53 protein-coding genes and 2 tRNA genes (2 of these 55 running past the window's edge) are annotated in these 57,671 nt (G+C 37.2%); 21 read left to right on the top strand and 34 right to left on the bottom strand.

Going from position 1 to position 57,671, the window contains the following annotated elements; all coding sequences use genetic code 11:
• The 3 genes in view from FB2170_RS10015 to FB2170_RS10005 are tightly spaced (at most 50 nt apart) and all read left to right on the top strand, a layout consistent with a single transcriptional unit that may run on beyond the window.
• A protein-coding gene (locus tag FB2170_RS10015; protein ID WP_049782646.1) for a sugar phosphate isomerase/epimerase family protein crosses the window boundary here: on the top strand, positions 1 to 702 show its 3' portion. Its footprint begins 177 nt before the window's first position; only the last 702 of its 879 coding nucleotides appear in the window; its start codon lies beyond the left edge, outside the window; it ends in the stop codon at positions 700 to 702.
• Positions 703 to 714: 12 nt separating this feature from the next.
• On the top strand, positions 715 to 2,109 hold the full coding sequence (locus tag FB2170_RS10010; RefSeq protein ID WP_013306441.1) for a c-type cytochrome domain-containing protein: 1,395 nt from the start codon (positions 715 to 717) through the stop codon (positions 2,107 to 2,109).
• A gap of 50 nt (positions 2,110 to 2,159) precedes the next feature.
• Positions 2,160 to 3,590, top strand: a complete 1,431-nt coding sequence (locus tag FB2170_RS10005) for an SLC13 family permease (protein WP_013306440.1) — start codon at positions 2,160 to 2,162, stop codon at positions 3,588 to 3,590.
• A 54-nt stretch (positions 3,591 to 3,644) separates the two neighbouring features.
• On the opposite strand, the gene FB2170_RS10000 is transcribed toward FB2170_RS10005, so the two are convergent.
• On the bottom strand, positions 3,645 to 4,049 hold the full coding sequence (locus tag FB2170_RS10000; protein ID WP_148232092.1) for a hypothetical protein: 405 nt from the start codon (positions 4,047 to 4,049) through the stop codon (positions 3,645 to 3,647).
• A 596-nt stretch (positions 4,050 to 4,645) separates the two neighbouring features.
• Between FB2170_RS10000 and FB2170_RS17370 the strand changes: the two genes are divergently transcribed.
• Positions 4,646 to 4,813: a hypothetical protein gene (locus FB2170_RS17370; protein ID WP_013306437.1), complete on the top strand. Its 168-nt coding sequence runs from the start codon at positions 4,646 to 4,648 to the stop codon at positions 4,811 to 4,813.
• Between the two features lie 167 nt (positions 4,814 to 4,980).
• Positions 4,981 to 5,439, top strand: coding sequence for a hypothetical protein (locus tag FB2170_RS09995; RefSeq protein WP_013306436.1), 459 nt, complete (start codon positions 4,981 to 4,983; stop codon positions 5,437 to 5,439).
• Positions 5,440 to 5,464: 25 nt separating this feature from the next.
• Here FB2170_RS09995 and hemL read toward each other — a convergent pair whose 3' ends face one another.
• The 4 genes from hemL to FB2170_RS09975 are packed head-to-tail and all read right to left on the bottom strand — an operon-like array spanning position 5,465 to position 8,839.
• Entirely contained in the window at positions 5,465 to 6,754 is a 1,290-nt protein-coding gene (gene hemL, locus FB2170_RS09990; RefSeq protein ID WP_013306435.1) for a glutamate-1-semialdehyde 2,1-aminomutase, read from the bottom strand.
• Positions 6,754 to 7,596, bottom strand: coding sequence for a glucosaminidase domain-containing protein (locus FB2170_RS09985; RefSeq protein ID WP_013306434.1), 843 nt, complete (start codon positions 7,594 to 7,596; stop codon positions 6,754 to 6,756). Before FB2170_RS09985 ends, hemL begins: the two co-directional genes overlap by 1 nt.
• On the bottom strand, positions 7,593 to 8,519 hold the full coding sequence (locus FB2170_RS09980) for a 1-aminocyclopropane-1-carboxylate deaminase/D-cysteine desulfhydrase (protein WP_013306433.1): 927 nt from the start codon (positions 8,517 to 8,519) through the stop codon (positions 7,593 to 7,595). The genes FB2170_RS09985 and FB2170_RS09980 overlap by 4 nt, the downstream gene beginning before the upstream one ends.
• A complete protein-coding gene (locus tag FB2170_RS09975) occupies positions 8,510 to 8,839 on the bottom strand; it encodes a hypothetical protein (RefSeq protein WP_013306432.1) in 330 nt (109 codons plus the stop codon). The genes FB2170_RS09980 and FB2170_RS09975 overlap by 10 nt, the downstream gene beginning before the upstream one ends.
• 208 nt (positions 8,840 to 9,047) lie before the next feature.
• On the opposite strand from FB2170_RS09975, the gene FB2170_RS17365 reads away from it, so the two are divergent.
• From FB2170_RS17365 to FB2170_RS09960, 4 genes are all read left to right on the top strand, one after another.
• Positions 9,048 to 9,206 (top strand): DUF5522 domain-containing protein, encoded by a 159-nt coding sequence (locus tag FB2170_RS17365; protein WP_158306089.1) that lies wholly within the window; start codon positions 9,048 to 9,050, stop codon positions 9,204 to 9,206.
• A gap of 81 nt (positions 9,207 to 9,287) precedes the next feature.
• The gene (locus tag FB2170_RS09970) at positions 9,288 to 9,845 is read left to right on the top strand and encodes a DUF4136 domain-containing protein (protein ID WP_041633160.1); all 558 of its coding nucleotides are present in this window, start codon (positions 9,288 to 9,290) and stop codon (positions 9,843 to 9,845) included.
• Between the two features lie 102 nt (positions 9,846 to 9,947).
• A complete protein-coding gene (locus FB2170_RS09965) occupies positions 9,948 to 11,711 on the top strand; it encodes an aromatic amino acid hydroxylase (protein ID WP_041632790.1) in 1,764 nt (587 codons plus the stop codon).
• Positions 11,712 to 11,713: 2 nt separating this feature from the next.
• Positions 11,714 to 12,976, top strand: a complete 1,263-nt coding sequence (locus FB2170_RS09960; protein ID WP_049782645.1) for an alpha/beta hydrolase — start codon at positions 11,714 to 11,716, stop codon at positions 12,974 to 12,976.
• 2 nt (positions 12,977 to 12,978) lie between these two features.
• Here FB2170_RS09960 and FB2170_RS09955 read toward each other — a convergent pair whose 3' ends face one another.
• From FB2170_RS09955 to alaS, 4 genes are all read right to left on the bottom strand, one after another.
• A complete protein-coding gene (locus FB2170_RS09955) occupies positions 12,979 to 13,617 on the bottom strand; it encodes a DinB family protein (RefSeq protein WP_013306427.1) in 639 nt (212 codons plus the stop codon).
• 85 nt (positions 13,618 to 13,702) lie between these two features.
• Positions 13,703 to 14,659, bottom strand: coding sequence for a GSCFA domain-containing protein (locus FB2170_RS09950; RefSeq protein ID WP_013306426.1), 957 nt, complete (start codon positions 14,657 to 14,659; stop codon positions 13,703 to 13,705).
• Positions 14,660 to 15,511, bottom strand: a complete 852-nt coding sequence (locus FB2170_RS09945; protein WP_013306425.1) for a tetratricopeptide repeat protein — start codon at positions 15,509 to 15,511, stop codon at positions 14,660 to 14,662.
• 43 nt (positions 15,512 to 15,554) lie between these two features.
• A complete protein-coding gene (gene alaS / locus FB2170_RS09940; protein WP_013306424.1) occupies positions 15,555 to 18,170 on the bottom strand; it encodes an alanine--tRNA ligase in 2,616 nt (871 codons plus the stop codon).
• Between the two features lie 104 nt (positions 18,171 to 18,274).
• Between alaS and FB2170_RS09935 the strand changes: the two genes are divergently transcribed.
• Genes FB2170_RS09935 through FB2170_RS09915 form a run of 5 tightly spaced genes read left to right on the top strand, consistent with a single transcriptional unit; the run spans position 18,275 to position 21,421 of the window.
• Complete coding sequence (locus FB2170_RS09935; protein WP_013306423.1) at positions 18,275 to 19,252, top strand: M23 family metallopeptidase; 978 nt, start codon at positions 18,275 to 18,277, stop codon at positions 19,250 to 19,252.
• A complete protein-coding gene (locus FB2170_RS09930; protein WP_013306422.1) occupies positions 19,252 to 19,581 on the top strand; it encodes a MerR family transcriptional regulator in 330 nt (109 codons plus the stop codon). Before FB2170_RS09935 ends, FB2170_RS09930 begins: the two co-directional genes overlap by 1 nt.
• A 22-nt stretch (positions 19,582 to 19,603) precedes the next feature.
• Positions 19,604 to 20,203: a LemA family protein gene (locus tag FB2170_RS09925; protein WP_013306421.1), complete on the top strand. Its 600-nt coding sequence runs from the start codon at positions 19,604 to 19,606 to the stop codon at positions 20,201 to 20,203.
• Between the two features lie 5 nt (positions 20,204 to 20,208).
• Positions 20,209 to 20,646: a TPM domain-containing protein gene (locus FB2170_RS09920; protein ID WP_013306420.1), complete on the top strand. Its 438-nt coding sequence runs from the start codon at positions 20,209 to 20,211 to the stop codon at positions 20,644 to 20,646.
• Positions 20,627 to 21,421, top strand: coding sequence for a TPM domain-containing protein (locus tag FB2170_RS09915; RefSeq protein ID WP_013306419.1), 795 nt, complete (start codon positions 20,627 to 20,629; stop codon positions 21,419 to 21,421). The genes FB2170_RS09920 and FB2170_RS09915 overlap by 20 nt, the downstream gene beginning before the upstream one ends.
• A gap of 26 nt (positions 21,422 to 21,447) precedes the next feature.
• Here FB2170_RS09915 and der read toward each other — a convergent pair whose 3' ends face one another.
• Entirely contained in the window at positions 21,448 to 22,752 is a 1,305-nt protein-coding gene (gene der, locus FB2170_RS09910; protein ID WP_041633156.1) for a ribosome biogenesis GTPase Der, read from the bottom strand.
• A 56-nt stretch (positions 22,753 to 22,808) separates the two neighbouring features.
• Here der and FB2170_RS09905 point away from each other — a divergent pair, with 56 nt between their 5' ends.
• Positions 22,809 to 23,324, top strand: coding sequence for a GTP-binding protein (locus FB2170_RS09905; RefSeq protein WP_237701128.1), 516 nt, complete (start codon positions 22,809 to 22,811; stop codon positions 23,322 to 23,324).
• 1 nt (position 23,325) lies between these two features.
• Here FB2170_RS09905 and era read toward each other — a convergent pair whose 3' ends face one another.
• Both era and FB2170_RS09895 read right to left on the bottom strand, forming a co-directional pair.
• Positions 23,326 to 24,216: a GTPase Era gene (era, locus tag FB2170_RS09900; protein ID WP_013306416.1), complete on the bottom strand. Its 891-nt coding sequence runs from the start codon at positions 24,214 to 24,216 to the stop codon at positions 23,326 to 23,328.
• Positions 24,203 to 25,567, bottom strand: coding sequence for an alanine/glycine:cation symporter family protein (locus FB2170_RS09895; protein ID WP_013306415.1), 1,365 nt, complete (start codon positions 25,565 to 25,567; stop codon positions 24,203 to 24,205). The genes era and FB2170_RS09895 overlap by 14 nt, the downstream gene beginning before the upstream one ends.
• A gap of 118 nt (positions 25,568 to 25,685) precedes the next feature.
• On the opposite strand from FB2170_RS09895, the gene FB2170_RS09890 reads away from it, so the two are divergent.
• Both FB2170_RS09890 and FB2170_RS09885 read left to right on the top strand, forming a co-directional pair.
• A tRNA-Met gene (locus FB2170_RS09890) sits at positions 25,686 to 25,758 on the top strand.
• Positions 25,759 to 25,821: 63 nt separating this feature from the next.
• Positions 25,822 to 25,895 (top strand) — tRNA-Arg (locus tag FB2170_RS09885).
• 51 nt (positions 25,896 to 25,946) lie between these two features.
• On the opposite strand, the gene FB2170_RS09880 is transcribed toward FB2170_RS09885, so the two are convergent.
• The 8 genes from FB2170_RS09880 to FB2170_RS09845 all read right to left on the bottom strand — a co-directional run bounded on the left by FB2170_RS09880 (position 25,947) and on the right by FB2170_RS09845 (position 35,583).
• A complete protein-coding gene (locus tag FB2170_RS09880; protein ID WP_013306414.1) occupies positions 25,947 to 26,798 on the bottom strand; it encodes a fumarylacetoacetate hydrolase family protein in 852 nt (283 codons plus the stop codon).
• Between the two features lie 8 nt (positions 26,799 to 26,806).
• Complete coding sequence (locus FB2170_RS09875) at positions 26,807 to 27,583, bottom strand: SDR family NAD(P)-dependent oxidoreductase (protein ID WP_013306413.1); 777 nt, start codon at positions 27,581 to 27,583, stop codon at positions 26,807 to 26,809.
• Between the two features lie 47 nt (positions 27,584 to 27,630).
• Positions 27,631 to 29,061: a c-type cytochrome domain-containing protein gene (locus FB2170_RS09870; protein ID WP_013306412.1), complete on the bottom strand. Its 1,431-nt coding sequence runs from the start codon at positions 29,059 to 29,061 to the stop codon at positions 27,631 to 27,633.
• Between the two features lie 3 nt (positions 29,062 to 29,064).
• Positions 29,065 to 30,519: a DUF1501 domain-containing protein gene (locus FB2170_RS09865; protein ID WP_013306411.1), complete on the bottom strand. Its 1,455-nt coding sequence runs from the start codon at positions 30,517 to 30,519 to the stop codon at positions 29,065 to 29,067.
• A 5-nt stretch (positions 30,520 to 30,524) separates the two neighbouring features.
• The gene (locus tag FB2170_RS09860; RefSeq protein WP_202795947.1) at positions 30,525 to 32,867 is read right to left on the bottom strand and encodes a PSD1 and planctomycete cytochrome C domain-containing protein; all 2,343 of its coding nucleotides are present in this window, start codon (positions 32,865 to 32,867) and stop codon (positions 30,525 to 30,527) included.
• Positions 32,868 to 32,960: 93 nt separating this feature from the next.
• The gene (locus FB2170_RS09855; protein WP_013306409.1) at positions 32,961 to 33,962 is read right to left on the bottom strand and encodes an FAD:protein FMN transferase; all 1,002 of its coding nucleotides are present in this window, start codon (positions 33,960 to 33,962) and stop codon (positions 32,961 to 32,963) included.
• 34 nt (positions 33,963 to 33,996) lie between these two features.
• Complete coding sequence (locus FB2170_RS09850) at positions 33,997 to 34,539, bottom strand: YceI family protein (protein ID WP_013306408.1); 543 nt, start codon at positions 34,537 to 34,539, stop codon at positions 33,997 to 33,999.
• A 36-nt stretch (positions 34,540 to 34,575) separates the two neighbouring features.
• Positions 34,576 to 35,583 (bottom strand): formylglycine-generating enzyme family protein, encoded by a 1,008-nt coding sequence (locus FB2170_RS09845; RefSeq protein ID WP_013306407.1) that lies wholly within the window; start codon positions 35,581 to 35,583, stop codon positions 34,576 to 34,578.
• A gap of 342 nt (positions 35,584 to 35,925) precedes the next feature.
• Between FB2170_RS09845 and FB2170_RS17035 the strand changes: the two genes are divergently transcribed.
• Both FB2170_RS17035 and FB2170_RS09840 read left to right on the top strand, forming a co-directional pair.
• On the top strand, positions 35,926 to 36,225 hold the full coding sequence (locus FB2170_RS17035; RefSeq protein WP_013306406.1) for a hypothetical protein: 300 nt from the start codon (positions 35,926 to 35,928) through the stop codon (positions 36,223 to 36,225).
• A gap of 30 nt (positions 36,226 to 36,255) precedes the next feature.
• Positions 36,256 to 37,272: a CotH kinase family protein gene (locus tag FB2170_RS09840; RefSeq protein WP_262492788.1), complete on the top strand. Its 1,017-nt coding sequence runs from the start codon at positions 36,256 to 36,258 to the stop codon at positions 37,270 to 37,272.
• A 1-nt stretch (position 37,273) separates the two neighbouring features.
• Here the strand turns inward: FB2170_RS09840 and FB2170_RS09835 are convergent, their stop codons facing one another.
• The 7 genes from FB2170_RS09835 to FB2170_RS09805 form a co-directional block, all read right to left on the bottom strand.
• Positions 37,274 to 37,456, bottom strand: a complete 183-nt coding sequence (locus FB2170_RS09835; RefSeq protein ID WP_041632788.1) for a CPXCG motif-containing cysteine-rich protein — start codon at positions 37,454 to 37,456, stop codon at positions 37,274 to 37,276.
• 2 nt (positions 37,457 to 37,458) lie between these two features.
• Positions 37,459 to 38,811 (bottom strand): TolC family protein, encoded by a 1,353-nt coding sequence (locus FB2170_RS09830; protein WP_013306403.1) that lies wholly within the window; start codon positions 38,809 to 38,811, stop codon positions 37,459 to 37,461.
• A 26-nt stretch (positions 38,812 to 38,837) separates the two neighbouring features.
• Positions 38,838 to 42,062, bottom strand: a complete 3,225-nt coding sequence (locus FB2170_RS09825) for an efflux RND transporter permease subunit (RefSeq protein ID WP_013306402.1) — start codon at positions 42,060 to 42,062, stop codon at positions 38,838 to 38,840.
• Complete coding sequence (locus FB2170_RS09820; RefSeq protein ID WP_013306401.1) at positions 42,062 to 43,204, bottom strand: efflux RND transporter periplasmic adaptor subunit; 1,143 nt, start codon at positions 43,202 to 43,204, stop codon at positions 42,062 to 42,064. Before FB2170_RS09820 ends, FB2170_RS09825 begins: the two co-directional genes overlap by 1 nt.
• A gap of 8 nt (positions 43,205 to 43,212) precedes the next feature.
• Positions 43,213 to 43,677, bottom strand: a complete 465-nt coding sequence (locus FB2170_RS09815) for a MarR family winged helix-turn-helix transcriptional regulator (protein ID WP_013306400.1) — start codon at positions 43,675 to 43,677, stop codon at positions 43,213 to 43,215.
• Positions 43,678 to 43,804: 127 nt separating this feature from the next.
• On the bottom strand, positions 43,805 to 44,680 hold the full coding sequence (locus tag FB2170_RS09810) for a hypothetical protein (protein WP_148232091.1): 876 nt from the start codon (positions 44,678 to 44,680) through the stop codon (positions 43,805 to 43,807).
• Between the two features lie 173 nt (positions 44,681 to 44,853).
• Positions 44,854 to 46,767, bottom strand: coding sequence for an ABC-F family ATP-binding cassette domain-containing protein (locus FB2170_RS09805; protein ID WP_013306398.1), 1,914 nt, complete (start codon positions 46,765 to 46,767; stop codon positions 44,854 to 44,856).
• Positions 46,768 to 46,832: 65 nt separating this feature from the next.
• On the opposite strand from FB2170_RS09805, the gene FB2170_RS09800 reads away from it, so the two are divergent.
• Complete coding sequence (locus tag FB2170_RS09800) at positions 46,833 to 47,219, top strand: DUF983 domain-containing protein (RefSeq protein WP_013306397.1); 387 nt, start codon at positions 46,833 to 46,835, stop codon at positions 47,217 to 47,219.
• Here the strand turns inward: FB2170_RS09800 and FB2170_RS09795 are convergent.
• The 7 genes from FB2170_RS09795 to topA form a co-directional block, all read right to left on the bottom strand.
• Positions 47,206 to 48,264: an NAD(P)/FAD-dependent oxidoreductase gene (locus FB2170_RS09795; RefSeq protein ID WP_013306396.1), complete on the bottom strand. Its 1,059-nt coding sequence runs from the start codon at positions 48,262 to 48,264 to the stop codon at positions 47,206 to 47,208. The genes FB2170_RS09800 and FB2170_RS09795 overlap by 14 nt on opposite strands.
• A gap of 118 nt (positions 48,265 to 48,382) precedes the next feature.
• Positions 48,383 to 49,285: a gliding motility protein GldN gene (gene gldN, locus FB2170_RS09790; RefSeq protein ID WP_013306395.1), complete on the bottom strand. Its 903-nt coding sequence runs from the start codon at positions 49,283 to 49,285 to the stop codon at positions 48,383 to 48,385.
• Between the two features lie 60 nt (positions 49,286 to 49,345).
• A complete protein-coding gene (gldM, locus tag FB2170_RS09785) occupies positions 49,346 to 50,905 on the bottom strand; it encodes a gliding motility protein GldM (RefSeq protein ID WP_013306394.1) in 1,560 nt (519 codons plus the stop codon).
• Positions 50,906 to 50,960: 55 nt separating this feature from the next.
• Entirely contained in the window at positions 50,961 to 51,611 is a 651-nt protein-coding gene (gene gldL, locus FB2170_RS09780) for a gliding motility protein GldL (RefSeq protein ID WP_013306393.1), read from the bottom strand.
• A 105-nt stretch (positions 51,612 to 51,716) separates the two neighbouring features.
• On the bottom strand, positions 51,717 to 53,075 hold the full coding sequence (gene gldK, locus FB2170_RS09775) for a gliding motility lipoprotein GldK (protein WP_013306392.1): 1,359 nt from the start codon (positions 53,073 to 53,075) through the stop codon (positions 51,717 to 51,719).
• Between the two features lie 120 nt (positions 53,076 to 53,195).
• Complete coding sequence (locus FB2170_RS09770) at positions 53,196 to 54,353, bottom strand: formimidoylglutamase (RefSeq protein ID WP_013306391.1); 1,158 nt, start codon at positions 54,351 to 54,353, stop codon at positions 53,196 to 53,198.
• A 2-nt stretch (positions 54,354 to 54,355) separates the two neighbouring features.
• Positions 54,356 to 56,851 (bottom strand): type I DNA topoisomerase, encoded by a 2,496-nt coding sequence (topA, locus tag FB2170_RS09765; RefSeq protein WP_013306390.1) that lies wholly within the window; start codon positions 56,849 to 56,851, stop codon positions 54,356 to 54,358.
• Between the two features lie 194 nt (positions 56,852 to 57,045).
• Here topA and FB2170_RS09760 point away from each other — a divergent pair, with 194 nt between their 5' ends.
• A protein-coding gene (locus FB2170_RS09760; RefSeq protein ID WP_013306389.1) for a WD40/YVTN/BNR-like repeat-containing protein crosses the window boundary here: on the top strand, positions 57,046 to 57,671 show its 5' portion. Its footprint extends 2,521 nt past the window's final position; only the first 626 of its 3,147 coding nucleotides appear in the window; it begins with the start codon at positions 57,046 to 57,048; its stop codon lies beyond the right edge, outside the window.

Raw genomic sequence — 57,671 nt, 5'->3', positions numbered from 1 at the left:
AAAGAAAATCAAATACAACTAAAAGCTGCTTTGAAAAAATATGGGTTGGCGGTGGCCTTTCTCAATGGTACAAATAGGTCATTACCCTTTGAGGATGGTCTTGAAGCCTATAAAAAACATTTTAACACCTTGATTGAATGGAATCCTGTATATATTAATTGTCATACTGGTAGCGACTTTTTTTCTTTCGAACAAAACAAAGCCTTTATAGATGCCGCCAATAAAATCAGTAAAGAAAGTGGGATTCCTATTTATCATGAAACCCATAGAGGTAGATTTAGTTACAATTTGCCTGATACCAATACCTATTTAAAAGCAATATCTGATTTAAACCTTACACTGGATATTAGCCATTGGATGGTTGTTCACGAATCGCTTTTACATGGACAGGATGTACTGCTGGAAGAGGTTATTGAGAAATCGAAACATATTCACGCAAGAGTTGGGCATGCTGAAGGACCGCAGGTGAACGACCCCGAAGCTCCAGAATGGAAATCAGCCCTAAGTCGGCATATGGATATTTGGGAAACCGTGATTAAAAAAGAATGGAGGAAAGGAAATAAGGTCGTCACAATAACTACTGAATTCGGTCCTCCGAACTATTTGCCCGTATTACCCTATACGCGTATTCCCGTTGCTGACCAATGGAGGGCCAATGTTTTTATAATGAACGCCATTAAAGACAGAATGTCCCTTGAATAAAAATAATAAGTAATGGATATTATAAAACAACTCTTGGGTAGATTGCACCCATTACTTGTTCATTTACCTATAGGTTTCATTGTCCTGGGCTTGCTGTTACAGTGGTACAATCGCAAAAAAGGACAATATAGTCAAGCAATAACATTAATATATTTTTGGGCAACTATCAGTGCTGTGTTGGCATGTATCACAGGTTATTTACAGTATACCAGTGAAGGTTATGCCTTTGATACCATCAAAAGTCATCTTTGGTTGGGCATCATCACCGCATTGTTTTCTTTCCTCATGTATCTACGATTAACAGAGAAAAACAAAATAGATATCATAAAAAGAATTCCTACCAAGGTACTGGTCGTTATTATTTTAATCCTGATTTCATGTACAGGACACTTGGGAGGTAATATTACCCACGGCGCTGATTATTTGGTAGAGCCTCTTCCTAATTCGATGAAATCAGCACTAGGCTTTGAAACCTATGAAGAAAAAATAATAACGCTGAATAATGAAAATTGGGAAGACAAGATTTTTTATGAAGATATAATTGACCCTATTCTAAACAATAAATGTGTAAGTTGTCATAACCCCAAGAAGGCCAAAGGAGAACTTATTTTAAGCACTAAAGAAGGAATTTTGAATGGTGGGGAAAATGGCGAAATTATCTTGGCCAACAATAGTAGCGAAAGCGATCTTTTCACACGATTGATTTTACCTGATGATGATGAAGATCATATGCCTCCCAAAGAAAAAAAGCAACTTACTAAAGAGGACGTTAAACTGATAGAAACATGGATTGACATGGGAAATCCTTTTGAAGCAACGATTGGAGAATTAGAAGTGCATAAGGAGTTGTTCCTAGCCTATTTTCCAAAAGAAGAGAATTATGATTATCCAAATATTGCAATTTTGGAAGCAAATATTGATTCCATCAACGCCATAAAGAAAGTTGGATTTCATGTCGAAAAAATAAGTAAGGAATCTAATTTTCTTCGAGTATCATGCGTAAATAAGCCTGATTTTTCCAATGATAATTTGAGTCTTTTAAAATCCATTACTGAACAAATTGCAGTACTGGATATAGGTAAGACCTTAATAACAGATAATGTTTTTGAGGATTTATCCAAATTCCCCCATATCACAATCTTAAAATTGGATAACACTTTAATAGATGGAAGTAAGGTTGAACAGTTGTCAAAACTTGCTCATTTAAAATCATTAAACCTTACAAGCACAAAGTTCAATGCATCTAATCTGAAGAAATTGGAATCAATCGAAAACCTAAAGCAAGTATTTCTACATAATACAAATATCGACCCTCAGAGCATACAAAATCTTAATCTTCCCCAAGTCATTATTGACTTAGGCAATTACGAATTACCGGGTATAGCCTCAGATTCCATTATCTATTAACTTTTAAAAAAGGCAGAAATAACATAGCTTAGGGGCACTAATAAACCAACATGAACATCAGTCGCAAACTGGGTCTTTTTTTAGGTCCAATCCTTTTTTTCTTATTCACCAATCTACCAACTATTTTGATTTCAGAAAAAGGTGATGCCGTAATCGCTATTGCCCTCTGGATGATTATTTGGTGGATTACCGAAGCTGTATCAATTTCAGTAACTGCTTTATTGCCATTGATCCTTTTTCCTTTATTGGATATAATCCCCATAGCCGAAGTTGGGGCCAATTATGGTAGTCCAATAATTTTTCTATTCTTTGGAGGTTTTGTAATGGCATTGGCGTTAGAAAAAGTCAATCTACATAAACGCATAGCACTGACCATTATCAAAATCACAGGGACCACACCCAACAAGGTAGTGCTAGGATTCATGATTGCTACAGCATCTTTAAGTATGTGGATAAGCAATACAGCCAGTACTGTTGTGATGTTACCCATCGCCATGTCGGTTATAGGTTTACTTATAGATGACGAAGATGGTTTCACCAAAAAAGACAAAAATTTCGCATTAAGTGTAATGCTAGGAATTGCATTTTCCGCAAATGCTGGGGGTATTGCAACTGTAATTGGCACACCGCCAAATTCGGTAATGATAGGCTTATTGGAAAATCAATACAACATCGAAATTTCCTTTTTAAAATGGATGGTCATTGGTGTTCCTTTTTCTGCAGTAATGATAGTGATCAGTTATTTAGTCTTGGTCAAATGGATGTTCCCGAGCGGACAACTTAAGTTTGCAGCTTCAAAGAATGTTATCAATGACGAACTAGAAAAATTAGGCACAATGAGTGGAAAAGAAAAAATGGTCCTTATCATTTTTGGTGTGACCGTCTTTCTATGGATATTCAGAACACTGATCAATAAAATCTTTCCAGATCTAGGATTGTCCGATACAATAATAAGTATGATAGCCGCTGTATCCTTATTTGCAATACCCTACAACTTAAAAAAAGGTGATTTCTTGATCAATTGGGGTGACACACATAAACTTGCTTGGGGCATTCTTATTCTTTTTGGCGGTGGTTTGGCTTTGGCCAAAGGCATGAATGTGAGTGGTATCGTCGATGTTGTGGCCAATGCTATTGCCTCAAGTGAAATCAGTATCTTGTTTACAGCTGTTCTTTTGATTTTCTTAATGCTTTTTATGACAGAATTAATGAGCAATGTTGCCTTGGTTGCTGTTTTGGCTCCTGTTGTGGCAGGAATAGCAATAGGTCTAGAAATACCTATATTATATTTATTGATTCCCGTAACAATGGCAAGCAGTTGTGCATTTATGTTACCAATGGCCACACCTCCCAACGCTATTGTATTTGCCAGTGGGTATATCAAAGTGCATCAAATGGCTCGAGCAGGAATTATATTGAATTTAATATCAGTTGCCATACTGGTTGTAATGTTTCAATTTATTATCCCAATGTTGTTCTAAAAACAAAACCCCCGTTTAAAACGAGGGTTCCTAGCTAATTAAATAATTAAAACTTTACTTTGAAAGTTCTGTCTGTATTCTGAATTTAGTTTTTGATTTCCAATCTGGATTCAAACTAAAATCGAAAGAATCTTTTTCATCTATATAGTTAATACTTTGCACATCTGAAGGATATGCATATGCGCTGAATCCTTCTGGAAGATTCTCCTGTGTATTCAATTCAAATGCCAATTCCTCTTCTATATAATCAATTGAATTGATATTGAAATAAACTTGGTTGGCATCAAAACCTTCTGGAAGGTAATCAGCAGTATCAAAGCCAAGTTCAAAGTCCATATCATCTTCTATATACTCAATGGTATTGATATCTAATTTTTCTGTATTTGGGTCATTTGCAAACATCCCGTGTGCAAATAATAGACCAGCCGTAAAACTTAATAAAATTGTTCTTTTGTTCATAACACCTGTGGTTAAATTCAAGGCAAAGATATAACACATATTCAAGGTTATTATTGTCCCTAACCTATTGAATAAGAGCAATTTTAATGACTTCGAAAATGAATTTCGCAAAAACCATATTGTTAAATTATCAAGTTGATAATTACGTCATTTAAGTTTTAGTTGCAAAGCAGGTTTTTACAGTGATTTTTATGAAGGAAATAAATCGACTTTCCAATGTTATCTTTTTGTTAAGAGCCGCAATTTGTACCGTTAATCGATGAATTATTTAAAATTATCGCCAATAAAATAAAGCCATTGCGTTGCAACAGCTTTATTCATAGACTAATTCGAAAATTGAAAAATGAAAATTCTCTACTAATAAGACTGATATAAAATCAAAATGTTACACAACATCTTAAATTTTAGTAGCTAAACTTACTTAATTCCAATTCTAAAAGTAGTCTAAACGACCAATTACATATTAATCCGATAACCGAAAACGTCTAACAACACAAAACAGTTATTTCACATTGTTTTTAGTATCATTTGGCAACAATGGGATTTTTTGAGGTGTTTCAACAGTTATCTTCGATGTAGAATCAAAACCAAAAATCATGTCATATAAAGTAAAGAGTCTTGTTTATTTCGTTTGTTTTTTAACTGCAACATTTGCATACCATATTACTGGTAATGACAATCAGTTTGATAATGAAACGAGTAAGGAAATTGCAGAATTGAAGATGGAGGATGTTAAATTTGACAAGGCACTAAAGCTTAAATAACCTATACCAATACAACTTAACCTTATAAAGAGGGTCTGGTAATACCAGACCCTCTTTTATTTTATTACCCCGTAACCTAAACGTTAATAATAAGCTAAATCAAAGACACACACTAAACCTATTATATTTTACAAGGTCTAAACATCAAAATCATAAAAACAAATAACATGAAAAAAGTATTGATTGCAATTATGCTGATGGCAGGGTTTACAGCTGTGGCTCAGCGAGGTGAAAGAGGTGAAAAAGGACATAGAGGTGATTTCAAAAGTATGACCGCTGAACAAATGGCCACGCTTCAAACAAAAAAAATGACATTGGCTTTGGATTTGACCAGTAACCAACAAAATAAAATCCAAGCTCTTAATTTGGAAAATGCTGAACAAAGTAAAGCCAAAATGGAAGAGCGAAAAGCTGCTAAGGAATCAAGTGAGCAGAAAAAACCAACTTCGGATGAAATCTATGCAATGAAGAAAGCTCGATTAGACGCGGCTATTGCCCATAAAGCATCTCTAAAAGACATTCTGACTCCTGAGCAATTTGAAAAATGGGAGACTCATCGTAAGAAAAGGGGAGAACACAAAAAGCACCGACATCTCAAAGGAGAAAAAGGAAAAAGAAAACACTAAAAAAAGGCGCGTTATGCGCCTTTTTTTATTTCAATTGGTCAACTATCTTCTGTAATGCAATAATTGTCTGATCTATATCATCATAACTGATTGCATCATTTAAAAAATAACTTTCGAAGGCACTTGGTGGTAGATATACTCCTTGCTCGAGCATACCATGAAAATATTTCTTAAAAGTCTCATTATTCCCTTTGGCGGAAGATGTAAAATCAATAACAGGCTCATCCGTAAAATGTACAGATATCATACTTCCGAAACGGTTAATTTGATGCGAAACTTCATTTTCTATCAATACTTTTTCAAGACCCTTATGTAGGTAAGCTGTTTTATCTGCAAGGCTCCAAAAAATTTCAGGATTGTTGTTCAGTTCGGTTAACATTGCCAGTCCTGCACTCATCGCCAAAGGGTTACCGCTTAAAGTCCCAGCTTGGTACACGGGCCCATCTGGTGCCAACTGACTCATTATCTCGCTTCGGGCAGCAAAAGCTCCAACGGGCAAACCCCCTCCAATTACTTTTCCAAAAGTGACAATGTCTGCATCAATACCTAAAACTTCTTGAGCTCCTCCTTTTCCCAATCGGAAACCTGTCATCACCTCATCAAAAATCAATAGTATATTTTCTCGAGTACAAAGTTCGCGCAGTCCTTTTATAAATTCTTCCGAAGGAATAATACAACCCATATTCCCAGCAACAGGTTCTATAATAACTGCAGCAATTTCACCTTTATTTGCATGGGTAAGTGCCTTAACACTTTCCAAATCATTGTAAGTTGCTAGCAAAGTATCTTTAGCTGTACCTTGGGTAACACCAGGACTATTTGGACTTCCAAAAGTAACAGCACCACTACCAGCTTGAATCAAAAACGAATCTGAATGACCATGATAACACCCAGCAAACTTTATAATTTTATCATTCCCAGTATAGCCACGCGCCAAACGAACAGCACTCATACAAGCTTCAGTTCCACTATTTACAAAACGAATCTTATCAATATTCGGGACCATTGAAACTGCTAATTTTGCTAATTCAGTTTCTATTTCGGTTGGCATACCAAATGAAGTTCCCTTTTTTGCTTTTTCAATTACTGCATTGATAACCGGCTCAAATGCATGACCAAGAATTAATGGACCCCATGATGCGATATAATCTATTAACCTATTATCATCCTCATCATATAAATAAGCACCTTTGGCACTTTTTACAAAAATAGGGTCTCCCCCAACAGCCTTAAAAGCACGTACTGGGGAATTCACTCCTCCTGGAATATATTTTTTTGCCTCTGAAAACAAGGCACTGCTTCTTTTATAGATCATTATTTTTTGGTTGATTCTGTCTTTACGGTAAGTTGTTGTCCAATAGCCAAGTTATTTGAATTCATCTTGTTCAATCGTTTTATTTCTTCAACAGAAACAAAATATCTTCTTGATATTGAATACAATGTATCTCCTTTTTTGACTATGTGGATTTTGTTTTCGTATTGCTTGGATCCAGCTTTTGCAATTGAACTGTTCAGCTTGACCCCCTTGTCAAACTTATTCAATTGATGCTTCTCAATTAAATAAATCAATTTTTGAGGGTATCTTTTATCGGTAGCATAGCCAGCTTGTCTCAACCCTTTTGCCCATCTTTTATAGTCTCTTGAACTATAGTCGAACAAAAATGCATATCGGGACCTATTTGATAAAAATTCGCTGTGGTCGCGATATGAATACATGGGATGATTGTATTTTCTAAAGCATTCACCCTTTTCATCATCATCATGAAAATCGTAGTCACCTTGCCATCCCTTATGACATTTTATTCCAAAATGATTATTGGTTTTAACTGCCAATTCACCTTTTCCCAGGCCGCTTTCGAGTAACCCTTGTGCCAAGGTTATGCTTGCCGGAATCCCATAAGCTTTCATTTCATATTGGGCAATTTCTGAAAAGGTATTGATATACTCCTGCACTGAAGAAATAGTGAATCTTTGGAATCTTCCTGTATCCTCTGGGAGTGGATACAACCTATCAGATGTATATTTCTTTGTATTGGTTATTTTCTTTACCGAAACAGTTTTCTGCTTCTCCCTTTCTCCATATGTTGTGCGTTTTTTAGCTTTACAGCCCATAAACACCGTTCCTAACAAAGCAATTACTATTAGTCTTTTTATCATAAATCAATTAATGGTAAATCTTTCTTTTTCAATATACGGTTCATCCCTTCTATTCCTTGTAAACCACCAGTATGTATCGCCAATAGTTTTGTACCCTCTCTAAAAACATCATTCTTGACCATCTCAACTATTCCAAACATCATTTTGCCAGTATAAACTGGATCCAAAGGTATATCTGTCGTTTTTTTGAACTCATTTATAAACCTGATAAGTTCAGGAGTTACCTTGGCATAACCACCAAAATTGTAATCCAGTTGCAAATCCCAATCACGGTTTGCCGCAAATTTACAAATATCTTCTCTTAAAAAATCTCCTTTCAAAGCAGGAAAACCAAGGACCCGTTGTTTTGGCTTGATGGAATTGATCAATCCAGATATAGTTCCGCCCGTACCAACCGCACAACAAATCAGATCAAATGTCTCATCCTTGAAAGTCAATATTTCGGTACAACCCTTAACCGCAAGTTCATTGGTACCACCCTCAGGAACCAAATAATACTCTGGAAAATCTTGACCCAATTTTTCAATAAATACAGGAGAATCTTTTTTCCTATAATCCGATCTAGATACAAATTTCAATTGCATTCCAAAATCAACCGCCTGCTGTAAAGTTGGATTATCCTGCCACTTAAAGGCCAATTCCTCTCCCCTAATGATTCCTATACTGGCCAGATTGTTTTCATTTGCAGCGCAAGCCACGGCAGCAATATGATTGGAATAGGCACCACCAAAGGTCAACAACCCTTTATAGCTGCTATTCTTGGCCTCTTTGAGATTATACTTAAGTTTTCGAAATTTATTTCCGGAGATTACTGGGTGTATTTTGTCCTCTCTTTTAATAAAGAGTGTTATTTTTTTCTCTTCAAGAATGGGAAGATTTATTATTTGATTCTCAATTCGCACTAGTCCAGAATTCAGTGCCAAAGATATTTAATAAAGCTGAATACCTTACGGTTCTTAATATAATCAAGATCTTTCTCATGTAGATAGGCCTCCCGTTCAAAGCTAATATTTTGGTATGCTTTATAACAATCAAAATAGTATACACTTCTTACCAACCATTCTGCAATATAGAAAATGTAAAAGGGAATAATGAGTAGCTCTTTCTGCTGCTCCAAATGAATTTTTTCATGATTTATCAGAAAAACATCTTCCTTCAAGGAATCATTCTTTAGAAAAATGAAAGGCCAAAACGAAAGACCAACGTAATTCTTATAAAAAAAATGTTTAAAGATTAAAATCATAAATCAGCTTTTAAACGACTATTGTCAAAGATAATTGTCAAAAATGTACCGAATTCGTTAAAATTGATTCTGTTATTCAATAATAAGAATTAAAAATACAAATAATATAAACACCTTTAAAACAGTGGTATTCAAACAATAATCAAAATAGTTTATCAAAAGATTGTATTAATTTTACATTGTTATGACAATTACCATACCATTGTAAATGAAAGAATTTATAGAGCCTGAAGAAGGTGACTTTTATCTATCCAAAGAAGGTTACCGGGTCTTCACAGAGAAGTATCATCTTAAAAGGGGTTATTGTTGCGAAAGTGGCTGTAGGCATTGCCCTTATGGCTATGACCCAAAAACAAATTCGCAATGAATTTTGGGGTATTCGGCATGATTTTTGAGATTAATTTTTAGTATTAGACTAATTGCATTAATTCCAAAAAAAATAACAGTTATGAAAACTATGAAAATTTTCGCACTACCAATTGTAGTACTGCTTTTTTTAAGCTCCTGCGTATCGGTTCGTGTTTTATCAGATTATGACAAAGAAGCCAATTTCAACGGTTACAAAACTTATGCGTTTTATAAAACCGGAATCGACAAAGCCCATATATCTGACCTCGACAAGAAAAGAATATTAAAGGCCATTGATGCAGAAATGTCATCAAGGGGAATGACAAAATCACAAGATCCAGATATTTTAGTGAGTATATTCACTAAAGAGCGGGAACAGGTAGATGTTTACAATAATTATTGGGGTGGTCGTTATGGCTGGGGATGGAGTCCATGGTATTGGGGAGGACCTGGTTATTATGGAAACAGCGTGAGCACACGAACTCAAGGTTCACTGTATATAGACCTAATAGACTCCAAAAGCAAAGAACTAGTGTGGCAAGGAAAAGGTATTGGAACCATTGGAAACACGAAAAATATTGAAAAGAAAGAAGAACGCATAAGAGAATTTGTTACCGAAATTCTAAATCAATATCCTCCCGGGAACTCTTCAAAATAAGTAATGAACCGCCTTTATTGGCGGTTTTTTTATGCCTTAAAACTATCAATGCCTTTTCTTTGATCATTTCGTAACTTTACTTAAACCTTAATTCCTAAACAAGTGTTATACGAAAGCAATCCAATATTAGACAAGCTACCCAAGCACTTACAACAGTATATAAAGCCGCAAGACTATAGTGATTATTCTGCTATTGACCAGGCCGTATGGCGTTACGTAATGCGTAAAAATGTGGATTATTTAAGTAAAGTTGCGCATTCCTCTTATTTGGACGGATTGAAGAAAACAGGAATATCTGTGGATAACATACCAAACATGTATGGTATGAACAGAATCTTGAAAGAAATTGGATGGGCGGCAGTTGCTGTAGATGGATTTATTCCGCCATCCGCCTTTATGGAATTCCAGGCGTACAACGTGTTGGTCATTGCCTCGGATATTCGTCAATTAGATAATATTGAATATACTCCCGCCCCAGATATTATTCATGAAGGAGCTGGTCATGCGCCTATAATCGCAAATCCAGAATATGCCGAGTACTTACGTCGTTTTGGTGAAATAGGCAGTAAGGCCATTTCAAGCTCCAAAGATTTTGAACTGTATGAAGCAGTGCGCCACCTCTCTATTATCAAAGAAGCATTCGATACTCCTGAAAGTGATATTAATACTGCAGAGAAACATATTGAGAAATTACAAAAGAACATGGGCGAACCCAGTGAAATTACCCTCATTAGAAATCTACATTGGTGGACGGTGGAGTATGGCTTAATTGGAACAGTTGAAAGTCCAAAAATCTATGGCGCTGGCCTTTTATCCTCAATAGGGGAAAGTGCTTGGTGCATGACGAAGAAGGTCAATAAAAGGCCCTACTCAATTGAAGCAGCGCATACGCCATTTGACATCACAAAACCTCAACCTCAATTGTTCGTCACGCCTGATTTCGCTTTTTTAAGTCAAGTTTTGGAAGAATTCGCCAATAAAATGGCTTTGCGAAAAGGTGGTTTAAGTGGTATTAAAAAACTTATCAATTCAAGAGAGCTAGGCACGATAGAATTAAGTACCGGACTTCAAGTTTCGGGTAATTTCGAAATGGTCATTGAACACGAGAACAAACCTGTTTTCTTCCAAACTGTTGGTTCCACGGCCCTGGCCTATCGCGAAAAGGAACTAGTTGGGCATAGTATTGAGAATCACTCTAATGGTTTTGGCTCTCCTTTAGGAAAACTAAAGGGCATTAATTTGGCCATAGAAGATATGAGTCCGAGAGATTTAAAAGCATACAATATATATGAGGGAAAAACAATTTCTCTAGATTTTGAGGGCGACATCGCTATAAAAGGAGAAATAATAACTGGGACCCGTAACCTAAGAGGAGAAATTATTTTGGTCACTTTCAAAGATTGTGTAGTAAAACACGGCGACACAATTCTATTTGAATCCAAGGATGAGCTATACAATATGGCCATTGGCGAAAATATAGTCTCCGCGTTCAATGGTCCCGCAGATTTAAATAGCTTTAATCTGGTTACCCATAGGATTACCGAGACTACAATAAAACCAGAAAAAAAACCTGAAAGAACACAATTGGAACAAATATACCAACAAGTACGGGATTTTAGAACTGGCAAAAACACCACTACCTCACGAAATAAGGTTTTTCAGGAAGTTGTAAACAACCATTCAGAAGATTGGCTTTTAAGCGTAGAGTTATATGAATTGGCAAAAATGAATCTTACTATTCAAAAAGAGAAAGACTTTGCGAATCAAATCAAAAAACATCTCGAAAACGTCAAGCGGGACAATCCGAAGGTTGGACATTTGATCGATGACGGTATTGAACTTGTGAACAAACGTATAGTGGCATAACTATGAAATTAACAAACTGTTTTATTGTCTTGTTGCTAATGACTTATAGCTCATTTGCACAATCAACACCTATTTATGACGAAAACAAGGTGCCAAATATTCAGGTTCCAAACCCACTCTTCCGCTTTAATGGTAAAAAAGTAAACAACACCAGAAAATGGATCAAGAAACGTAGACCTGAACTTTTGAAGTTTTTCGAAAATAATGTTTATGGTAGCGTTCCTGGAAAACTGGACGAGGTTTCTTTCAAAGTTGTCGAACAGACCAACAATGCTTATAATGGCCGATCGATACGCAAACAAGTTGAAGTTGTTTTGACGAAAAACGAGCATACTCTTCGCTTTACCGTATTGATATATCTGCCCAAAGACAAATCAAAATCTCCGCTATTCCTCGGGTATAATTTTTATGGAAACCATACCATTACGAATGACCCGGAAGTTATAGTTACCGAAGCTTGGAGCAGGAACAATAATGATTTTGGAATAACCAATAATACGCCCACTGAAAAGTCAAGAAGTGCTCGTGTTAATCGCTGGGCCATTGAAAAAATACTCGATGCAGGTTATGGGTTGGCTACCATATATTACGGCGAGGTTGATCCCGATAAAGATGATTTTTCTGATGGACTACATTCTTTATTCTATTCAAGTGGACAAAAACCCAAAACTGATGAGTGGGGCAGCATTGCGGCTTGGGCATTCGGCTTGAGCCGAGCCATGGATTATTTGGAAACAGATATCCATGTGGACGCCTCTAAAGTTGTGGTATTCGGGCATTCCCGCTTGGGTAAGGCGGCTTTATGGACCGGGGCCACCGATGAACGATTTGCAGGGGTCATTTCAAACAACTCAGGATGCGGGGGAGCAACACTTTCAAAGCGAAAATTCGGTGAAACCATTGGTATAATCAACAAAAGATTTCCTCATTGGTTTTGTGACAATTTTGAGCAATATAATGAAAATGAGGAAGCCCTACCGGTAGATCAGCACCAATTATTAGCATTAGTGGCCCCTAGACCATTATACGTGGCTAGTGCCGAAAAAGACCGTTGGGCTGACCCCAAGGGAGAGTTTCTTTCAGCCTTTTATGCTACCCCCGTTTATGCCTTGTTTGGAAAAGAAGGAATCACTTCTAAAGAAATGCCCAAGGTAAATCATCCTATTCAAAATACGGTTGCCTATCATGTTCGTACCGGAAAGCATAATGTAACCGACTACGATTGGGAACAGTATATCAAATGGGCCTCTAGGTTTGTGAAATAATATTAAGTTGCCCTGCTTTTTATGTATTTTATTTGGCCGTTGTGGTTAGATTCATGCTCAACTACATGAAACCATTTACAATAATTGTTTGTTGGCTGGTTACCAAAGAAGTTTGTGGACTGCATTAACCAACTATCATCCTTGTTTTTAAGCTCTGATAAAGTATGTTCTCTAACTTCTCCCAATTGGTCCTTATAATAAGAAAGTGGATTCCCCTTAATCTCTTTTCTCGCCCGTTCTCCTAAACGACTTCCTACATTCCAGCGATCTGTGTCCTTTTTATCAAAATCGCCCCATTCTCTCCCTTCAAAAGTATGTATTTGATAAAACCGTTCCGTGGCCGCAAGATGCATAAGCATTGCTCCGATTGAATTTGAATCATCATCCATTTGAAAATCCAATTCTTTTATAGAAATTCCTTCGACCGACCTTAATACGGTCGCACGCATCCAATCCATCATAGAAACCAAAATACTGATCTGATCGGTATAACCTTCCCTTTTACCAAATTCATGTATGTTCCCATTTGACGGCAGCAAAGCATTATTTGCCATACTCAAATTGGGCATTATTATCCCTGCCCCTAAAATGCCCGAGGTCTTTAAAAATTGTCTTCTTTGATTGGTTTGTTCTAGTGCCATGTTCTCTGTTTTTCTTCAAAATAAGAACAAAAAACGAGTTTAACCCTTTTGTTCTGATTTGTTTTACTAAATGAAAAAGTTGATTTCAAAATTTCATTTGCGGAAAATCAACTTGTAGCACCTGAATTTTTGTGTTCAGGGTCTTTAAGAATTTTTGATGTTCACTAGAGTCAGGATTAAATGGCCTATGTTTTAAACTACGTTGTATTTCCTGAATTTTGTCCATTATAGGGAAAGCTTCTTTCGAGATCCACACGCTTTTGAATTTCTCCCAAATGTACTCCACGGCTACATCGTTGGGATGAACCATATCCGAATTATAAAAACGATAATCCCTGAGTTCATCCATCATGATTTCGTAAGATGGAAAATAATGTATTTTATCTACTTCCTGACTGGCAGTCATCAATTGTCCAATTGCCGTTATCAGGTGAGCTTTACTTAGTTGATTTTCCACAAAACCATCTTTTAAATGGCGTACTGGGGAAATAGTAAATACAAATTGTGCTTTTGAATTTACACTCTGAACCAATTGTATCATGTGGCCCAGGCTTTCAGAAATCTCATCTACTGAAAGCAACTCCTTTTTAAATTCCCTTTGAGGCACCTTATGACAATTTGCAACGGTTTTATTCTCTTGAACATGTCTATACACCCATGCAGTGCCAAGAGTTATAACAATGTGCGAGGATTTGACTATTTGTTGAAGTAAGCTATCCAAAACTTGATTCAATTTTCCCAATAGTTTATCAATGGAGGGGTCACTCAATTCTGAATGTGCATCAAAACAATGCCAACGCTCATTAAAGAAAAAGACGTCATCTTCAGTATATAGCCGCTTCTCTATAGACCTGGTAAGTGATTTTTCAATAGCTGCCGGATGAAACAAAATTCCAAAAGGATTCTGAAGCTTGTTGAACTTGTAATACCCCAGCTTACCACCAATATTCTCAACAAAACAAGACCCCAGTAACAAAAGGTTACTTTGATAATCAATTTGATTATCAGCTATTTGTAAGGGCACTTTGGTTTGGAGTTTCATCTATTTTGGTCTAGACATTGGACTTAATCTATGGAAAATCTGATAGGGATAAACCTCATAAAATACTTGATCTTCATTAATTGTGTTATCCGCATTTTTAAATGCTTTTTCAATTAATTCCCATGCCTCATCTTTTCTGTCAATTTTTTTGAGGGCCGAAGCTTTAAAATACATAGCGTCCCCAAAATTTTCATAAACCCTCAAGGCCATATCAAAATAGGCAATAGCATCTTCATAATGCCCCAATTCATATTCAGCTATTCCCAAATAATACCAATCTAAAAAATGACAAGCTTCATGAGGTGGGTCTTTAGGAAAATCTATGAATTGTTGTTCCCTACTTTTTATCAAATATTCTTTAGCCTTAGCAAACTTATTAAGTTGAAGGTAACTAAGAGCAATATAAAAATTATAGGTATGATCCATCACATATGAATCGCCATATTTTTCTTTGACCAAGAGCAGCTCCTCAATCGATTCATTATACTCCTTTGAGAAAATACATTTCATGAATCCACTATAACTTAAAAATTCCTCCGGGGCATATTCAACAGCTTTTTCCAAAAATGGTTTACCTAAAGAATATTTTCTTGCCTTGTATAAAGGCATTGCTTTTTGCTGCCAAAAATAGGCCGAATCGGGTTTTATAGACAAAATAGAATCCAAATACTGTTGCCTCATAGTTGAATACAAACCAACTTGATTTGCCTTGCTCCAAAATTCCACAATTCTCAAAGAATCTTGGCTACTAAGTTTAATGCTCTTTGTAGCATTGTTTTCATTAAATCCAAACTCTTTTACATTTTCCTTACACGAAACAATTACTATAAGTAGTAGTAGAATTTTTTTCATAAAACAACGTTTGACAATAGCTTATAGTTAAGTAAAGTCGAAATCAATTTAGATATTCCTCGGCCTTTGACAGAGCCTCTTCAATCCCTGCCGGATTTTTTCCTCCCGCCGTGGCAAAAAACGGTTGCCCACCACCTCCACCTTGAATACACTTACCAAGTTCACGAACTATTGTTCCTGCGTTTAGGTTCTTTTCAGCCACCAGTTCTTTGGAAATATAACAGGACAACAAGGCTTTTCCGTTTTGTTCGGTTCCAAATAGAAGGAATAAATTGTTTTTGTTGTTCCCCATTTCAAAGGAAAGGTCCTTAATTCCAGCGGCATCCAAATCAACCTTTTTGGCCAAGAATTGAATTCCGTTTACTTCTTTTAACTCCGCTAACAAATCACCTTTAAGGTTCTTTGCTTTATCCTTCAACAACTGCTCCACCTCTTTTTTTAGTTTCGCATTTTCATCTTGCAATGCCTTTACTGCATTTACAGGATTCTGCGCATTATTCAAAAGGTCTTTAATCTCAAATAAACTGCGGTTATTATGGAAGTAAAAATCCTTGACAGCGTCATAAGTAATGGCTTCAATTCTTCTAATCCCTGCAGCTACTGCTCCTTCAGACTTTATTTTAAAATGCCAGATGTCACTCGTGATTTTAACATGTGCTCCCCCACAAAGTTCCATAGATTGCCCAAATCGAATTGTACGAACGGTCTCTCCGTATTCCTCCCCAAACAAAGCCATTGCACCACCCTTCAAAGCCTCTTCCATAGGAACACTGCGGTTCTCATCTAATGGTAATTGCCCCTCAATCCTAGCGTTCACAAAATTCTCAACTTCACGTAATTCTTCAACAGTCATTTTCGAAAAATGGGAAAAATCGAATCGTAAATATTTCGAGTGTACCGCTGAACCTTTCTGTTCAACATGGTTGCCCAAAACCTCTCTCAACGCCTGGTGCAATAAATGTGTCGCAGTATGATTGGCAGCTGTTCGCTGGCGTTGCTTTTTATCTACAACCGCCTTAAAGGTGTCAGAAGTGCTTTTTGGTAAATTCTTTGCAAAATGAACAATTTCATTGTTTTCTTTCTTGGTATCCAAAATGTAAACAACATCGCCATTGGGTGCCTCAAGATACCCTTTGTCACCAACTTGGCCGCCGCCTTCAGGATAGAAGGGTGTTAAATTGAATACCATTTGATACTGCTCTCCCTCCTTCTTTGAGGTCACTTTTCTGTACTTTACCAATTTTACATTGGTTTCCAACAAATCATACCCAACGAACTCCTGTTCAGAATCATCAGATAAAACCATCCAATCTTCCTTAGCTATTTCCGAAGCGGATCTAGAACGATCCTTTTGTTCTTTCATGGCTTCGTGAAAACCTTTCTCATCAAGGGTATATCCCTTTTCCTCTAAAATCAATGCTGTTAGATCAATCGGGAAACCGTAGGTGTCATAGAGCTCAAACGCTTTACGCCCCTGAACTACTTTGCCTTTAGCCTTACTAACCAAATTATCCAATAGTACCAGACCTTGTTCTAACGTATTCAGAAAAGAATTCTCCTCTTCTTTTACCACATTCTCAATCAACTGCCGCTGATCTTTCAATTCGGGGAATGCATTGCCCATGGTTTCCGTCAAAACATTTACCAAGCGATACATAAAGGGCTCTTTTGTATTTAGGAATGTAAATCCATATCTAATGGCCCTTCTAAGAATTCTTCGAATTACATAACCCGCTCCGGTATTACTTGGCAGTTGCCCATCGGCAATTGAAAAAGCAACTGCTCGTATGTGATCCGCAATTACCCGAATGGCAATATCTATTTCTTCATTCTTTCCATAATCAGCATTGGTAATAGTTTCTATCTCTCGAATAATCGGTGTAAAAACATCGGTATCATAGTTAGATTGGACTCCTTGTAAAACCATACATAAGCGTTCAAAACCCATTCCGGTATCTACATGCTTTTCGGGTAGTGGTTCCAATGCTCCATCGGCCTTACGATTGTATTGCATAAAGACAAGGTTCCAAATCTCAACTACTAATGGGTGATCTTGATTTACTAGAAATGCCCCAGAGGTTTCTGCTTTTTCTTCCGCAGGTCTAATATCAACGTGTATTTCTGAACAGGGGCCACATGGTCCTTGATCTCCCATCTCCCAAAAATTATCCTTTTTGTTACCCATGATAATTCGGTCTTTGGGTACAATGCCGCTCCATAATTCATAGGCTTCATTATCCATTTCCAAATTATCCGAATCCTTGCTTCCTTCAAAGACTGAGACATATAGACTGTCCTTGTCTATCTGTAGCTTATCCGTCAATAGTTCCCAGGCCCATTCTATTGCTTCTTTTTTGAAATAATCACCAAAACTCCAGTTGCCCAACATCTCGAACATGGTATGGTGATAGGTATCCTTACCAACCTCTTCAAGATCATTGTGTTTTCCACTAACACGAAGGCACTTTTGGGTGTCAGCCATACGCGGGCTTTTGGCAACACTGTTGCCTAGAAAAAACTCTTTGAACTGGTTCATTCCGGCATTGGTGAACATCAATGTTGGATCATCTTTAATGACCATTGGTGCCGAAGGCACAATCTTATGTTTCTTAGTTTCAAAAAAATCTAAAAACTGAGCCCTAATTTCCTTGGAGTTCATCTAAAATGGTAAGGTTTTATTAATTTTAACAAATTGTACAAAACAATTTTTATATTTGTTTGTTCTGTTAAAAGGAAAGCACAAAAATAGGATAAAATCCATTTATGTCTAAGGTAAAATATTATTACGATCCAGACACACTTTCATACCGAAAGATAGAGCCAAAAAAATCTAGGCGATATAGGAATATTTCGTTCTTTGTTTTAGGCTCGTTTTTGTTTGGTTTACTTTCCTTGATACTCTTGTTGAATACCAATCTCATCAATACTCCGCGCGAACTTTCGCTTCAGCGTGAAGCAAAAAACTATGAATTACAGTTTGAACTTCTCAATAGGAAAATGGAGCAGATTGAGGAGGTTTTAGCAAATGTTGAAGACCGCGACAATAACATCTATAGATTGTATTTTGAAGCAAATCCCATTTCCGAAGAACAGCGCAGAGCTGGTTTCGGAGGTATTAACAGATACAAGGCATTAGAAGGCTTTAATAATTCTGAAATGGTGATTGAGACCACCAAGCGATTGGATATTATTAAAAAACAAATTGCCATACAGTCTAAATCTCTTGACGAAATTACCAAACTGGCCGAAGAAAAGGAAAAGCTTCTAGCAGCGATACCGGCAATTCAACCAATCAACAATGAAGATTTAACCAGAATGGCATCTGGTTATGGGTGGCGTTCAGATCCATTTACAAAAGCAAGAAAGAAACATTGGGGCATGGATTTCACTTCTCCAAGAGGTACTCCTATTTACGCTTCAGGTGATGGCAAAGTTGTTCGTGCAGACAATAATGCTTCTGGTTATGGTAAACATATTAGAATTGACCACGGCTATGGCTATCTGAGTCTTTATGCACATATGAGTAATTACAATGTGAAAAAGGGGCAAAAGGTAAAACGAGGTGACCTAATAGGGTTTGTAGGTAATACAGGCCGTTCAGAAGCACCTCATTTACATTATGAGGTCTGGAAAGATAAAGAACGAATAAATCCCATCAACTTCTACTACGGTAGTTTAACACCAGAGGAGTTCGAGAATATGCTCAAATTTGCCAATCAAGAAAACCAATCTCTAGATTAATGCATGTAGAATTACCTGAAAAAAGATATTATGGCATTGGCGAAGTGGCCAAGGCTTTTGGGGTTAATACCTCATTGATACGTTTTTGGGAAAAAGAATTTGATGCACTGAAGCCAAAGAAAAATGCGAAGGGCAATCGCAAATTTACTCCACAAGACATTAAAAACCTTCAGTTGATTTACCATTTGGTAAAAGAACGCGGATTTACACTAGAAGGTGCCAAAACTCACTTAAAAGAAGAAAAGCAAAAGACCTTGTCCAATTTTGATATCATTCAAAAATTAGAACGGGTTAAAAGTGAGTTAATAAAGATTAAAGAACAACTATAAATAACTCTAAACACACACTATCATGAAAAAATGGTTAATTCCCTTGATCATTCTTGGCGTTATCGTATTCGGACTTTATCAATGGGGCGTCGGATTCAATAATACTGCCATTAAATTAAAAGAAACATCAACCAAAACATGGGCAAACGTTGAAAGTGCTTATCAGCGTAGAAATGACCTTATCGATAATTTGGTTAAAACCGTACAAGGAGCCGCTGATTTCGAAAGAGGAACCTTGACCGATGTCATCGAGGCTAGAGCCAAAGCTACTTCAGTTTCTATAGATCCCACAAATATTACACCCGAACAACTCGCTCAATTCAATGAAGTACAAGGTGGGTTGAGCGGTGCCTTAAAGAGCCTTTTGGTAACTGTGGAAAGATATCCTGACCTTAAAGCAAACCAGAACTTTTTAGAACTACAATCACAATTAGAAGGTACTGAGAACAGAATAAATGTCGCTCGTGACCGTTTCAACGCTACCGTTGAGCCTTATAACAATCATATTAAAACCTTTCCAAATTCCATATTGGCTGGTTTCTTGAACTTCGATGAACTCGCTTATTTTAAATCTGAAGCAGGTGCTGAGAATGCCCCGGATGTGAATTTTGATTTTAAATAAACCAAATGTCCAGAGTTGAGGATTTTTTAACCGCAAAGGAAGAACAAGAAATAGTTCAAGCTATTCTTGAAGCAGAAAAAAATACTTCTGGTGAAATTCGAGTACATATTGAAGCGCATACTAGAAATGACCATTTAAATAGGGCAAAAGAGGTCTTTCATCAATTAAAAATGGATAACACCAAAGAAGAGAATGGTGTGCTGATTTATATTGCCGTAAATGATAGGAAATTCTGCATTTATGGTGACCGAGGTATTGACAAAGTTCTTCCTGAAAATTTCTGGAATACCACAAAAGATACAATTGAATCCCATTTTAAAAAGGGAAACTACAAACAAGGTCTAATAGATGGTATTTTAAAGGCTGGCAAAGAACTGGGAGAACATTTCCCATGGAATCATGGGGATGCAAACGAATTGAGCAATGAGATATCTAAAAACTAGTTTCTTATTATTGCTTATTAGTTGGAGTACTTTTTCCTATGCCCAATTTCAAATACCAGAAAAAACCGAGTTAGAAACCAGTGTTTATGACTATATAAACCTGCTTCCAGAAAGTCAGGAAAAGAACTTGGAACAAAAACTTATTCGCTATTCTGACAGCACCTCAACTCAGATTGTTATTGCCATAATAAGTTCCACAGAAGGTGAAAATATTACCTATTTAGGGGCTCAATGGGGTCAGAAATGGGGCATTGGGCAGGCTGGAAAAGATAATGGCATCCTAGTTTTATTAGCCAAAGATGACCGTAAAATTGCAATAAACACAGGTTATGGCGTAGAAGGTACGCTAACTGATGCCATGTCGCGACGAATTATTGAAAACATTATTATTCCTCAGTTTAAGTTGGATGATTATTACGGTGGATTGAACAATGGCGCCGATGCCATATTTCAAGTATTGAACGGCGAGTTTCAAGAAGAGCGCACCTTTTCTAAAAACACCGGGTTTCCTTTTGAATCGTTTTTACCTATAATTATATTCATTGTAATCCTTATCATTCTTTCTAGTAAAAAAAGAAATAACCGCGGTGGTCGCGGCGGAGGCAAAAACCGAGGTTTAGACCTTTGGGATGTTATTATCCTAAGTAATATGGGGCGTGGCGGAAGTAGTTCTGGAGGAAGCTTTGGCAGTGGCAGTTTTGGCGGAGGCGGAGGCTTCAGCGGCGGATTCGGCGGAGGCGGATTCGGCGGAGGTGGGGCTTCAGGCGGATGGTAATGTAAGCCGCTTAATTGCCAATAAAATCACTTCTTTCTCATAAAAATGGTAATCGGAACTCCTGTAAAATCAAAGTTTTCCCTTAGCTTATTTTCCAAAAATCGCTTATAAGGCTCTCTTACGTATTGAGGCAGATTGCAAAAGAAGGCAAATTGAGGATAAGGCGTTGGCAATTGAGTACAGAATTTGATTTTTACATACTTTCCTTTATACGCCGGTGGGGGGTAATTTTCAATAATTGGCAACATAATGTCATTGAACTTACGCGTTGGGATTTTCAAACTCCTCCCCTTGTAAACATCAACTGCGGTTTCAATTGCTTTGTAAATTCTTTGCTTGGTTAAGGCAGAAATAAACAAAATCGGGACATCGGTAAAGGGCTCAATTACTTTCTTGATTTTTTCAGTGAAATGCTTCATCGTATTGGTCTCTTTGTCCTCGACTAAATCCCATTTATTCACTAAAATCACAATTCCTTTATTATTGCGCTGTGCCAACCAAAAAATATTCGAGACCTGCCCATCAAAGCCACGAGTTGCATCTAACAACAAAAGACAAACATCGCTATGTTCAATGGCACGTACCGAGCGCATCACCGAGTAAAACTCAAGATCTTCCTTCACCTTGGATTTACGACGAATTCCCGCAGTATCTACAAGATTAAATTCGAAACCAAAACGATTGTATTTCGTATCAATACTATCTCTAGTGGTACCAGCAATGTCCGTTACTATGTAACGTTCCTCCCCAATCAAAGCATTAATAAAGGATGACTTCCCGGCATTAGGTCTGCCCACCACTGCAAATCTTGGAAGGTCCGATTCTTCCTCAACATTATCAGGTAACATCTCAACCAAAGCATCTAAAAGTTCGCCCGTACCACTGCCATTTATGCTCGAAAGATTATAATATTCACCTAAACCAAGTGAATAAAACTCAACCGCATCCTCAGCACGTTTTGCGTTGTCAACTTTGTTGACCGCCAAAAAAACAGGTTTGTTCACCTTATGTAAAATCTTGGCCACATCCTCATCCATACCGGTAACCCCAGTCTCCACATCGACCATGAAAATCAACGCATCAGCCTCTTCAATGGCCAATTCTACTTGTTTATCTATCTCTTGCTCAAAGATATCATCACTGCCAACAACATAACCGCCCGTATCAATTATAGAAAACTCTTTTCCATTCCAATCACTTTTACCATAATGACGGTCACGTGTAACACCACTAACAGCATCAACAATAGCCTCTCTTCTTTGAATCAACCTATTGAAAAAGGTAGATTTGCCGACATTTGGTCTTCCCACTATAGCTACAATAGCACTCATCCTTGAATAATTTGCCGCAAAAGTACCATTTATATTCGAAGAAAATATAGTATCTTTTGATTCTAAATTTATTTGATAAAGTGCAAGTACTGCCAAACGAAATTGTTCTACGACCAAGATTCCAAGTTGAACTTGATCAAACCAAAGAACCTGTTTTAAAATCTTTTGAAAATGTTGACCAACCACCGTTTTTAGTAAAGCGCATGGATGACCATGTCTTCATTAAATTCAAACAGGAAAAAATTCATTTTTGGTCTCCTCAATTGCATTTGGAAATTAATGACCTTGAAGAAGGTGGTAGTAGACTTTATGGCCTGTTTGGTCCAAACCCAACCTTATGGACCTTTTTTATGTTTTTGCATTTTGGGGTCGCTACTATTTTTATTGGACTAGGTGTCTGGGCATATTCAAGCGCTTCTTTAGAAAAGGGGTACGGTTTACAAGTAGGACTAATGGTTTTTATGGTGCTACTATGGTTTGTTTTATATGCTATGGGAAGAGCAGGAAGAAAGAAAGGAAGACCACAAATGAAAGAACTTCATTTGTTCATGAACAAGATCCTAAACCGATAGTTTATTTTTTCTGGTTATATCCAAATCGCTTAAGTTGTCTTTCACTGCTTCTCCAATTCTTATTAACCTTTACATACAATTCGAGATGTATCTGTTTACCAAAGAATTTCTCCAAATCTTTACGGGCCTCAACACCCACACGTTTTAGCGCATTACCTTTATGACCAATTATGATTCCTTTCTGAGAATCGCGCTCAACCATAATAACTGCTCTTATTCTTATTATATCCTCATCTTCAAAAAACTCCTCGGTTTCAATTTCAACCGCATAAGGAATTTCCTTTTTATAAAACATCAAAATTTTCTCACGAATAGTCTCATTCACAAAAAAACGTTCGGGTTTATCTGTTAATTGATCTTTGGGATAATACGCAGGCGAAGTAGGTAGTAACTCCAGAATGCGTTCAAAAACTCCTTTAACATTAAAATTGTTCAACGCTGATACGGGATGAATCTCAACTGTTGGCAATTGCTCTTGCCAGTATTGTATTTGCTCCTCCAATATTTCTTGGGTAGAAGCATCAATCTTATTCAATAAGAGCAGCACAGGGATTTCACTATTCTTGATTTTTTCAAAAAACTTTTCGTCTTTGAGCGCCTTCTCCCCTATTTCAACCATATAAAGTAGAACATCTGCATCTTCGAAAGCAGACTTCACAAAATCCATCATCGAGGATTGCAATTCATAGGCTGGTTTTATTATGCCAGGCGTATCAGACAGTATTACCTGAAAATCATCACCATTTACAATGCCTAAAATCCGATGCCTTGTTGTTTGCGCCTTTGATGTAATTATAGATAATTTTTCACCCACAAACGCATTCATCAATGTTGATTTACCAACATTTGGGTTACCAATTATATTTACAAATCCTGCTTTATGCTCTGCCATTCTTCAACTTTTTAAAATACTCCTTTGCCGCCTTATTCACTTTAGGGGCCAGCAAAAGTACGGCAATCATATTTGGTATCACCATTAATGCATAAGACAAGTCGATTAAATTCTTTACCAATTCCAAAGAAGCTACAGCAGCAAAAACAATCATTACTACGAAATACACATTATAAAGTTTCCCAATTTTCGCATTCGTTAAAAAAGACAAACTTTTCACGCCGTAATATGAATAAGTAAATAAGGTTGAAAGAGCAAATGCGCTAACTATTATCATCAAAAGATCGTCCCCATAACCAAAAAGGGTTTTTTCAAAAGCCGACAAAGTCATCACTATACCGCTTCCTTCTTCAAGGTATGCTCCGCTCAAAATAATGACCACAGCAGTAAAAGTACATACTAAAATAGTGTCAATAAATGGCCCAAGCATGGCTACCAATCCTTCCTTTATTGGGTTATCTGTTTTAGACTGGCCGTGATACATTGGCGCACTTCCTAGACCTGCCTCATTTGAAAACATTGCCCTTTTTACTCCTATAATGACCAAGCCCCAAAAACCACCCGTTACTACAGTTTTAAAATTCCATGCTTCTGATATTATCATTTTCAAAGAAGGAATTATCTGAGATGCATTGAGAGCCATTACTATGACAACTGCAATAAGATATACTGCAACCATAAAGGGAACAATAGCTGAGGCTACTTTTGCTATTTTATTCAATCCGCCAAAAATCACAAGAGAAGTAATTACTGCCAAAACAATACCTATGGTCCATTTCCAATTAACTTCACTCATTTCATAGATAGTGCTCGATGGCTCAACAACGCTCATAAAAGTCTCAGTAAATTGATTTGCAGTGAACACTCCCAAAAATCCAAATAAACCACAGATAGCAAAGAAAACAGCGAGGGGCCTTGCCTTTTCGCCCAAGCCTTTTGTAATGTAGTACATGGGACCACCTTGAACATTACCTTCTGAATCGGTACCTCGAAACATAATTGAAAGACTACAGGAATAAAACTTAATCCCCATACCGATTAATGCCGTCATCCATATCCAAAAAACGACTCCTGGTCCTCCATCATGAATGGCTATTGCAACTCCAGAAATATTTCCTAAACCAACCGTCGCAGCAACGGCGGCCGATAATGCTTGAAAGGAACTAACATCGCCTTTCGCATTTTTATCATCGTATTTTCCTGCAGTAATCGCTATTGCATGACCAAAATAACGATATGGTAAAAATTTGGAGTAGAAAACCAGAAAAAGCCCTCCCCCAATTAGCATAATGAACATTGGCCAATTGACTACACTATTCGCACTAACAAGAAATTCATTGATTGTATCCATAGAAATGTAAAAGTCCGAAGTTATGGATTTTAAGCTTTTTATATGGACTGCTCACAAAAATAATCTTGGGTCAAGTTTTGATAGATCTAAAAAACCGTTGTATATTTGCCGTCCACATCGCGGGGTAGAGCAGTAGGTAGCTCGTCGGGCTCATAACCCGAAGGTCGCTGGTTCGAGTCCAGTCCCCGCTACTACTTAAGAAGCCTCAAGGAAACTTGGAGCTTTTTTGTTTAAGGTCAAAAACCATAGACAATGGTGGCATAGCTCAGCTGGATAGAGCACCTGCCTTCTAAGCAGGCGGTCCTAGGTTCGAATCCTAGTGCCATCACTTAAAAACAAAAATCCGTTTCTCAATCGAAACGGATTTTTTTATTTTACGTTAATAGGACCTTGCTACTTGTCTAGAAGTACCTAAGCCCTCTATTCCCAATTCAACTATATCACCAGGTTTTAGATATTTTGGAGGGTCAAATCCAAGCCCAACCCCTGACGGAGTTCCAGTTGATATAACATCTCCCGGTAATAAGGTCATAAATTGACTTATATAGCTAATAGACTGAGGAATATTAAATACAAAATCTGAAGTATTACTATTTTGCAACATTTCGTCATTCAGCTTTAACCATAAATTCAAATTATGTGGATCCTCAATTTCATCGCTTGTTGCTATAAACGGTCCTAAGGGAGCAAATGTATCACAACTTTTTCCTTTTACCCATTGCCCTGAACGCTCAATCTGAAAAGCCCTTTCACTATAATCATTATGTAATACATAACCTGCAATATGCTTCATTGCCTCATCTTCTGAAACGTAAGAAGCTTTTTTACCAATAACCACGGCCAGCTCGACTTCCCAGTCAGTTTTTTCACTTCCTTTAGGGATAACAACATCATCATTAGGACCAACTATGGCCGAGGTTGCCTTGAAAAACAGAACAGGTTCTTTAGGTATTTCCATTCCGCTTTCAGCAGCATGATTTGCATAGTTAAGGCCTATACAAATTATTTTGGATGGTCTACAAAGTGGAGCACCCAAACGCACACCATCTGGCAGAACAGGGCATGAACTTTGATTTTCATCAAGCCATTTTTTCAACCTATCTATTCCCCCGTTACCAAAAAATTTCTCATCATAATCTTGACCAAAGGCAGAAACATCCAATCTTATACCGTTGTCTAATTCTATACCTGGGCTTTCTTCGCCTATTTTGCCAAATCGTATTAATTTCATATCAATTTTTAATTTCCGTTTAATTTAATGAATCCCCCATCTATTGGGAATTCGGTCCCAGTAATAAAGGAAGCTTCGTCGGAACATAAATATAAGGCCAAGTTGGCTACTTCCTCAGGAGTCCCCATTCTTCCAATAGGTTGAGTCGAAGCAAGTTTTTTAAACATTTCATCTACTTGATTTGGATAAGTGTTCTTTATAAATCCATCAACGAAAGGGGTATGTATTCTGGCAGGAGAAATACTATTACATCGAATGCCATATTCTAAATAATCCTTAGCAACAGAATACATCATGGTCAAGGCTGCCCCTTTTGACATTGAATAGGCGAACCTGTCTTTTATTCCCACTGAAGAAGCGATTGAGGTCATATTGAGAATAACTCCTCCTCTCGTTTTCATAAATGGAATAGCGGCAAATATACAATTGTAAACACCTTTCACATTCACTTCATACAGCTTATCCATGTCAGCTTCCAAAGTGTTTTCCACATTTCCAATATGCGCAATTCCAGCGTTATTGATGAGTATATCCAATTGAAAATCCTCTGCAATTGAATTTACCACATGTACTACCTCATCATGTTTGGCGATATTACATTTATGCGCAATAGCTTTACCACCTTTTGCAACAATTTCATCGGCACAAATCTGTGCTGTGTCAACATTGAGTTCCAATATGTGAACGTTTGCACCTTGTACTGCAAGAGTCTCGGAGATTGCTTTGCCAATGCCACTACCTCCACCAGTTACGATTGCAGATTTTCCTTTAAGATTAAATTTCATTATGGTTGATTATTCTTATTTCCTATAATTATACAAATTAATACCTATCATGTTTTGGGAATCGAATCTGCCACCACAACGAATGACTCCACTTTCTTTTCAATTCCAACATCAACGTCAAGATCTGGTCGTTCCTTTAAAAATTCATTCAAAGCTTTGGACCCAATACCTGTCCTCCAAAGATAAAGGCTTTTAAGATTGGAAAGGCTTTTGAAAACCGAAATACTTTTATCAGTAACATTGGTCTTGTATATTTTTAACAATCGCAGGTTCTTCAAACCTCTTAGTTTATCTAATTCTTCATCTGAAATAGAAGTTCGATCTAACTCTAACCATTCCAAATTGGTACATGCAGCCATCATTTCAGCTTCAGGCGGTCCGATTGGAATACCACTTAAATCCAATTCCACAATATTGTTGGCAATTCGTTTCAAATCAGTTATCGATTTCTGACTATGGTTCGGAGAAAGAAAAGCATTGATTTTAATAGCTTCTGAATTGCTAGCAACCCTTGTAATATTAATATAATCCGACGACAGATTCAAGATTGTGCTATCTGCCACTTTTGGAAGGTTTTCCCACTTATTCATAGGGTCAGGCTCCATCATTTCCTTAATCAAAGCACGCATTGGCTCTGCCCCTGACAGATGGGCTAAACGTAAAGTATCAAGTGCCCCTAAGGTTATCCAACGCTCCAAAATCTGAATTTCATTTTCACTTAATGGATTCTTTCCATCGGGAGGCATATGCTCATCATTTTCTAAAGGCAGATGTAACCTTTTTATCATTTCACTTTCTTCTGGCTTAGTGGGGACAATTGTATTTCCAATCTCTCCCCCTTTTAAAATTTCACTCAAACCAGTCATCACCAATTGCCCTTTTTTCTTATTTGGGTTATGACATGAAACACATTTCTCTTTTATTATCCTACCTACAATATGCTCGTATATGAGTGGATTTTCAGGTATTTTATCACTCTCCTCAGATGATGGCAGTGTTAAAAAATCCTCCCCGTGAGTCAACATTCCTCCAAAATGACCCGTTAATAGAATCAAACCAATCAATACAATCTGAATAATTTTTAAGATGGACTTATATTCTAGTTCATAACGGAGTATCCAAAACCAAATGACAGTTAATAAAGCTACTCCAGAACCCAGCCATTGGTGCCTTAAAAGTAAATCACCCTTAACGGAAATCTCAGCGCCTAAGAAAAATCCAGAAATCGCCGTTATTAATGCTGAAATCGTCGTGACCGTTAACAATAATTGAGGCACATTTTTTTTTGAAAGTCCCAAAAAAATTGACAAGGCCAGAAGTACGATTGGGAAATGCAATATTACTGGATGCCATCTTCCCAACCAAGCAAAAATAGCGGACAACTCAAGAAAAGAGTCGAAAATAATACAGAAAACCAAGAATATGGTCAATCCAAAAATCAAATAATCAATCCATCGCCAATTAGTCTTTTGATTCATTTTTTAAGCTAAAAGGTCTTTAATAACATTTCCGGCAACATCTGTCAATCTAAATCTGCGCCCTTGGTATTTATAGGTCAATTGCTCATGGTCAAGCCCAAGTGAATGCATTAGCGTAGCATGAAAGTCGTTAATATGAACAGGGTTTTCAATAATATTATAACCAAATTCATCAGTTTTACCATAATTCAGTCCTGGTTTTATACCACCTCCGGCCATCCAGATACTAAAGGCCCTGGGATGATGATCTCGCCCGTAATTGGTTGGATCAAACTTCCCTTGACAATAATTGCTCCTACCAAATTCGCCCCCCCAAATTACCAAGGTATCTTCTAACATACCACGTTGTTTCAAATCTAGAACCAATGCTGCGGAGGCCTGATCAACATCTTTGGCTTGGCCAGCCATTTCATTATGAAGATTGCCGTGCTGATCCCAACCTTGGTGATATAACTGAATAAACCGTACTCCATTTTCAGCAAGTCTTCTAGCCTGCAATGCATTTGCCGCATATGTACCCGGCACCTGACAATCTTCCCCGTACAATTTAATGATAGATTCGGGCTCTTTTGAAATATCCATAACATCTGGAACAGACATCTGCATACGATATGCCATTTCATATTGGGCAATACGGGATTCTATCTCATCATCACCGGTTTCGGCATGATGCATTTTGTTTAGAGAGGATACATGATCCAATAAATGTCTTTTATCTGAACGGGAAATACCCTCTGGGTCGTTAAGATATAATACAGGATCTTTTCCTGAGCGTAACAAAACTCCCTGATGTTTTGAATCTAAAAAACCACTCGACCATAACTTAGAATACAAACCCTGACTATTGCCTTTTCCTCTTGAGGTCAAAACAACAAAAGAAGGCAGGTTCTTATTCTCGCTCCCTAGACCATAACTCATCCAGGACCCCATACTTGGTCGCCCCGATATTTGACTTCCTGTTTGAAAAAAAGTAATGGCAGGGTCATGATTAATCGCCTCTGTATGCATACTCCGAACAATACAAATGTCATCAGCTATTTTAGCGATATGAGGGAAAAAATCACTCACCCATGCTCCACTGTTCCCATGTTGTTTGAATTTTACTGTTGGCGGCATAAGTGGAAATTTGTCCTGACCGGAGGTCATGCCAGTTAGCCTTTGTCCATTTCTAATAGAATCCGGCAAATCCTCACCCATACGTTTACGCAGGGTTGGTTTATGATCGAAGGTTTCCAATTGGGAAGGTGCTCCTGCCTGAAACAAGTAAATGACCCGCTTGGCTTTTGGTGCAAAATGGGGAATTCCCAATGGCATATCTGCCAATTCCTTTGGCCCACCTTTAAAAAGATCTGGAATTAAAAGCGACCCCAATGCCAATGATCCTATTCCCACACTTAGCTGTGAAAAGAAATGTCTTCTATTGACCTTTAATGGATTCTCATCATTTGTTTTATCCATATTTCTTATTCTTTCGTAATAGTTTCGTCCAAATTATAGATTACCTGGGCCGTTAACATTAAAGCCGCAGTTTTGCTCGGTTCAACTTCTGATTGTTCATATTCCCCTATGCTTACCAATTGTTGGGCATTTTCAGGTTCCTTTATAAATTTATCCAAGGCATCTTCATAATATTTATCTAGCATTCTCAGTTCGTCCTTTTCGGGCTCTCTAATCATTATTTGTCTAAAAACAGCGCTAACAAATTCTAATTTATCTTCATTTGATGCTATAGCCCTTTGCGACAAAACACGGGCTGCCTCTAGGACCTGAATATCGTTTTGTAAGGCCAAGGCTTGTAATGGGGTGTTTGTTTTTTGTCTTCGCACTTCGCAAAAATCTCTGCTTGGCGCATCAAAAATTGACATACTAGCTGGTGGCAAAGTCCTTTTCCACAACGTATATAATGACCTGCGGTATAATTTATCACCGTCATCCCGTATGTAATGAGTTAAGACACCTCTATTTCCACCCGCATTGGTTTCCTCCCACAAACCGGGCGGCTGATATGGTTTAACACTTGGTCCTCCTATTTCTTCATTCAACAATCCACTACTGGTCAAGATATAATCCCTAATCATTTCGCCGCTCATTCTAAATCTTTGGGCCCTTGCCAATAGCTTGTTTTCTGGATCTGCATTCTTTAATACCGAATTCACCTCTGAACTTTGTTGGTATGTAGCAGAAAGCATTATTTTCTTCAATAGATATTTTATATCCCAATCGTGTTCCATAAAATCAGCGGCAAGCCAATCTAAAAGTTCTGGATGTGAGGGTAGGCTTCCTTGAACACCGAAATCCTCGACAGTCTCTACCAAACCTTTACCAAAAACCATTGCCCAAATTCGATTGACAAATACTCTGGCAGTCAGTGGATTATTTTTATCTGTTACCCATTTTGCCAAGCCTAATCTGTTTTTAGGTAATTCATCTTTAAAAGGATAAATATTCTTAGGGGCATTGGGTTTCACAGTATCTGTTGGCATGTCATAATTACCGCGATTCAATATAAAAGTATCTCTAGGAGTTGAATCATTCATGACCATCACATTGATCTTCACATCTTCTTCAATATTAACAAAAGACAGTACATCCCTTGTTTCTTCGTAGGTCAATGTCATATATGGTGGATCGGCAAAAAATTTCTGGTTAGCCGCTTGTACAGCATCCATCTGAATTCCCTTTTCATTGACGTGGTTAAAAAAGGAAAACAATCCGTAATAATCTTCTTGGGTTATCGCATCATACTTATGGTCATGACAACGGGCACACTCCAGAGTAAGACCTAAAATTCCTTTCCCTAGTGTATTTGTTCTATCAAGCACATAATTAGTCCTATATTCTTCTTGAATCACACCTCCTTCTTGTGTAATGGGATGGTTTCTATTAAAACCCGTGGCCAATATTTGTTCTTTTGTGGCATTGGGGAGTAAATCACCGGCCAATTGCCAGATCAAGAACTCATCATAAGGTAAGTTTTCATTGAAGGCATGAATGACCCAATCACGCCATGGCCACATTGTGCGATAACTATCATCCTGATAACCGTGTGAATCAGCATATCTGGCAACATCCAACCAGTTTTGGGTCATGCGTTCACCATATGCTTTAGATGACAAAAAATAGTCGACAATTTGTTCGATTTTATTGGCCGATTCACTATTGACAAGTTTTTTTACTTCTTCGGCTCTAGGGGGAAGTCCTGTCAAGTCTAAACTGATTCTTCTAATTAAAGTTTCAATTCTTGCCTGCTTCGATGGAACTAGGTTGTTTTTTTCTATTTTCTCCAGAATAAAATAATCTATCTCGTTTTGTGGCCATGTTAGAGCTTCTATTTTGGGAGAATCAGCTTTCGAGGGCTTTAAAAATGCCCAATGTTTTTGAAATTTCGCCCCTTGTTCTATCCATTTTTTTATCAATCGCTTCTCATATGAATTTAACTTAAGCTTGGAATCAGCTGGAGGCATAACAACATCCGAGTCCTCAGATATTATATTTTGATATGCAAGACTTGTTTTGGGTTTGCCTTTTACAAAAGCATGGTTACCCGGGTTCTCAGGTAGTTCAGAAAAAGCAGAACTTTCAACATCAAGCCGCAACCCAGCTTTACGTTTATTGGCGTCGGGACCATGACATGTATAACATTTATCTGAAAGTATCGGTTTTACATGAAAATTGTAATCCACTGTTTCTGGTAAGGCAAGATCCGTATAACCATCCTTTTGAGTTTTGAACACCCCTTTGGTTAAGGCCAAAAGAATCATTACCACCCCAAATAAAATTGTGAATAACAGTATTCTTTGTTTCATGGGGTTCATAAATTGATTTTGTAGTTCGTCTAAAGTTAATGAATCCTGTGAATTAATAAATCTTTAAATTTCAACCCGAATAAAACTACTCGACTATTTCGTGTCTATATAGCTTTTGAACTTAGGACTCGACCAACTTTTTTGATTTTTTAATCTACTTTCAATGATAAAAGCATGTATATTTTTCAGTTTTGGCTTCAATGTCCTAGTCCGTTCAATTCCAAGAACACTGAATGCCGATGCGAACGCATCGGCTTCAGTAGCCGTTTTGGCTATCGTAGTTACTTGAATACTATTTCTCAAGGCCATGCCGGTAATAGGATTGATTATATGGGAATATCTTTCACCTTCTATTTCAATAAATTGATATAAATCGCCAGAAGTAGCCACGGCGGCATTATTAAGTTTTATTTTTTTAATGATTTCTTCCCCCTCTTTATTATAATGGGAAAAAGCCAACGCCCAATTTTCTCTATTTGGTGGCGGATTACTTACACAAATATCCCCTCCCATATCAACCAAAGCAGAAGTGGCACCATTTAAGTTCAAAAGTTTTATTATTTGATCAGCGGTGTACCCTTTGCCAATGCCCCCCAAATCCAATTGTATTCCTTTGTTATTCAAATTGACAATATTGGGGTCTCTAAAAGAAATATGTTCAAACCCCATTTTTCTTTTTGCCTTATTCAATTTGGATTTTGAAGGAAGAGCTTTAGTCTTATGGGTTTCTCTCCAAAGCCGGATCAATGATCCGGTACTGATATCGAAAGCTCCTTTGGTTATTTTTGAAATCTTGACTGAAGATTTCAAAATTCTATAAAGGTCATTGCTAACTGCAAAATCCTTCTTCGTATTTCTAGTTAAGCGATTTAGTTCGCTGCTAGGTTCATAATCGCTTAAGATTTGGTTTAATTCATCAATTCTTCTAAAAGCCTTGTCGGCAATTTCATCTGCTTCAGACTTTTGGTCAAAATAAAAAATGAGCTTAATCTGAGTGCCCATTTGTTGATAAGAATATTCAAAACGCTCCTGGGCCAAAGAGGAAAAACATACTAAAAAGGAGAAAAACACCAATAGCCATTTAACCAGAAACATTTTCCGGACAACAATTCTATATCTTCGGGAGCTATTAATTCTTCACAAATATTAAGTCAAAATTTACGGTTACATCGTCACCAACTACAATTGACCCGAACATTGCCGTTGGCGGCTCCATATTATAGTCCTGCAGGGTGATTTTGTAGTTTCCAGTTATTTGTAAATCCCCTGTATTCTTAATGGTAGTTGAAAACACAACATCTTTCTCAACTCCCGCAATATTTAATTTACCTGAAATACTTTGGTTATCACCTCCTGAAAAAGCGACGTTGGCAGCCGAAAATAAAACCTGAGGATGCTCTTCCTTTTTAAGTGCATTATGAGTTTTCTTATCCATCGTTTTACCACGTTCACTTATAATGCTCGCAACTTCAACACTAAAGGACACCTCTTTGAGAACATTGCCCTCATTAATCAATGCCCCATCAATGGTATTAGCAGTTACGGTCCAATCATGTAAAGTTGAAGATCCGTCAACCGTCAGCGAACTCTCACTTGATAAAGAATATTTTTCTTGTGACCAGGCAATTGAGAAACACCCTATCGTAAATAATGCAATTATTAAATTTTTCATTTTTAAACTATTTATTATACATTTTTTTCAAAATCACTACCCCTCATCAAGCACCATTTGCCAATATTTTTGTTGTTCTTCTTTGCTTGGCTGCACTTTTGGACTCACCAATCTCATACCAACAAAATTGGAATCTGTAAACCACCAAAAACTTTTTGGTATCTGTGGATCTCTTTTCTGCAATTTTACACTTGATGCCATTCTTGCAGCAGACCTTAAACTCTTTGCATCATCATCCCAAGAACCGCCACGAATCACCCTAGGGTGAAATACTCTTGGTATTACCCATGGATTTTTTTCTTCAGTATTTGCGTAAGCATCGGCTTTATACTGATCCATTGTCCACTCGGCAACATTACCATGCATGTCATGAAGTCCCCACTTATTCGGAAGCTTTGAACCAACTCTGGCATACTTACCGTTTGAGTTTTTATAATACACCGCGTACTTATCTATATCTTCTTCTGAATTTCCAAACTCGTATGCTGTATTTGAACCAGCCCTAGCGGCATATTCCCATTCTGCTTCAGTTGGCAGCCGGTACAACTTTCCTGTAATCTCACTCAACCATTTACAAAAAACAAGTGCAGAATAGGTTGACATACTTACAGCTGGAAAATCATCTTTTCCCATTCCATAAGACGGATCCTCGTATGGGGGGCTTGGTCTGGTAATTGCATCTATGGCAGAGAGCTTATCTGGTTCTAACTCAGTAAATAATTCTTGATTTTGTTTAAAGAACAATTGAAACATTTCCCATGTAACCTCATGTTTTCCCATCCAAAAGGCATCTAATGAGGCTTTCTTTTGTGGTCCCTCATCGTCTTTTCTAAATTCTTCACCTTTAGGGCTTCCCATGAGAAAATCCCCTTCAGGGATTAAAACCATGTCAAATGATACATTGGCTATAGGCACGGTTTCAGTGTAAACTTCATTTGCTTTCGCTTTGACAGGTTCTGCAACTGCGCTAGTGGTTTTACAGGATTGAATACTAAAAAAAACAGTGAAAAATGATACAAGAAAAGTGATTCTTTGAATGGTCATGATCAGGTGTATTCTTATTGGTTAATTTTTAATAAAATTATTAAATTTTACCATTAATTAACAGTATTCAGGCCGTTAATTTTAGGGATTTTCAAATCAAATTGAATATATGAAACCATTTAACAAAATCTACTTATTTAGTTAGCAATTTTTGTTCCATTCTATAATTTGAATCGTACAGTAAAACCAAAAACCTCTCAGTTCAGCTATATAATCTTTTATTATATCCAAAACTTTTATAAAAACAGTGTATTTTGAAAAAAACAAGTTTTTTTTACATGCTTTTGAATTAAAGCATGCAAGAATCATGCGTCATTCATCATTGCGAAGAAACTTTATGCTATGAAAAATTACTTGAAATATTGGATAATGGCTTTTGTCCTAATTTTTGCTTCCTGTAAATCTGATGATATTAATATTGACGGTCCAGATGTTGAAAATCCTGAAAAACCAAATTATAAAGAATTAAAGTCAGATTACATTTTTAACGACGACGTCTTACATACCTTTGAACTCAACTTACCCGAACCATCCTTACAGCAAATAAACGCGGATCCAGGAGCTGAACAGTATGTTGAAGGGAGTTTAACTTTTGAAGGAGAAACTATTGAGAAAGTAGGAATCCGATACAAAGGCTCTTAGGCGGCATTTGTTGACTGTGTCTCAGGTGGAATTGAAGATGGCCCAGTAGGGAGCAAAACATGTACAAAACTTTCAATGAAAGTAAAGTTCAACTGGAAGGGCACCGATGACAAGTTCTATGGGCTTAAAAAATTGCAATTCCACTCACAACGTGCGGACGACACCCAAATGAAAGAACGTATGGGTTATTATCTTTTTAGATCAATGGGCGTGCCTGCGCCTAGATCGGTACATGCTCGATTGTTGATAAATGGAGAATTCAATGGACTTTTTGCCTTGACAGAGCAAATTGATGGAAGGTTTACACGTCTTAATTTTGAAGATGGAGAGAATAATCTTTACAAAGAAATTTGGCCAGTGGACCAATTTGGAGAAACATATGGGGAGCAAGATTATAAAGATCACCTTAAAACCAATGAAGACGAAAACCCATCAGTTGCGCTTATGATGTCTTTTGCCGAAGAAATTTCAAGTGCAGATGTAACTGATATGCCCGAATTAATAAATAATTGGATGGATATTGATAAAATCACATCTTACATTGTGGTGGACCGTACAATTAAAAATGATGATGGGGTTTTTCATTGGTACTGCAGTGATGGATGGTGTAGTAGTCATAACTACTACTGGTACGAGGACGTTGAACAAAATAAAATTCATTTAATACCTTGGGATCTGGACAATTCCTTTGAAAATATAATAGAAGTTGAAAACCCATGGACTCAAGTGGTTGACCCTTTAGGTCAAATAACGGCAAATTGCGAACCATTTAATGCAGGGCCGCTAATGCAACGTTCTGCATCATGTGACAAGCTAACCTCTGGATGGGCAAGTTTTACAGAAGAATTAAATCAAAAAAAGAGTCAGCTAATCAATGGTCCTATGACAGCTATTAACACCAATCGTTTAATAGACAAATGGTCTACTCAAATAAGAGAAGCAACCATTGAGGCAAGAAATCTTCATGATGATGCTGTTTCATTGGAAAGATGGGAAGAGCAAGTAAATGAATTAAAGCTCAAACTTGAATACGCCAGAAACAATTAGACTATTGTTCTATACTTTTTGCCCCAAATTCAACAAGCTCATTTTTTTGAAATCTAGCTACAATTTCAATAGGATTACAGCAAATCTCACAGTCCTCGATATAGGTTTGGGACTTAATTGAAGAGTCTATCAACATAGATATTTCTTCCCAGCAAAAAGGGCATTGAAAATGGTGCTCTAACACTTTTACAATTCTACATTTAGCAATTGACCTGTTAATTGTAATAACTGAAGTTCAGACAGTTTTGCGTCATATTTCGCCAAGTTCTTATTTGTCTGAGCATTCAATAAATTGATCTGCGCCTGTCTAAACGCGATTGAAGTAATCCTACCCAATTGAAACTGTTCTTTTGAGCGTTCAAAATTATTCTGATTGGTTATTACATTTTGTTCCTGTATGTGAAATATCTTGAGTCGATTCTCATAAATAGCCAACGCATTTTGTATATCACGATTTACTTCCAATTCAATCTGCTTTTTCAAAAGTTCTTGGTTTTCAAATGCGATCTTTGCATTTCTCACCCTTACATTAGTTCCGCCTCCATCAAAAAGATTCCATGTGAGGCTTGCTCCCAACCCAAAATTCCATGTATCAGTATTGGTACCCGGAAAAAAGGCAGAAGCTGCGCTCTGGTTCAAATTCCAACCATATGATCCATTTAAGCCAACTTTAGGCAAATAACCTGATTTTTGGACTTTTATATCATAAGCATTTATATTCAATGTCTTATCCGTTTGCAGCATGGCAACATTGTTTAACATCGCTTGCTCAATAAACTCTTCTAATTGTAGCATAGGAACAAATGCAATCAATGTATCTACCGAATAAAGTTCACTCAAATTCTGGTTCAAAAGAACATTTAGATCACGCTTTGTGTTGACCAATCTTTGCCTTGCATTCAAAACATTAATACTATCATTGGTAATGTCAACCTGTGCATTAAGAATATCTAATTTGGTATTTTGACCATATTCAAAAGCATACTCCGATCTTTTAAAACGATCCCTCGAAATCTCCAATGCCTGTTTGAGAACATTCTCGTTTTCTGTTAGTCTTGCGACTTCAAAATATACACTGAACAATTGCAACATAGTATTCTCAATAGTCTCCCTTGCTTGTAACTCACTTAATTGATATTGCTCTTTTAGCTTTTTGAAATTATAATGTCTTCCCAAACCATCAAATAAGGTATAGTTCGCAGTTAAGGATGAATTATAGCGTTGAGCTTCTGCCTTGTATATATCAACATCTGCCCTTGCTGTACCATCTTGATTTAATTGCCCGGGGAATTCAATAACAGAATCATCCCTATTATAATTGGCGCCCGCCGTCCCAGTGATCGTTGGCAGGTATCCAGAGTTTAATATACTCTTATTGTTTTTTGCAGCTTCAACTTGGTTTTTGGCCACATTAATCCCATAGTTATTTTCCAATGCCAAAGCCATTGCCTCTTCTTTGGATAGTAGTTTGTCTTGAGCTTGCATTCCCAAGAAAAACAAACTTGAAATTAAGATTGAAAAAAATATTCTATTTCTCATTATTCTTTACTTCAGTATATTATAACTTAATGTCCTTGTGAAAGATTGCCACTCAAATGGGCCTCATCTGCTTGCTCTTTAATAGCTCTCTCAACTTCCTCTTTGGTGATTTCATTACCAGTTTTCAACCATTTTGTACTAACTTTTACCTTGTTACTGAAAGAAAGAAATATGGGTAGCATCACTAAGGTTAATACAGTTGCGAAACCAATTCCGTATGCGATTGAAATGGCCATTGGTATCAAAAATTGTGCTTGTCTACTAGTTTCAAGCATTAAAGGTGCAAGACCTGCTATCGTGGTAATAGAGGTTAAGAAAATAGCCCTGAATCGTGATCGCCCTGCTTCATAAAGTGCATCATCAAAATTCATTCCTTGTCTCAGGTTTCCGTTGAATTTACCTATAAGTACCAGTCCATCATTTACCATAATTCCAATTAGTGCAATTACTCCCAAGCCAGAAAGAATATTAATTGGGAAACCATGAATCCAGTGCCCCCATCCCACGGCTGTAATACTGAAAGGCACAAGCAACAATAGCATTAATGGCTGACTGAAACTTCTAAAAGTAAACGCGATGGTAATATAGATCAACAACAAAACCGCAACCCCTACAACATTCAATGATTTCATCATTTTTCCAGCTTCCCTGTTCTGACCTTCGTAGGAAGGAGTTACTGTTGCATATTTGGCCAAAATATTTGGCATGACATCGTTTTGTATTTCTGCCATTATATCTGTTGCACTAGTTGTATTGGCATCTTGTAAATCTGCTGTTATTTGAATTTCGCGTCTCCCTTCCAATCGGTTGATAGCGACATCTCCCCTTTCTATACTATAACTGGCTATTTCTTTTAGGGGAACACGATTGCCACTTGGGGTAACAATTCGCATTTCATCCAAATCTGCAATTGAGGATCTATTGTCACGATCATAACGTACCCAAACCCTTATTTCATCTTGTCCTCGCTGAAATCGTTGAGCTTGTGTCCCAAAGAAACCAGCTCTTACTTGATTCATAATTGTTCTTAAATCCAATCCCAATAAATACGCATTGTCTTTAAGCTCCAATCGTATTTCCTTGATACCGGCCGGGTCATTGTCCGCAACATCTTTAAGAGCTGAATTATTGACCATGGCAGTCTTTAGTTCATTCTTGGCGGCTTTTAATTCTTCAATATTATTACCTAGAAGAGAAACTGAAACCGGGTCTCCTCCAAAATTACCACCAGATCCATAAATTAAACTTTCAACTCCAATAACCGGACCAACCAATTCCCTTAAACGACCTGAAACCAAACTAGATCTTACCGCATCCGGTCTTTCCTCTCCAGGAAGTAAATTAATGGTTAAAGTAGCGGCCGATGAGCCTGGCCCTACCCTTCTAATCACATTCTCAAAAAGAACATTCTCTGTGCCTTTCAAGTACTCTTCAGTAAGTTCTTGATTTACTATTTCTGCCTTTTCCTCTATCAATGAAATTATGGAATCGGTTACTTTTTCATTTGTCCCATTCGGCATGAGTAACTCAACCTGCACCCTATCGCTAGCTATTTGCGGGAAAAAAGATGTTCTTATTATCCCTCCACCAATAGACCCAAAAGTCAAAATCAATAACATTGCAAAAATCCCGAAAGTCAACATCTTGTATTTCAAAGCAAACTTTAGTACAGGGCTGTACCAATTGTCTCTCATCCACTTCATAAAACGATCACCTGCTTGATTAATGACTCTAAGCTTGGCAAAAGCGGCTGCAATACCCGTTTTTTCTTTTTTATCTACAGGCTGCAATGCCTTGGAATGTGCCAAATGCGCTGGAAGAATAATAAGGGCCTCAACCAAGGAAACCACAAGTGTCAAAATCACAATAACAGAAACCTCACCAAAAAATTCGCCAATTCTACCGTCTAAAAACAAAAAGATAGAAAAAGCCAAGATCGTTGTAATAATTGCAGAAACTATGGGAGGAATTACTTCCATCGTACCATCGACAGCTGCCTGTATAGGAGATTTACCTTTTTCATAATGCTGATAAATATTTTCGGCAATCACAATTCCATCATCAACTAGGATACCGATTACAATAATCATCCCAAACAAGGACAGTACATTGATTGTAACGTTGAAAAAACCGGCAAAAACGAACATGCCCAAAAAGGCAATGGGGAGCCCAAATGCCACCCAAAAAGCCAATCTTGTATTCAAGAACAAGGAAAGAAACAACAGTACCAATGCTATACCCATTATGGCATTTTCAGTCAACAATTCAGTTCTCTGAGTCAATGTCTTTGATTGATCACTTACTACACTCAACTGAACATTAGCATATTTTTGATTGAAATCATCAACATAATCCCTCACCTTTTGAGCCGAATCGATTAAATCTTCGGTGTTTGTACTGGTTATTGTCGTACTGACCGACATGTTTCCATTAAAATATGACGCATTTGGAGTTTCTGAGAATCGATCACGAATAATTGCCACATCTTTCAGACGAATAGTTTGGCCATTAGGATCAGCTTTTACAATAATATTTGAAAGTTCATTACCGTAATATGATCTATTATTAGCACGGATCAGATACTCCTCAGCGCTGGTTTTAATATTACCACCGGTAACCAAGATATTGGCATTCCCTACAGCTCTCGAAACATCGGTAAATGAAAGATTATAGGCCAGCAAGCTATTCTCATTAACGGCAATTTCTATTTCTTCCTGTGGATAACCAGAAATGGTAATTTGCGAGATACCTTCAATCGCCCTAATATCGTTTTCAATTTGTCTCCCAATTTGTTTTAATGTAGCCAGAGGTACGTTTTCCCCACTAATAGCGAAGCTTATCGTCTGTCGTATCGCTTCCAACTTGGACACGATTAAAGGTTCCATACCCGTTGGAAAAGTTGGCACGCGGTCTACAGCATTCTTAACCTGCAAAAGCATGAAATCTATATCCCTCCCCTTTTCAATCTCTACATTGATACTACCGCTGTTTTCTCTCGAAGTAGAAGTAACTCGGTCGACACCTTCTAGGCCTTTTAAGTTATCCTCAATCTTCAGAACAATACCTTCCTCAACTTCTTGAGGCGAAGCACCAGGATATGTAATGTTTATAAAGACATTTTTTGAATCTGTTAAAGGGAAAAATGATGACTTTAAAGAAAGGGCTCCAAGTACCCCAAATATGCCAAAAGCAATGATAATAACATTGACCGCTACATGGTACTTAATAAAATACGAGATTACATTCCTCATTACATTCCAGGTTTTGCTGATTCAACGTTAGCTTTCGCTTCATATTTTTTAACCAACATTCCAGTATAAGCACCCATCAGCGGCTTACTTAATATTGTAGTGCCGTTGGGAACTCCTTTTAAGACTACTTTTTTATCCGAAAAATAAACAGGGTCAACATCTATTAAATCCAATATTGAATCGCGGACAATAAACATTTGGTTGTTTTCCAACAATAGATTCCTATCAATTTCAATCGCCTCGATTTCTTCTTTGGCATCTAAGTTCGCCTCTAAATACATACCTTCTCTTAGGTTTTTATCTTTTACTTCAATAAAGGCCCGGATAGTTTGTGTGGCTTGGTCAACACTACCGTTGATACGGTTGACTTTACCCAAATATGTTTTTGTATTATCAAGATTGGTGAGTTCTACTTGTTTCCCAATTTCTAGTAGGTCACTATAATTTTTGCTGACGGCAACTTCTAGCTCATAAATGCCTACGTTTATGAATTCACCTAATTTTTGCCCAGCTCGTATTAATGTCCCCTCAGTAACCAATGCATCTGTCAAAACACCATCAAACGGCGCTCCAATCCTATATTTTAACAAACGCTGCTCCATATTCTTAACATTGTAATACGTGGTTAGAATACCGCGACCCGAAATAAAGAATTTTTCTTTTTCAGTACTCATTTTTGGAAGTTCAGGTGTGGTCTTAGCCATATCAAAACCAGTCAAGTATGCTTGCCATTTGGGGAAAATATCTGGATAATCCAATCTTAAATCAGGCATAATTGAAGTCAGCTGATTATAAAGATTACTTTTGGCCGATTGCACATTTGCACCATATTCAGAAGCATCAATACGAATTACGGTTTCACCCCTTCTATATTTTTGTCCGGGGCGAAACAATTTATTACCTCTTCTAAAAACACCTTGAACCTCTGAATAAAGCTCCATACGGTTTTTTGCTTTCAGGTTACCGTTGGCCGGCACCACTATGGGAACTGTACCATTTTGCACGTTCTCTACGAATACCGTTTTGATTACCTTATCAACTTTTGGTCTTTTATTGGTTTTACTATCAATAATCCATTTAGCAGCAAAAACAGCTGCAACAATTAGCAAAACACCTAAAACACTTAATATTAACTTTCTCATAATGTTGGTTATAACGCTGCCTTTTCCTGCGTGAAATTAAATTGCACTTTTTTTAGTATTCCAATTACTTTTCTTTTCTCTTCAATAGAAATATTCTGCTCCATCCTTGTGATAAATCCCTTTAGAATAGGAATTGTTTGTTTAAAAACCTCCCGACCTCTTTGTGTTAAGAACACCTCATTGATCCTCTTATCCTCTTTACCCTTCTTTCTTAATATAAATCCTTTCTTTTCCATTTTAGATAGTAAACGAGCCAACGAGGACTTATCACGAAAAGTAAGAAATGCCAACTCATTCTGGTTAAGACCATCTTTATCATGCAGCTTCTTTAATGTGATCATTTGCTCCTTACTTAAATCCAATCCTTGCTTTGAAAAAAGTTCAAGCAAATGATAATCAAGAATCTTAGAAGTTTTTCCTAACCACGGACCAATTGAATTTTCAAAATCTATATAGTTATCCTTCGATTTCACCGGGCGAAACTACAAAAAATAACATTAGTTGCATATACAACTAATGTTAAAAATTTACTAAACAAAATTGAAAAAGGGATGCTTTCGCATCCCTTTAAACAAACTAACTAAAACTATGAATCACTTACTAATCATCAACATCTTCAAACTTTGTGTCTGCCATCCTAGTTTTGCTAAAATTAATATCTTTAAAATCTATATTTCCCTCATCCTTATCGTAATCAAAAACCAAAATTCCCTGTGTATCCATCATTCCTAAATTCTCAAATGAATTGAAATTGTTATTTTGAATTTGAAAAACTTCCAAACTGGCCAATTGTCCAAATTCGGCAGGAATCTCACCTCCTAATTGATTATTTGCCAATACCAACTCCTTTAGCCCTGTCAAATTCCCTATCTCTTTAGGAATTTCACCGTCCAATCCATTCTCAAAAAGACCTAGGTTTTCTAATTTAATAAGGCTTCCCAACGAATTAGGAATTGCACCTTTAAGGTTATTACTAGAAAGGTTCAGTATTCTTAAATTTTTAAGATTTCCCATGCTTTCAGGAATACTTCCTGAAATAAAGTTATTGTATATGGAAAATTCTTCAAGCTTAACCATCATACCAATTGAGTTAGGTATTTGTCCTTTTAAACGGTTCATTTCTAATTTAAAAACTCTCATCTCTGCCAATAATCCAATACCATTAGGAAGTTGGCCGGTTATTGAATTAAATGCCAAATTCAATTTTCGTAAATGAACAAGTTTAGAAATACTCTGCGGTAAAGTCCCAGATAAGTTATTATGAAACAGGTTAATTTCAACCACCTGATCATTGACCACTTTAACACCATACCAAGTACTATAAGATGAATTAACATCCCAGGAATTCTTCCATCCGTCGCCATTAGTGCTTTCATATAAATCAATTAACGCCTGCTTTTCCTCAATAGAAATTTCAGCTAACATTATATTGCCGAACAAAACGCCCATCACCAATAAACAAAACATTTTTTTCATAACACCCATCATTCAATATGCTTTTCCTGTAATCTAAAATATTAGGAATTACCCTACAAATTTAATATCAATAACGGTCAAAATGCAACTTTTATCGTTAAAGCGCCCTTCAATGTTGTGAAAGTAATAAAATGTGTGGTGTAGGAAAAAAATAAAGGAACCTCAAGTAATAATTAATTGTATTCCTCCAAATCAATGGTTATTTTTTCCCATCGCTCCATAAGTTCTTCCAAACTTTTCTTCTTACCTTGATAGGAGTCAAAAAAATCCGGTTTTGCTATAGTTGTGTCATAATCCATTAATAAATCATGATCTATAGTCTTAATCTCTTTTTCTAATGATGCTATTTTACTTTCTATAGTACTTAGTTTGTTCTTAAGTGATTTTAATTTCTTTTGAGCTTCAAAGGAATTGGATTGCTTATCTGTCTTAACTCTCTTGACACTTTCTTTTTTTTCCTTTTCTATAGCCCTGAAATCTGCCGCTTTTCGCTGTTCCAAATAAAAATCTATATCACCCAAATACTCTTTTATTTTCCTATCTCTGAATTCATAAACTTTATTAGTCAGCCCTTGCAGAAAGTCTCTGTCATGAGAAACAAGAATCAAAGTACCCTCAAAATTTTGCAAGGCTTGTTTCAATACATTCTTAGATTTAATATCGAGGTGGTTGGTAGGCTCATCCATAACCAGTACATTAAAAGGTTGCAGCAACATTTTGGCCAAGGCCAGTCTGTTACGCTCACCACCTGAAAGCACCTTCACATATTTATCTACCTCCTCGCCTCTAAAAAGAAAAGACCCCAATATATCGCGCACCTTACTTCTGTTCTTTTCATTTGCCGCGTCTATCATTGTATCTAAAACCGTTTTTCTACCATCTAGATACTCAGCTTGGTTTTGGGCAAAATAGCCTATCTGTACATTATGCCCCAATTTGCACATACCTTCATGTTCCAATTCACCCACCATTATTTTAGCCAGAGTTGATTTACCTTGTCCATTTTGCCCCACAAAAGCAGTTTTACTATCCCGTTCCAATAACATATCAATATTTTGGAGCACTAAATTGTCTCCATAATTCTTGGATAATTCCGTAATCTCAGCGATTACCTTTCCAGGGGTAACAGATATTGGAAAACGCAGGTTCATTACTGCATTATCATCTTGGTCAACCTCAATACGCTCCATCTTATCCAATTTCTTGATAAGGGATTGCGCCATTGAAGCCTTGGTTGATTTTGCCCTGAACTTCTCAATTAATCTTTCAGCCTGTTGAATTTCCTTTTCCTGGTTCTTCTGGGCGTTAAGTTGCTGTTCTTTTATTTCACCCCTAAGTTTTAAAAATTTAGAATAAGGTTTATTGTAATCGTAAATTCTTCCCAATGAGATTTCAATTGTCCTATTGGTCACATTATCCAAAAACATCTTATCATGTGAAACTATAACCACAGCGCCTGCATAATTATTCAAAAACTGTTCAAGCCAAATAATAGATTCAATATCCAAATGATTGGTAGGCTCATCCAGTAGAAGCACATCATTGGTTTGCAAAAGCAACTTTGCCAGCTCAATCCGCATGCGCCAACCTCCCGAGAAAGTATCGGTCTTTTTATCAAAATCCTCCCGCTTAAAACCCAGTCCTTGAAGAATTTTTTCAGTCTCACCTTGATAGTTATACCCTCCAATAATTTCATAATGATGGGTAAAATCATTTAAATCGACCATAAGCTGATGGTACCCTTCACTTTCATAATCCGTACGCTCAGCGAGTTGATGATTTATGTTATCCAACTTAAGCTCCAGCGCCTTTATCTCTTCAAAGGCGTGATACGCTTCTTCTAAAACTGTTCGCCCCTGCTCAAAATCTATATCCTGCCTAAGAAAGCCAATCTTTACATTCTTTTCTGTAGCAATTGTTCCAGAATCAATTGCCATATCCTTGGACAACAGTTTTAATAAAGTAGATTTACCTGCGCCATTTTTACCAATTAAACCAACACGGTCCCCAGCATTTAATCTAAATGATATTTGTTCGAATAAGTACTCACCTCCAAAAGAGACTGAAAGGTTATGAATGTTAAGCATATTTTGTTACCTATGTTACATTAGAAAAGCGAGCAATACCTTATTTTCGCCAAAACATTTTGCAAATGTTAAAAAAAGGAAACAAACTCTACAGTATTTTAACAGGAACTTGTCCTAAATGCCATTGTGAAAGCATGTATATTGATGAAAACCCATATAGATTGGGAAGTTTATTCAAAATGCACGAGCGTTGTTCTCAATGCAATACCAAATACAAGATAGAGCCTTCCTTCTTTTATGGAGCCATGTATGTTAGCTACGCAGTAGGAATCGCATTCGCAGTTGCCGCATTCATTATCTCCTATTTATTCCTAGGCTCCTCATTGATCAATGCCTTCATTGCCATCGTGGGAACAATGATTGCTTTCATGCCGGTAATAATTCGTTTGTCAAGAAATATTTGGATTAATTTCTTTGTGCATTACGACGCGAACACTATTAAGACTTCCTAAAATATCTTTTTGAGAACCTTTTAACGTCTATCTCTTGAGGAAGTGGATTGCCAGATTCAATAAAGTCAAACAACTGTTTTGAAACTGTCGGTGCAATCAAAACCCCTCGCGAACCAAAGCCATTCAACACCATCATATTTTGGTGTATAGGGTGTACGCCGACCAAAGGTCTACGGTCAGACACCGTAGGCCTAATGCCAGCAACATGATTCACTATCTCATAATCACATTTTAAGAACGTATGTAATTTTTGCAACAATTCGCTTTTGGCTCTATCAGATGAATCATTTGATTTATCAGTGCGGTCATAAGTGGCACCTACGCGATAGAAATCATTCCCCAATGGAATAATAAACACTGATGATTTTATTATATTTTCTTCTCTTAGGTTGGGTGCTTTAATCGTCAAGAGCTCTCCTTTATTACCATTTAATGGCAAGTAATTAAAGTATGGGTTTGATTTTAATCCGAAACCAGTAGCAAAAACAATTTTTTTAGCTTTAAATGATTTATACTCTATATGATTCTCAAGGATGTCGACACAGTCAAAATCAAAAGTTTCAGATAGAATATTTTCCCGTTTCCCTAGAAAGGATTTATAAGCATCAACCAAGGCCCCTGTATCTATTCTCCCCGTATGTAAAACCTGCCCCAAGCCAAAAGGTGCATCAATACCCAAATTATTATTTTCAATAATTTCCGTAGATAGAAATTTTGTCAATTTTGGCTTATCCGAAGCTTCGAACCATAGGTTTTGCTCTTCGATTGAAGCGAATTTTCTGTAAATAGGGATGCCATGGTTTAGCTTAACCCCCAGCTTGGTTTCCAACTTTTTGTAAAAAGGCATTGCAGCTTCTAATTGAACATCTGCATGCCAGGCAAGTGTGAATCTTTTAAGAACTACAGGGTTGTACAATCCTCCTGCCACAAGTGAAGAAATTTGGGAACCATCACTTACCACTCTATAGCTCTTGTCATTTTCTTCTAATTGCTCACAAAATGAAATACCGGCCAAACCTAAACCAACAACCAAATAATCTATCATTTTGTAAAATTATACAATCTCAAAGGCACACGAGCAATCAGAATCGAAAAGTCACAAAAAAACCCTGACGGTATCGTCAGGGTTTTTATTTTATAAATTGAATTGGAATAATTAATACTTAATATGCCCACATATCTTGTTCCCTATCTCTTATGACCTCTTTAATTCTTTTGGCCTCAAGTAACTGGAACAGGGCATTATCTGCAATATAGTCATTAACCTTACGGTCTCCGTGAACATTATCCTCACGATAGATGACTCCATTGAACCTTCTTGCGTTCAACAACATATCAAAAGATATGGGTTGTGCCGAATTGCGTTGGTTGAATACTTTAGCATCATGCAATAGCTGCCTGGCACCTGGGTACCATACCCAGAAAAGTTCGACCTTAGCATCAGCAGGATCCATAGATTCATCATCGATAAAGTTAACATCTGGAGCAACAGGAGCAATACCCAATAAACGGTATTTTAATTCTCCTTGGCGCTTGTCAAAATACCACATTCCTTTAATACGATACTCTTCGATATCAGCGGCAGTCAAATCTCGCTCATTTATAAACTCAGCAGAGAGTTCTTCGCCAGCATTTATCTGTTCGTATCCCATGTCAGTAGTATCTTTTTTGGACAAAGTAGCGGCCAATTCACTGAATTTTCGTTTTTCAGTAAAATATGAATCCACATATACGTCCTCTAATTTTCCACTCTTGATGTTCTTCAAAAGAACATCATACAATGATCGCCTATCAGCACCAATATCTACCGTATCAATAGGGTAATATAATGGAAAATTAACACGCTCATCCAAGTCAATGGTCTCCCAAATGGTTTTAGACCAAAGGATATCCCTATCATCTACATAACCATAATCTAAAGGAGCATCATTGTCCAAAGCTTTTTGTGCTTCTGTCCTCACACCAATTTCTTGTGGCTTCTTCGCATTCAATATGTTTGCTTGGGCCAAAATGGATGCGGGCAGTAAACTAACGGCTCCGATTAATAAAACATTCTTCCAATTCATGTTTAATTCAATTTTAAATTTTGCCAGGTAACATTAATGCCACCTGGCATTCAATTGTTATTAGTTCGTAATCTCCACAACAACCGGAGACACTTTTTTAAGTTTATAACTCTTGTTGTTCGTAATGTATGCATTCACATCAAATATTTGAACGGCATCACCACGCTTAGCTCTTTTTAAGGCCGATTTAGCTCTTGAGTCTAGTTTATTACCATTAACACTCACTGTTGGTTGACCAGGGACTTTGAATTTAAATCCACTTACTTTTAGATTCAAATCAAAATCAAAATCTTCCAATAAAGCTCCAACCGTTGCAATTTCCAAGTTCTTTCTTGGCATTTTAGCACTTCCTGATTCTCCTCGGATAGATCCTGCCGGTCTTGGAATATCTTTAATTCTAAACTCGGCTGGAGTAGAAATACGTTGACCATCAGGTAAAACACCCGATGCAACTATTCTTACCGTTCTACCTTTTCCAGGATTCATAACATATTTACTGGCGCTTCTCTTGGAAAGACCAGGAGCTGAAGCAGTAACTTTATTATCAGGAATACCAGGAATAGAAATCGACATTGGGTTAGCAACACCACGATAAACAACGTTCATCTTATCAGCAGCTATTAAAGCGGCATTTGGCTTACTTATCGTTGCAAAGCTATTCTTAACCTCAACTGGAATCTCTTCACCATCTTGCATAAAGAACATCGTACCTGCAACTTCATGATCACCTGCAGAACCGGCACTGATAAGCATTTTGATTCCACCAGCTTCCAAAGCATAATCTTTTCCTTCAGAAAGCTTTCTTCCATCAAGGGTCAATTCTGCCCTTACTGGAGTTGATGAAGCATCAGTTTTACTGATAATGATTTTACCATCATATTTTTCACCTGAATAGAATGCAGATTTACTTGCAGCTAATGAAGTTCTAAAATTCGTCAATGAAACTTGGCTGGTTAACTCACCTTCCAACATTGATTTCAATGCATCTTCTTCGGTTGACTTAACATCAGCCTGAAGCGCAGTTAATTTAGCCAAAGAAGCTACTAACGGATAACCTTCATAATGATAGTTAATCCAATCTTGCTTTGTACCATCTCTTTTTTCAACCTTACCGTTCTCATCTCCAGTTTTAAAACGCACAAGTACGTTTTCTTTTAAACTTTCAGGAGCAATAGCGGCAACTTGATCTCTATAATCAGTAAGTCTTTTCATGAAATCCTTACCTTTTTTAGATAGGTTATCTCCTTGGAACAACATTTGATCCAAGAAATCCGAGTTATCCATACGAGCATAGTCCTTCTTGTCTTCAAGGCCTTCGGTCATACCTGTTTTAATTCCTTCTAGATAGTCAAAATACTCTTGAGACATTGACTTTATCTTTTGGCCGTTTTGGTATAATTCGCCGTACTTTTTAGCATCTTCAGATGCTTTAGTTTCCAGACTTCCCAAGAAAGCATCGTTGCTTTCAGAAGTCTTAATGTTAGAAGCCTCTAGCTTTTCATTCATGATACCGAATGCAGCTAATACTTCTTTACTCATATTTAAGGCCAGCATCGCGATGAAGATCAAGTACATAAGGTTGATCATCTTCTGACGTGGTGTTTGTTTACCTCCTGCCATTTTTTCTAATTAGATATTATTGATTATTTGATTTGGGTTTGGACTAACGTTCTAATTAGCTTTTGTTCATTGCAGTTAACATACCACCATAAACACCGTTCAATGAAGAAAGGTTAGTTGCTAAAGATTCCATTTGATCTTTAAGCGCACTTGCATTCTGTACTACTTCTTCGTTTACTGTAGCTTGCTTACTAGCACTCTCTAATTGTACTTTATATAAGCTATTCAATGATTCCATCTGAGCTGCAGCATGTACCATTTCCTCAGAATATTTCTGAGTAGACTCCATGGCATCAACTGTAGGGGCGATACCTTTTGCAGCACCTTCGAAATTCTTGATGCTAGAACCTAAACTTTCCATAAGACTGGCATCAATACCAGCTTCTTCAAGAAGGTTATCCAATTTTTTGGACAATGAAGTTTCAGTTTCTTTTAATTCAGCCATTTCATTATCTTTTCCACTAGACATACCACCGGCTAATTCAGGGTATACTAAAGACCAATCGAATTCATCTTCTACTGGTTCAAATGCACTAATAGCAAAAATAAGTGCTTCAGTAATAAGACCTACTGCCAATAATAGACCACCAGTAAGAGGACCAAATTCCCAGTGAAGGATTTTGAATAATGCACCAATAATTACTACGGATGCTCCAAGCCCATAGGCCATGTTAAATAATTTTTTTGTTGATTTTGACTGTGCCATAATTTTAAATTTAATTTTAGTTTATGTTAATAATAAGTATTTGGTTAAAATTTGATTGTCCTCGAAATTAATCGAGATGTATAAATGATTTAAACTTATTCTTTTTTATTGGGTTGAATCTTCTTCGCCCATATAATCCTGTACGGTTCTAAACCCTACATAACTACGTGCTGAATCAGCATATTCGTAATCTCTTGTACTCACTTGTAAGAAGTAAGCAACATCTTTCCAAGAACCACCCCTGATTACTTTTCTTGCGTTACTACCGTCACCGCCATTAGGATTCATAGTAGAAACATAATCATAGGAACTAGGGTCATAACTAGAGTTTGTCCACTCAGATACATTGCCAGCCATATTGTACAAGTTAAAATCGTTTGGCTCGTAAGACTTGGCCTCAACCGTATATAAAGCTTGGTCGGCTGCATAATCACCACGCTGTGGTTTAAAGTTTGCCATAAAACAACCAGTATCACTAATTACATAAGGACCACCCCAAGGATATGTACCACCTTCGATACCACCTCTTGCAGCATACTCCCATTCGGCTTCAGTTGGCAATCTAAATTTATTCACAAATTGCTTGCCTTTACTTTTTTGGTCATCATTCTTGAACTTAGTTCTCCAATTACAAAAAGCTTGTGCTTGTTTCCAAGAAATACCAACAACTGGATAATCACTATAAGCATCATGCCAGAAATAATCATTGTGCATTGGCTCATTATAAGAATATTCAAAATCCCTAATCCAAACTGTTGTATCAGGATAGATTTCCAATTCCTCTTGAATGATAAAATCTTTTCTACTACCAGTTCTTGAACGAGCAGCAGCTTCAATATCCATCCAACTGTATTTGTACTTTAATTTAGTTACGTCAAAAGTTCTTTGCCCGTTATAAGATTCCTCTTCTGGAATATAAAGTGAGTCAACCATTACTTCAGTATAGTACTCATCAGGATACTCTGAAACATCCCAAATTAAATCTATATCCTTGTTCAATCCACGACCTTCATAACCAGTTTCACCCATACCAGAATAATTGTCTAGCATATACTTGTCATAAACTGACGCCTTGGTTGTGTCCGCATCTTTAAATGCGTATTCACCAATACCGCCATCATCAGGACCTAGTCCCAATTCGTCGGCCAAAATTGCCATTCTTGTTCGTGTGATGGAATCTTGTACCCATTCTACAAACTGGCGATATTCACTATTTGTAATCTCAGTGTCATCCATATAAAAGGAACGCACGGTAACGGTCTTGGTTGGTGCATTGAGAACTTTAGCTTGGTCTTCCTCACTCTTACCCATGATGAAAGATCCGCGTGGGATCAATTCCATTCCATAAGGTTTTTCCGGGTACCATTTTTTTCCTTGGACGCCGGTTAGTTCTCCTTTTGTTTTGGACCCACAACTGGTGAGTAAAAAAACAAATGCTATAGATGATAACAATAGCTTCTTCATACTTTAGGTTAAATTTCGATTAAGGTTATAAATGCAAACACAATTATTATTCTACTCTCTAAAACTACGTTTTGAGTAAATTATTGTATCTCGTACAATTATCCAGTAAAAAATTTTAAATCAGTTAAAGCCTTTTCTGTAGGCCTTGAACCACCTTTCAGGAATATTATCATTACATGCATCTAAATAGTCCTGTTCAGTGCATGGTAATAACGCCGCTAATTCATCTTTAGTATGTGAAGTCAGAATTGAAGGCACCTCTACCCACCATCTCTCGGTAAGATGACTCTTATAATAGACCAGCTGCTCTGTTTCAGTTGGAACGGTATACTTTGTGAAGTCCTCAGATTTTGAATAGGGCGTCTCATTGATCCTGAAACTCACCCCTTCAATAAAGTACCAAATTATTTGAGCAATGAGCTGACAGGACTGGTCAATATTTTCCATTTCATAGATGCCAAAAACACTAACCTTATCACTGAGGCCAGCGTATCTTGCTATTGTACAAATCTCTCGGCCATCAAATCCGTTAGGGGAAAAACTCGGAGAAACACCAATCTCACTGGCTTTGATTGAACGCGCATCTAGACTTACCATGTGTGCATTACGCAAAACAGGTTCGGCCAATGATACATCTTTAATTAATTCTCCCAACCTGTAGGCATCAAAAAACAAACGATCCATTAGATCCTTTTCTTCCTGTGCATTAAAATAACTTTGGTATCCTAAGTTTGAGAAATTAAACAAATTGTTCGGCTTGTCAGTAATTATCTTACTCATATACGAATGTGAAGAAATCAATTCATCTTCCATTCCAAAATCAAATCTACTATCAATCGCCACTAAGTTTATCATATCCCGTATACCATCAAAGGCTCGGTATGCCGGATAGGTTATATCTTGTGTAGCTCCTAATATAATAGGTATGATATTTTCCTCTAAAAGTCCGGCGATTATTTCTTTAACTACGAAATATGTGTCGTCTACTGTTTCACCTTCCTCAATATCACCCATGTCGACAATTGTTGAGTCCCAATTACCAAGAAGTAACTTGTATAATTGAATTCTTATAGATGAAACATCGAGCTTTTCTGGTTTCTTTTCAAAGGCGTTTCTTGATTCTTTTACACCCAAAATCGCTATGGTCGCATTTGCCAATACTGGCAAACCGTCCTTTTTTGTGTGCGCATAAATATGTTTTCCAAGTGCCTGTGGCGGTAATAATTCTGAATGGGCCAGAACCCTATCTTCTACAGGGACCAAAAAATCGAATGCCATATTTACTTCTTAGCTTTAGGTTTTGCTTTTGCCTTTGTTTTTCTCTTTGGTGATTTCTTCTCAATCAATTTTTTTGCTTCTTCTAAAGAAATCTTTGTTGCATCGACCGTTTTGGCCAATTCAACCTTAACCCTACCCTTCAGGATGTTATGCCTTCCCCATCTTGCCTTTTCAATTCGAATACCTTCCTCTGGCCATTCTTGAATTAACTTATCAATTTCTTTCTGCTTTTTGGCCTCAATCAATTCTTCAATATTCGCCTGGGTAAGATTGTCAAAATCATACTTCTTATTCACATTGATGAACATTCCGTCCCACTTGATGAAAGGCCCAAAACGTCCAACTCCCTTTATTACATCCTTACCTTCGTATAATGCAATTGGAGCATCTGCCTTTTGTTTTTCCTTTATTAGCTCAATGGCCCTTTCCAAAGAAACATCCATTGCACTTTCTCCTTTAGCCAATGAAACGAATTTCTTTCCAAATTTGACATAAGGACCAAACCGTCCTACATTGGCTTGGATTTCTTCTCCTTCAAAAACCCCTAATTCTCTAGGTAGCTTAAACAAATCCATTGCCTCTTCATAAGTAATGGTGTTCAACGATTGGTCTGGAGCCAAGCTTGCGAATTGTGGTTTTTCCTCATCATCAACGGTACCAATTTGAACCATAGGACCAAATCTTCCCAAACGCACTGACACTTGCTTTCCAGTCTTTGGGTCCTTACCTAAAACCCTTTCTCCACTTGCCCTATCAGCATTCTCCTCAACATCTAAAACCGTTGGGTGAAAATCTTTATAAAAAGCTTTCATTACTTTCTGCCAATCTTCATCACCTTCAGCAATCTCATCAAAATCCTCTTCGACTTTCGCTGTAAAGTTGTAATCCAAAATATTTGAAAAATGACTAACCAAGAAGTCATTTACAATCATTCCTATATCGGTCGGAACCATTTTACCTTTATCTGAACCAACGGTTTCTGTAAGCTGTTTTTCTTTTATTGAACCAGCTTCCAAAACAAACTGAATATACTTTCGTTCACTTCCCTCTACAGATCCTTTTTCAATATACCCTCTATTTTGAATGGTTGAAATAGTTGGGGCATAAGTCGACGGTCTACCAATACCAAGTTCTTCAAGTTTTTTAACCAATGAAGCCTCAGTAAACCTATAAGGTGGTCTGGAGAAACGTTCTGTAGCCGTAATATAATTATTATGTAAGGCATCACCAATATTCATCGCTGGCAACATACCCTCATGTTCTTCCGAGGTATCTTCATCATCAATGCCTTCCATATAAACTTTAAGGAAACCATCAAATTTAATCACCTCACCATTGGCCGTGAATTCATTGGCATGGGTGCTTGCTTTAATTTTAACATTCGTACGCTCCAATTGGGCATCGCTCATTTGAGAGGCGATAGTTCGTTTCCAAATTAACTCATACAATTTTGACTGATCACGTTCCAAAGAAGGAGACTGTCTAGTCATATCTGTAGGCCGAATCGCTTCGTGCGCTTCTTGCGCCCCTTTAGATTTTCCTTTAAAATTTCGAACAGTACTATATTGTTCTCCGTAATTTTCTACAATGGCATCTTTAGCAGCATTTATTGCCTCACCGGAAAGATTAACACTATCTGTCCTCATATAAGTTATGAGTCCTGCCTCGTACAACCTTTGAGCAACTTGCATGGTTCTCGCTACAGAAAAATACAATTTCCTTGAAGCTTCTTGTTGCAAGGTCGAAGTGGTAAAAGGAGCAGAAGGAGATTTTTTCGCAGGTTTCTTATCAAGGCTACCTATCGAAAAATTAGCTCCAATATTTTTATTCAAGAATGATTCTGCCTCTTCTTTAGTTGTGAAAGTCTTTCCTAATTTAGCAGTAAACACCCCTCCATTTTCTGTTTTGAACTCAGCTGATATCCTAAACGATGCTTGTGCCGTAAACGCTTCTATTTCACGTTCGCGTTCAACAATCAAACGTACAGCTACTGACTGTACCCTCCCTGCCGAAAGACCTGGTTTTATTTTTTTCCAGAGTACAGGGGACAATTGATAACCCACTAACCTATCTAAAACCCTTCTAGCCTGTTGGGCGTTAACCAAATTATAATTTATTTCTCTAGGGTTCTCAATGGCCTTCTGAATCGCAGACTTTGTGATAGAATTAAAAACAATTCTTTTTGTCTTTTCTTTTTCCAAGCCCAAGGTCTCAGAAAGATGCCAGGAAATGGCTTCTCCTTCACGATCTTCATCACTCGCCAACCATATGGTCTCAGCTTTCTTCGCTAAATCCTTAAGTTTTTTTACAAGTGCTTTCTTGTCTTTGTCAACAATATATTTTGGTTTAAAATCATTGTCAACATCAACTCCCAATTCTTTTGAAGGTAAATCGGCAATATGTCCAAAACTAGATTCAACTTTAAAATCTTTTCCCAAAAATTTCTCTATGGTCTTGGCCTTGGCCGGTGACTCTACAATAACTAAATTCTTTGCCATTGATTGGTTTTTCAAGTCACAAAAGTAGTCGAATTTTTTAATTACGTGTTATACCTTATATATATAGCCATAATCCCATTCACCTATTCTAGTGATTTCAGCACATGCCATTCCCCTCAAAAACCTAACTATTTATTGGGCTTAAGATCATAATATTATTATTTTTAGAATTCTCTTTTAATAAACAAAACATCATGAAACCATCCTCTCTTTACCTTTTGATTTTTTTATTGATTTTTATTGATCAAGACCTGACCGCCCAGCGCAAAAAAAACAAAAAAGAAATTGCCAAAACCTATTCGGAATCAATTTACAATGGCATACAATGGCGTATGGTAGGGCCATTTAGAGGAGGTAGGGCTGGAACTGTAGCAGGGGTTGCCAATAATCCAAACCTTTATTATATGGGCACAGCAGGTGGAGGCGTTTGGAAAACCACAGATGCTGGGAGTACTTGGAGCTGTATTTCAGATGGCTATTTTGGAGGATCGATCGGCGCAATTACCGTTTCAGAGTCGGACCCAAACATTATCTATGTCGGGGAAGGCGAACAGACCCTTAGGGGGAATGTTTCTTCTGGTAATGGTTTGTGGAAAAGTATGGATGCTGGTGAGACCTGGCAATTTATCGGACTTAAAAATTCTGAGCACATTGCACGCATACGAATTCATCCCACAAATCCTAACCTTGTTTACGTTGCTGCCATCGGGAATCTCTGGAAACCAAATGAAACCCGAGGCGTATATCGCTCAAAAGATGGAGGGCAAAATTGGGAGAAAATATTATTCGAAAGTGATAAGGCAGGGGCTGGTGATCTTAT

This window comes from Maribacter sp. HTCC2170, from assembly GCF_000153165.2.
Lineage (GTDB): Bacteria > Bacteroidota > Bacteroidia > Flavobacteriales > Flavobacteriaceae > Maribacter_A.
Note: the sequence above shows the minus strand (reverse complement) of the source record. Positions and strands in the feature narration are given on the sequence as shown.

Coding starts and splice junctions, on each gene's coding strand:
- FB2170_RS09985 (WP_013306434.1), bottom strand. CDS start 7,596: ATGATAAAAAGACTAATAGTAATTGCTTTGTTAGGAACGGTGTTTATG.
- FB2170_RS09850 (WP_013306408.1), bottom strand. CDS start 34,539: ATGAAAAATTTAATAATTGCATTATTTACGATAGGGTGTTTCTCAATT.
- era (WP_013306416.1), bottom strand. CDS start 24,216: ATGGCAGAGCATAAAGCAGGATTTGTAAATATAATTGGTAACCCAAAT.
- FB2170_RS09810 (WP_148232091.1), bottom strand. CDS start 44,680: ATGAAAAAAATGTTTTGTTTATTGGTGATGGGCGTTTTGTTCGGCAAT.
- FB2170_RS09960 (WP_049782645.1), top strand. CDS start 11,714: ATGAAATTAACAAACTGTTTTATTGTCTTGTTGCTAATGACTTATAGC.
- FB2170_RS09920 (WP_013306420.1), top strand. CDS start 20,209: ATGTCCAGAGTTGAGGATTTTTTAACCGCAAAGGAAGAACAAGAAATA.
- FB2170_RS17365 (WP_158306089.1), top strand. CDS start 9,048: ATGAAAGAATTTATAGAGCCTGAAGAAGGTGACTTTTATCTATCCAAA.
- gldM (WP_013306394.1), bottom strand. CDS start 50,905: ATGGCAGGAGGTAAACAAACACCACGTCAGAAGATGATCAACCTTATG.
- FB2170_RS09820 (WP_013306401.1), bottom strand. CDS start 43,204: ATGAGAAAGTTAATATTAAGTGTTTTAGGTGTTTTGCTAATTGTTGCA.
- FB2170_RS09875 (WP_013306413.1), bottom strand. CDS start 27,583: ATGAAATTTAATCTTAAAGGAAAATCTGCAATCGTAACTGGTGGAGGT.
- FB2170_RS09970 (WP_041633160.1), top strand. CDS start 9,288: ATGAAAACTATGAAAATTTTCGCACTACCAATTGTAGTACTGCTTTTT.
- topA (WP_013306390.1), bottom strand. CDS start 56,851: ATGGCAAAGAATTTAGTTATTGTAGAGTCACCGGCCAAGGCCAAGACC.
- gldK (WP_013306392.1), bottom strand. CDS start 53,075: ATGAAGAAGCTATTGTTATCATCTATAGCATTTGTTTTTTTACTCACC.
- FB2170_RS09895 (WP_013306415.1), bottom strand. CDS start 25,567: ATGGATACAATCAATGAATTTCTTGTTAGTGCGAATAGTGTAGTCAAT.
- FB2170_RS09855 (WP_013306409.1), bottom strand. CDS start 33,962: ATGTTTCTGGTTAAATGGCTATTGGTGTTTTTCTCCTTTTTAGTATGT.
- FB2170_RS09975 (WP_013306432.1), bottom strand. CDS start 8,839: ATGATTTTAATCTTTAAACATTTTTTTTATAAGAATTACGTTGGTCTT.
- FB2170_RS09770 (WP_013306391.1), bottom strand. CDS start 54,353: ATGGCATTCGATTTTTTGGTCCCTGTAGAAGATAGGGTTCTGGCCCAT.
- FB2170_RS17035 (WP_013306406.1), top strand. CDS start 35,926: ATGAAAAATTACTTGAAATATTGGATAATGGCTTTTGTCCTAATTTTT.
- FB2170_RS17370 (WP_013306437.1), top strand. CDS start 4,646: ATGTCATATAAAGTAAAGAGTCTTGTTTATTTCGTTTGTTTTTTAACT.
- FB2170_RS09825 (WP_013306402.1), bottom strand. CDS start 42,062: ATGAGGAATGTAATCTCGTATTTTATTAAGTACCATGTAGCGGTCAAT.
- FB2170_RS09995 (WP_013306436.1), top strand. CDS start 4,981: ATGAAAAAAGTATTGATTGCAATTATGCTGATGGCAGGGTTTACAGCT.
- FB2170_RS10010 (WP_013306441.1), top strand. CDS start 715: ATGGATATTATAAAACAACTCTTGGGTAGATTGCACCCATTACTTGTT.
- FB2170_RS10005 (WP_013306440.1), top strand. CDS start 2,160: ATGAACATCAGTCGCAAACTGGGTCTTTTTTTAGGTCCAATCCTTTTT.
- gldL (WP_013306393.1), bottom strand. CDS start 51,611: ATGGCACAGTCAAAATCAACAAAAAAATTATTTAACATGGCCTATGGG.
- FB2170_RS09830 (WP_013306403.1), bottom strand. CDS start 38,811: ATGAGAAATAGAATATTTTTTTCAATCTTAATTTCAAGTTTGTTTTTC.
- FB2170_RS09945 (WP_013306425.1), bottom strand. CDS start 15,511: ATGAAAAAAATTCTACTACTACTTATAGTAATTGTTTCGTGTAAGGAA.
- FB2170_RS09860 (WP_202795947.1), bottom strand. CDS start 32,867: ATGAAACAAAGAATACTGTTATTCACAATTTTATTTGGGGTGGTAATG.
- FB2170_RS09925 (WP_013306421.1), top strand. CDS start 19,604: ATGAAAAAATGGTTAATTCCCTTGATCATTCTTGGCGTTATCGTATTC.
- der (WP_041633156.1), bottom strand. CDS start 22,752: ATGAGTGCTATTGTAGCTATAGTGGGAAGACCAAATGTCGGCAAATCT.
- gldN (WP_013306395.1), bottom strand. CDS start 49,285: ATGAATTGGAAGAATGTTTTATTAATCGGAGCCGTTAGTTTACTGCCC.
- FB2170_RS09795 (WP_013306396.1), bottom strand. CDS start 48,264: ATGATAGATTATTTGGTTGTTGGTTTAGGTTTGGCCGGTATTTCATTT.
- alaS (WP_013306424.1), bottom strand. CDS start 18,170: ATGAACTCCAAGGAAATTAGGGCTCAGTTTTTAGATTTTTTTGAAACT.
- FB2170_RS09800 (WP_013306397.1), top strand. CDS start 46,833: ATGTTAAAAAAAGGAAACAAACTCTACAGTATTTTAACAGGAACTTGT.
- FB2170_RS09880 (WP_013306414.1), bottom strand. CDS start 26,798: ATGAAATTAATACGATTTGGCAAAATAGGCGAAGAAAGCCCAGGTATA.
- FB2170_RS09865 (WP_013306411.1), bottom strand. CDS start 30,519: ATGGATAAAACAAATGATGAGAATCCATTAAAGGTCAATAGAAGACAT.
- hemL (WP_013306435.1), bottom strand. CDS start 6,754: ATGATCTATAAAAGAAGCAGTGCCTTGTTTTCAGAGGCAAAAAAATAT.
- FB2170_RS09930 (WP_013306422.1), top strand. CDS start 19,252: ATGCATGTAGAATTACCTGAAAAAAGATATTATGGCATTGGCGAAGTG.
- FB2170_RS09935 (WP_013306423.1), top strand. CDS start 18,275: ATGTCTAAGGTAAAATATTATTACGATCCAGACACACTTTCATACCGA.
- FB2170_RS09845 (WP_013306407.1), bottom strand. CDS start 35,583: ATGACCATTCAAAGAATCACTTTTCTTGTATCATTTTTCACTGTTTTT.
- FB2170_RS09950 (WP_013306426.1), bottom strand. CDS start 14,659: ATGAAACTCCAAACCAAAGTGCCCTTACAAATAGCTGATAATCAAATT.
- FB2170_RS10000 (WP_148232092.1), bottom strand. CDS start 4,049: ATGAACAAAAGAACAATTTTATTAAGTTTTACGGCTGGTCTATTATTT.
- FB2170_RS09870 (WP_013306412.1), bottom strand. CDS start 29,061: ATGAATCAAAAGACTAATTGGCGATGGATTGATTATTTGATTTTTGGA.
- FB2170_RS09955 (WP_013306427.1), bottom strand. CDS start 13,617: ATGGCACTAGAACAAACCAATCAAAGAAGACAATTTTTAAAGACCTCG.
- FB2170_RS09915 (WP_013306419.1), top strand. CDS start 20,627: ATGAGATATCTAAAAACTAGTTTCTTATTATTGCTTATTAGTTGGAGT.
- FB2170_RS09805 (WP_013306398.1), bottom strand. CDS start 46,767: ATGCTTAACATTCATAACCTTTCAGTCTCTTTTGGAGGTGAGTACTTA.